Source organism: Pseudomonas sp. N40(2020) (genome assembly GCF_014472415.1).
In the GTDB taxonomy this organism is placed as follows: domain Bacteria; phylum Pseudomonadota; class Gammaproteobacteria; order Pseudomonadales; family Pseudomonadaceae; genus Aquipseudomonas.
Genome location: NZ_JACSZV010000035.1, coordinates 1 through 54,471, shown reverse-complemented (window position 1 = coordinate 54,471; position 54,471 = coordinate 1). Strand labels below are relative to the sequence as shown.

Below are 54,471 nucleotides of genomic sequence, written 5' to 3'. Positions count from 1 at the left end.
GCTGATCCTCGAGATCTCTGGCAGCTGGGACGCCCTCGCGCGTCTGGAAGGCAGCCTGTCAGGCCTCGCCAAGAAACACGCCTTCACCGTCAACGTGGTCCGAAGCGCAGCGCTGGAAAATCGTCCGCAGGCGCTGCCGTACGTGGCTTACGTCAGCTCGGCGTATCGCCCGGACATCATCAATGAACTCTGCCAGTTCTTCATGGATCACAACGTCGAGCTGGAAAACCTGACCTGCGATACTTATCAGGCACCACAGACCGGCGGCACCATGCTTAACGCCACGTTCACCGTGACGTTGCCGGCCGGCACCCAGATCAGTTGGCTGCGCGACCAGTTCCTGGATTTCGCCGACGCGATGAATCTGGACGCACTGATCGAGCCTTGGCGCCCACAAAACCCAATGTAAGGAAGCTTTCATGGCCGTTATCATCGACCAACCGGTTGCGGATTTCGAAGCACCTGCCACCAGCGGGCAAACCGTCAGCCTGTCAGCCCTGAAGGGCAAGCAAGTGGTGATTTACTTCTATCCGAAGGACAGCACCCCCGGCTGCACCACCGAAGGCCAGGGCTTTCGTGATCATTACGCGGCGTTCAAGGCTGCCAACACTGAAATCTTCGGCATCTCGCGCGACAGCCTGAAGTCCCACGAGAACTTCAAGTGCAAGCAGGAGTTTCCGTTCGAGCTGATCAGCGACAAGGACGAAGCGGTCTGCCAACTGTTCGACGTGATCAAGCTGAAGAAGCTGTACGGCAAGGAATACCTGGGTGTTGATCGCAGCACTTTCCTGATCGACAAGGACGGTGTGCTGCGTCAGGAATGGCGTGGTGTGAAGGTGCCGGGGCATGTGGATGCAGTTTTGGCCGCTGCCGAAGCGCTAAACAAAGCCTAAGATCAAAAGATCGCAGCCTTCGACAGCTCCTGCATTTGGAATACGTTTCCTGTAGGAGCTGCCGAAGGCTGCGATCTTTTTGCGTTAAAGAAGTGGCGCTACCGCCGGTTCCTTGCGCGGCCACGCGTCCAGCACAGCCTTGAACAGCGTCGCCAGGGGAATCGCAAAGAACACTCCCCAGAACCCCCACAGCCCGCCAAACAACAGCACAGCGCAGATGATTGCCACCGGGTGCAGGTTGACCGCCTCGGAAAACAGCAGCGGCACCAGCACGTTGCCATCCAGCGTCTGGATAATCCCGTAGACCGCCATCAGATAGATGAACTGATCGCTCCAGCCCCACTGAAATAGCGCAATCAGCAGCACCGGCACGGTCACCACCACCGCGCCGACATAGGGCACAACCACCGAAACACCGACCAGCAACGCCAGCAGCGCTGCATAGTTGAGGCCAAGTGCGACGAAGGCGATGTAGGTCACGCCGCCGCAAATCACGATCTCGATGACTTTGCCGCGAATGTAGTTGGCGATCTGCCGGTTCATTTCCTGCGCCACCCGCGTGATTAGCGCCCGTTCACGCGGCAGATAGCCACGCACCCACTCGCCGATCATCGCCCGATCCTTGAGGAAGAAGAACACCAGGATCGGCACCAGCACCAGATAGATCATGATGTTCACCAGCAGTGGCAGACTCGACAGCGAAAAGGTCAGCGCCCATTGACCGAACTTGCCGATCTCGCCGCGCGCTGCCTCAATCGCCTGCAACACTTGCTCGTCGGAGACCAGATGCGGATAGCGTTCGGGCAACAGCAAGAGCAGCGACTGCCATTTTGCGAGCATGCCCGGCAGTTCATTGAACAGCGTGATCAATTGATGCCAGAGCAGCGGCACCACCACGACGATGAACACCAGTAATACGCCCATGAACAACGCAAACACCAGCCCCACCGCCGCACCACCCGGCATGCGCAGACGCTCCAGTGTGACCACAAGCCCCTGCATCAGATACGCCAGCACCATCCCGGCCAACACTGGCGCAAGCATGCCACCGAGGGTCAGCACCGCAGTAAAGGCCAGCACCAGCAGAACGGCCAGCACCACGGCTTCTTCGTCGGAGAAGTAGCGCTGAATCCAGTCGCGTAACACTTTGAACATCAATAATCCTTAGGTCTTGTACGCTGTCGGTTTCAGGCTTTTTTCAACCAGTAACGGTAGACGCCCGCTTCGCCTTCTTCGCGCAGCAGCGTATGACCGGCCAACTTGGCAAAGGTGCGGAAGTCGCGCTGCGAGCCGGCATCCGTGGCGATCACCTTGAGCACGTCGCCGCTTTGAAGCTTGTTGAGCTCCATTTTTGCCTTGAGTAACGGCAACGGACAGTTAAGACCACTGGCGTCCAGTTCTACCTCATGGGCTACAGCGTCAGTCATTGCGTCACTCCGGTTCAAGTCGTCGAGCTGCCTAGAATATCTGGTCGCAGGCTTGGTGTCCGGCTACAGTAAGGTCTTTGTCTTCTAAGGCTTTGTGCATGACTTTTCTGCGCCCTACCCTGCTGACGCTCGCTTGCCTGCTCGCCTCACCAGGCTTTGCCGACGATCTGCCGTCACTCGGCGACGCCAGTTCTGCCATTGTCTCGCCGCAACAGGAATACCAGCTCGGCCGGGCGTGGCTGGCCATGTTGCGCAGCCAGGTTTCACAGCTCAACGATCCGCAACTCAAGGACTACGTCGAATCCAGCGTTTACAAGCTGGTGGAAACCAGCCAGGTAACTGACCGACGCCTCGAATTCATTCTGATCAACAGCCCGCAGCTCAACGCCTTCGCGGCACCGGGCGGCGTGGTCGGGGTCAACGGTGGTCTGTTTCTCAATGCGCAGACCGAGGGCGAATACGCGTCGGTACTGGCACACGAACTGGCGCACTTGTCGCAACGCCACTTCGCCCGCGGCGTCGAAGCTTCGCAGCGCATGCAAGTTCCGATGATGGCTGCCCTGCTGGCAGGGATCGTGATTGCTGCAGCCGGTGGCGGTGACGCCGGCATCGCGACCATCGCTGGCACTCAGGCCGCAGCGATTCAGGCGCAGCGGACCTTCTCCCGCCAGAATGAACAGGAAGCCGACCGCATCGGCATCCTCAATCTTGAAAAAGCCGGGTACGACCCGCGCTCTATGCCAACCATGTTCGAACGCTTGATGCGCCAGTATCGCTTCGACGCCAAGCCACCGGAATTCCTCCTGACTCACCCGGTCACGGAATCGCGGATCGCCGACACCCGCAACCGCGCCGAACAGGCCAAGTCGGGCGGCATCGAAGACACCAAGCGCTATCAACTGATTCGCGCACGCGTACAACTGATCTACGAAGAAACCCCGGGACTAGGCGCCAAGCGCTTTCGTGCACAGTTGGACGAGAATCCGAAAAACGATGTCGCGCGCTATGGTCTGGCCATCGCGCAGATCAAGGGCGGTCAGTTGAATGAAGCGCGAGAGAACCTCAAACAACTGTTGGTCACCGCGCCGAACGAGATCATCTACAACCTCGCCCAGGTTGATCTGGACATCACCAACAATCGCCTGCCCGATGCGCAGTCGCGGGTTGACCGGATGCTCACCCAGTATCCCGGCAACTATCCGCTGAATCAGGTTCGTGTCGATCTTCTGCTCAAGCAGAACCGCGCCGCCGACGCCGAGAAGGCACTGGAAAGCCTGCTCAAATCACGTCCGGATGATCCGGACGTCTGGTATCAGGTTGCCGAAACCCGTGGTTTGTCTGGCAACATCATTGGCTTGCACCAGGCTCGCGCGGAATACTTCGCCCTGGTTGGCGATTATCGTCAGGCGATCCAGCAGCTCGACTTTGCCAAGCGCAAGGCCGGCAGCAACTTCCCGCTGTCCTCGCGGATTGACGCCCGCCAGCGCGAGTTGATGGAGCAGGAGCGCATGGTCAAGGACATGATGGGCTAAGCATCTTTGTTCGCGACATAAAAACTCCAGGCATAAAAAAGCCGCCTCTTCCGAGGCGGCTTCTTTTTATCACTAGCTTTTATTCGGCCAGTTTGAAGGTGATGAAGCTCGCACGACCTTGACGCAGAACCCGCATCGACACCGAACGGTTCTTCGGCAGTGCCTTGGCGATCTCGGCGAACTCCTTGGCGGAACCGATGGCCTGGTTGTTCAGGTGGGTGATGACATCACCCGGCTGCAGACCGATCAGGGCCGCAGGACCGTCCTGCACTTCCTTGATGACCACGCCACCTTTGAGGTCGTAGGTTTTCTTCTGCTCGGCGGTCAGCTCGCGCACCGAAACACCGAGACGGTTGCTGTTGGTTTCAGCACCGGACTTCGGCAACGCACCCAGCTCTTTGTCTTCGTCCGGAATCGCGCCAACAGTTAACTCGACGTTTTTGCGTTTGCCTTCACGAATCACTTCCAGATTGGCTTTCGCACCGGCCTTCAGTGCGCCGACCAGATGTGGCAGATCAGCAGACATAACGATCGGCTGGCCGTTCATGCTCAGGATCACGTCGCCGACTTGCAGGCCGCCCTTGGCTGCCGGACCGTCGTCCTGGATCTGCGCAACCAGCGCACCGGCCGGCTTCTCAAGACCGAACGACTCGGCCAGATCCTTGTTCACTTCCTGAATAACCACGCCCAGCCAGCCACGGCTGACTTTGCCGCCACTCTTCAGTTGGTTGGAAACATCCATCGCCACATCGATAGGAATAGCGAACGACACGCCCATGAAGCCGCCGGAACGGGTGTAGATCTGCGAGTTGATCCCGACCACCTCCCCATTCAGGTTGAACAGCGGACCACCGGAGTTGCCCGGGTTGATCGGCACGTCGGTCTGGATGAACGGCACATAGTTTTCGTTGGGCAGGCTACGGCCAACGGCGCTGACGATGCCTTGGGTCACGGTGTGGTCAAAGCCGAAAGGCGAACCGATTGCCACGACCCATTGGCCGGCCTTCAGATCCTGGGATTTGCCGAGCTTGAGCACCGGCAAGTCCTTGCCCTCGATTTTCAGCAGGGCCACGTCGGAACGCGGGTCGGTGCCTACCAGCTTGGCTTTCATTTCGCTGCGATCAGCCAGGCGAACGAGGATTTCGTCAGCATCGGCAATCACGTGGTTGTTGGTCAGAATGTAGCCATCGGGAGAGATGATGAAGCCCGAACCCAGCGATTGCGCTTCACGCTGGCGCCCCCCCCCCGGCGAACGCTGTTGAGGCGGCATGCCGCGCTCGAAAAACTCGCGCAGCATTGGCGGCAGGCCTTCCAGATCAGGCATCTGCTGGTTCACTTTGCGATCAGGCAGTTTCTGCGTGGTACTGATGTTCACCACGGCAGGCGAAGCTTGTTCGACCAGTTGGGTGAAGTCAGGCAGATCAGCCGCTTGCGCAGCAGGAACCGCCTGGCCGAGCAGCAGCACAGTAGCGAAGATGGAGAGATAAGATTTCAAGCTAGGTATCGACATACAGCTCCCGTTACGACGAGCAGGTTTAAGCGATATGGAACAAGGACCACCGGACACTACAGGCCGGTACTTTTATTCCAGGAACAACAAACAAGGCCAGAGCCGTTAGGCTCTGACCTATAAAAAATTTTCAGGTGATTTGCAAATGAAAATGCTCAGCAAACATTTCTACGTCTCGACGACGAAGTGGGTATGACTGAAATCAGCTCACTGCTTGCTGGTCGCAGCGCCATCGGTATTGCGCATTGATAGAGCAATTCGTTCGGCGGTACCAATCGGGATCTCACCGACCACCGTGACCATCATTTCACCTTGCGGTGTGGTCAGGCGACGGGAGACGGCAACGGTTGGGCCGAGCTGAGTGCGCGTATCGGTGACAGTGGCACCGTTAAGCGGCTCGAGAAACACCGAGAACCGCGCCAGGCCGTCGTCATAAAGCAGGCTGCTGACCTGAATTTTGGTTTCCGGATCTTTGTGCGAGGTGCTGCTGGTCAGCTCGAAACCTGGCGGTAGCCAGTCAGAGTGCCAAGCCTGAGCTGTCTTCACCGCAGAAGCCTTGTCACTATCGATAGTAATCGGCTTGCAGTCGGCGTCAGCCAATAAGTCTTTGTCCGTCGGAACATCATCAGTATCAAGACTGGTGAACTGGAATCGCTCGAGCAACTGCCCTTTGTCGTTCAACAGCAGCGACTTCAGAGGCAGACCGGTCTTCTTGTCCAGATGCAACTCAAAACCGTAACGATGCTGGTCCCGAGGCGTCAGCGATACGATCACTGCGTCTCTTCCAGCTACGCGCGACTTGCCGATGACAGCAAGGTCATACCAGTTTTTCAGCTTTTGCGGATCGAGAGGACGAGCGGCAGAGTTGGGAGAATCTCCCAACCCGGCAATCAGGGTGCCGCTTACGCATTGAGTATGTCCATCAATGCGCACGACTTCCTGTGCCGAACCGTCGAGTTGGAGTAAACGCTCGCGGACCTGGCCATTCTGGACGCGATGCCAGATGTTGTGGGTAGAAAAACTACCATTACGCTCGTAAACGAAAGTACCGTGGAAGCTTTGCTGCTGCTCGGCCTGGCCCAGACGGGTCAACCAGTCCTGGGCCTCATCAGCGTGGGCTGGAACAATGAACCAGCCACTCAGCAGAAGCGAAAGTAGAGGTATGGCGCGCATGATCCTCCTTAACGGTTTTCCAGGCTTGCTGCACGTGCATACGGCAGCGCGCTTTCAGTACCTTTCAGCGCAGCCTGTTGAGCGTGCTGACGCAGATAGCCTGGCAGGCGCTGATCATGCCAGCCTGGTTGACCTTGCAGTACGCCGTTGGCCATAGGGCCAGTGGCTTCCGAACTTTCACTATAGCCTGCCAGAACAGCCGGACCTTTGACCTGTGGAGTGGCCAGGGTTGGCTGATTGGATTGCTGTGCCAGTTCAACGCCAGCGATCTCGTCCTGGTTGTAAAGGCGCACACCGGCCAGAACGGCAACCGTAACCGAGGCTGCAACAGCCAGACGGCCAAGGTTTCGCCATGGGCTACGGGATACTTTGGCCGGAGCCGTTTCGTCTTCCAGCGCAGCAGACACTGCCGCAGCGATATCCAGACGTGGCAGCAGCAAATCCTTGTGCATGGCTGCCCGAGCGATCTGGTAACGAGCCCAGGTCTCACGGGTTTCTACGTCGTCCAGTGCATTGATTACTCGACGCAATTCCAGTTCGTCCGCTTCGTTATCCATCACTGCGGACAGCGATTCCTGCAGGGCTTCACGACTCATGGCGTTCCTCTCTTGGCTGTCGCCGCTGTCTCAGTTTTCCTGCAACAACGGTTGCAGGGCTTTATCGATGGCCTCCCGAGCGCGGAAAATCCGGGAGCGCACGGTACCCACCGGACATTGCATGACGCTCGCAATGTCCTCGTAACTCAGACCATCGAATTCACGTAAAGTTAAAGCCGTACGCAAATCCTCTGGCAGTTGCTGAATGGTTCGATGGACGGTGCCTTCGATCTCATCCCGCAGCAATGCCCGTTCTGGTGACTCGAGATCCTTGAGGCCGTGATCGCCATCGTAGAACTCTGCATCTTCGGAACTTACATCACTATCCGGCGGCCGACGGCCGCGTGAAACCAGATAATTCTTTGCCGTGTTAATGGCAATACGGTACAGCCACGTATAAAACGCACTGTCACCGCGAAAATTTCCAAGTGCTCGATACGCCTTGATAAAGGCTTCCTGAGCTACGTCCTGGGCTTCATGGGTGTCGTGCACAAAACGCACGATCAACCCGAGAATTTTGTGCTGATATTTCAGCACCAGCAGATCGAAAGCTCGCTTGTCGCCACGCTGAACGCGCTCGACCAGCTGCTGATCCTCTTCCTGGGTTAGCATGAACACTCCTCGATAAGCCCGGAGGAGACTTGCACAACTAAACGACCAGACTTGCAAACATAGACTCGGGCTTTTCGCAAAAGTTCTCCCCCTCCAAGCAAGTTTCCTGCGGGCTCTGATTTGGCACGCACGAAAAACGCAGCGCGGGATAAACCGGCTGCGCGAATAATCTTGTCATCGGTTTCGCCGGCAGGAACCCAATCGCAGGTTCCGCACTGAAGCCGACACTGTCCCTTGTTTCTGGCACCGACTATTGATCTTGGGCCTCTGGCAAAAGTTCCAATTATTTATAGCCGGCCCCACCCGACATTGGGCAACACTGGGAGGAAAAAACCTGTTTCAGCGCCGATACAGTCGCCTTTTCCCAAAACCTGCGGAAAATTCTTCCGACGAAGCGCCCGGTTTCCCCATCCCGGTAGTTTCACAATGCCATATAGGCCCGGCTATTGTGCCGCCCCACCCCTCTATATACTAGTGGGCTGTGTGGCTGTCTTGACTCGCCGATCCAGCTGTCTTGCGCCAACCCCGACCCGGGTCGCTTTGAGCGGAATCCTGAAATGAGCCAACAGTTCCAACACGATGTTCTGGTCATTGGCAGCGGTGCTGCCGGTTTGAGTCTCGCGCTGACCCTGCCAGGTCACTTGCGCATTGCCGTTTTGAGTAAGGGCGATCTCGCCAATGGTTCGACGTTCTGGGCTCAGGGCGGCGTCGCTGCCGTGCTGGACGACACCGATACTGTCGAATCCCACGTCGATGACACCCTGAACGCCGGCGGCGGTCTGTGCCATGAAGACGCCGTTCGCTTCACCGTCGAGCACAGCCGTGAAGCCATCCAGTGGCTTATCGACCAAGGCGTTCCGTTCACCCGTGATGAGCAATCCGGCACTGAAGACGGCGGTTTCGAATTTCACCTGACCCGCGAAGGCGGCCACAGTCATCGCCGAATCATCCATGCCGCCGATGCTACCGGCGCCGCGATCTTCAAAACCCTGCTGGCCCAAGCGAAAGAGCGTTCAAACATCGAATTGCTGGAACAGCGAGTAGCCGTCGATCTGATTACCGAGCGACGTCTCGGCCTGGACGGCGAGCGCTGCCTTGGCGCCTACGTGCTGAACCGCGCCACCGGTGAAGTCGATACCTACGGCGCACGCTTCGTGATTCTGGCCTCGGGTGGCGCGGCCAAGGTCTACCTCTATACCAGTAACCCCGACGGCGCCTGTGGTGATGGCATCGCCATGGCCTGGCGCTCGGGCTGCCGGGTGGCGAATCTGGAGTTCAACCAGTTCCATCCCACCTGCCTCTATCATCCACAGGCCAAAAGCTTCCTCATCACCGAAGCCCTGCGTGGCGAAGGCGCGCATTTGAAGCTGCCGAATGGCGAACGCTTCATGTATCGCTTCGACAAGCGCGCCGAACTGGCACCACGCGACATCGTTGCCCGAGCCATCGACCATGAAATGAAGCGTTTGGGCGTCGATTGCGTCTATCTCGACATCAGCCACAAACCCAAGGCCTTCATTAAAAGTCACTTCCCGACTGTTTATGAGCGCTGCCTCGGCTTCGGCATCGATATCACCAAACAACCGATTCCGGTTGTACCGGCGGCGCATTACACCTGTGGTGGCGTGATGGTCGACCAAAACGGCCGCACCGATGTGCCAGGCTTGTACGCCATCGGCGAAACCAGCTTCACCGGCCTGCACGGCGCCAACCGCATGGCCAGCAACTCGTTGCTGGAATGTTTCGTCTACGCCCGCTCGGCGGCGGCGGACATTCTGGCGCAACTTGATGATGTGACAGCGCCGAACGCCCTGCCCGTCTGGGACGCCAGCCAGGTGACCGACTCCGACGAAGACGTGATCATTGCGCACAACTGGGATGAACTGCGCCGGTTCATGTGGGACTACGTCGGCATCGTGCGCACCAACAAGCGCCTGCAACGGGCCCAGCACCGCGTGCGCCTGTTGCTGGACGAGATCGACGAGTTCTACAGCAACTATAAAGTCAGTCGCGACCTGATCGAGCTGCGCAATCTCGCCCAGGTCGCCGAGCTAATGATTTGCTCAGCCATGGAGCGCAAGGAAAGTCGCGGCCTGCATTACACCCTCGACTATCCGGACCTGCTACCCGAGGCGCTCGACACTATTCTGGTGCCGCCCACCTACGCCGGCTGAACTTGAGCCGCACACGCAGGCGTCGGTGCAAATCCGCCGCCTGCGCGTCGCGTGGCACGCAGATCGATCTGACCCGCCATTCCCCGCGCAAACGAAAGCGCAGCACCACGATCAATGGCAGCGCCAGGCTGTCCGGTCGTAGTTGCACCGCCTGCCAGCCATCCGCCCGACTCCACAACTGCCAACCATCGGCATCTCGACGCAAGCCACAAAATGCTTTGGGATGACTCAATAGAATTTGCCGTGGGATCACGTAAAAACCGTGAAGCAGGCAAGCGAAAGCCCCTGTCAGACTGGCCCAGAGTGGAATTGAAAGCAGAAACAGAGAGCCCAGCGCGAACGTCTGGGCCAACAGATACGCCGCCAGCAACTGCCGTGAGGCATGCCAGCGGCATTCGAACGTATTACTTGGGCTGGACACGATCCAGGATCATGCGAACCATGCGCTGCAGCTCCGGATCTTCGGACTCGCTGCGCTCCATGAACCAGCCGAACATGTCCTGATCCTCGCACTCCAGCAGGCGCACGTACAAATCGCGATCCACCTTATTCAGGCCTGCGTAAACCTCTTTCACGAACGGCACCAGCAGCACGTCAAGTTCAAGCATGCCGCGACGGCTGTGCCAAAAGAGGCGATTGAGTTCAACTTGTTCGACCATGGAGCCCTCCTCAAATTTGGCGGCAAGTATACAGCCCCGAGGCGGGTCGCACAGTCGGCTTTGGTCGGGCACCACCGATCCTTTATCAACTACCCATTTCAACAGCGCACCCTTATGATGTGCCCCAGTCTATTTACCCTGCGATGACCCATGGCCGATTCTGCTTTTTTCTGCACCCTGTCTCATGAAGGCGTTCTCGCGGTTCGCGGCGCGGATGCCGGAAAATTCCTGCAAGGCCAGTTGACCTGCAATATCAATTACCTGAGCGACACCGCTGCCAGCCTTGGCGCGCGCTGCACGCAGAAAGGCCGGATGCAGTCGAGTTTCCGCATTCTGCTGGAAGGTGACGGTGTGCTGCTGGCGATGGCCAGCGAACTGCTCGAACCACAACTGACGGATCTGAAAAAGTACGCAGTGTTCTCCAAATCCAAACTCACCGACGAAAGCGCCGCCTGGGTGCGCTTTGGTCTGAGGTCGGGCGATGCAGCACCGAGCTGCCTCGGCCTGGATCTGCCGGCCGCAACCGACAGTGTTGTACGCAACGAAGGTCTGATCGCGATTCGCGTCTCGCCGGATCGCGCCGAACTCTGGGTGCCGGCCGATCAAGCCGAAACCATCAAAGCCAAGCTGTCCGCCGTCCTGCCTGAAGCTGAACTGAATCAATGGCTGCTGGGCCAGATCCGCGCCGGTATCGGCCAGGTCATGCCAAGCACCCGCGAGCTGTTCATCCCGCAGATGCTCAATCTGCAGGCCGTTGGCGGCGTGAGCTTCAAGAAAGGCTGCTACACCGGCCAGGAAATCGTCGCGCGCATGCAGTATCTGGGCAAACTCAAGCGCCGTCTGTATCGCTTGGGCCTGGATGCCACGCAATTACCGGAGCCGGGCACCCCGTTGTTCGCGCCGAGCCACAACAGTTCCATCGGCGAAGTCGTACTGGCCGCCAACGCCGGACAAAATATTGAACTGCTGGCGGTGTTGCAGGCCGAAGCTGCTGAAGCGGGCGATCTGCATCTGGGTACCCTTGAAGGGCCTGCACTGCATTTGCTCGATTTGCCCTACGAACTGGATCGCGACCGCGAAATCCAGCGCTGATCGCAGCCTTTGTTGCAACACCCTAGAGAGTCTAAATGAGCGAACTGGCGGATAAGGTCCAACAGGATTTGGTTGAGGCCATCGATAACGATGACCTGGTTCTGCCCACGTTGCCGGAAGTGGCCCTGCAAATTCGCAAGGCCGCTGAAGATCCGGAAATCAGCGTCAGCGACCTGAGCAAAGTGATCGGCCGCGACACGGCGCTTTCGGCGCGCCTGATCAAAGTGGTCAACAGCCCCCTGCTGCGTGCAGCCCAGGAAGTCACTGACCTGCACACCGCCATCACCCGCCTGGGCATCAATTACAGCAGCAATCTGGCGATCGGCCTGGTGATGGAACAGATTTTCCACGCGCGTTCCGAAGTGGTAGAACAGAAAATGCGCGAAGTCTGGCGCAAGAGCCTGGAAATCGCCGGGGTCAGTTATGCGTTGTGCCGCCGCTACACACAGCTCAAACCTGACCAGGCGGCATTGGGCGGGCTGGTGCATCAGATCGGCGTGCTGCCGATTCTGACCTACGCCGAAGACCACTACGAACTACTGTCCGATCCGGTCAGCCTCAACCATGTGATCGACCATATTCATCCGCTGCTGGGCGACAAACTGTTGCGGGTCTGGGAGTTTCCGGAGCGGTTGGTGGAGTTGCCGGGGCGCTATCAGGACTTCAAACGCGACTCGAAAGAGATCGATTACGTCGATCTGGTGCAGGTAGCGAGTCTGTATTGCCACAAGGGCACCGATCATCCATTTGGGCGCATTGATCCGCTCAGTGTGCCCGCGTTCAGAAAGCTTGGGATCGATCCGGAAAACAAGGCGCTGTGCGAAGATCTGGAAGAATCGCGGTCGATGTTCTACTGATCTGTGGCGAGGGAGCTTGCTCCCTCGCCACAAAAGCGCTCGCCCATTCAGCCCGCAATAAAGCTCACCCGCACTTTAAGCCCCGCCTGCTCACCATCATGCAAGCTGATCTGCGCCAGATGCGCCCGGCAAATCTCGCCAACAATCGCCAACCCCAACCCCGAACCCGCCACCTGCTGATTACGCCGGTAGAACCGCTCAAACACCCGCTCACGCTCCTCCAGCGGAATCCCCGGCCCGTCGTCTTCAACTTCAAGCACCGCTGGCGCCGTCACACGCAAAATCACATTGCCGCCTGGCGGCGTATGCGCCAGCGCGTTATCCACCAGATTGCTCAGTAACTCATTGAGCAGCGTCGGCTCACCCCGCAGCCACACCGGCTCGTCCGCCTCAAGCGCCAGCGCCACGCCGCGTTTGTGCGCCAGCGGCGCCATGGCCATGCCCAGTTCACGCGCCAATTGGCTCAGATCGAGCAACTGTGCGCCGCCCTCCGCAATAGCCCGGGCGCCGTTTTCAACCCGCGCCAGCGACAGCAGCTGATTGGCCAAATGGGTCAGGCGATCCGTGCTTTGCGCTGACGATTCCAGGGTCGTGCGCCAGGTTTCGGGTTCATTCGAGCGCAGGCCCAATTCCAGCCGCGCCTTCAACGCTGCCAATGGCGTACGCAACTCATGCGCCGCATCGGCGATGAACTGCGCCTGTCGCTCGAACTGCCCACGCAGGCGCTCGGTGAAATGGTTAAGCCCACGCACCAGCGGCCATAGTTCATGCTGCACTTCCACCAACGGCAAGGGCCGCAAGTCGTCGGGCTGACGCTCTTCCACCGCCGTGCGCAAACGCTCCAGCGGTCGCAACGCCGCACTGACGGCAAACCAGACCAACAGCAACGCGCCAATCGCCAGCATGCCCAAACGCAATAAGGTGTCGGCGGCCAGACTGCGGGCCATGCTGACCCGGGCTTCGTCAGTTTCGGCGACACGGATTTCCGCCATGCCGTTCATGTTCGGCTCGGTTACCGCTTTAAGCAGACTGACCACCCGAACATTCTGGCCCTTGTAGGTGGCGTTGTAGAAACGCGCCAGCGCCGGATAGTCGTCAGTTCTTGGCGTGCCGGACGGCGGACCGGGGAGGTTTTCGTAGCCGGAAATCAGCTTCTGATGGATGTCGTTGACCTGATAATAAATCCGCCCGGCACTGTCGTAGGCGAACGTATCGAGGGCCACGTAAGGCACGTCGGCACTGAGGGTGCCGTCTCGTTGCGACAGGCCGGCAGCGATGGTTCGCGCCGAGGCCAGCAACGTGCGGTCATACGCGGTATCGGCCGCTTCGCGACCATTCCAGTAAGCACTCAAGCCACTGGCGAGCATCAGCACCACCAACAGCAGCGCAAGGTTCCACAGCAACCGCCAGCGCAGGCTGCTGGGCTTATGCATCGCGGCTTTCCAGCAGATAGCCAAGGCCACGGAAGGTCACGATCGCCACCGGGTGACCGTCGAGTTTCTTGCGCAAACGGTGCACGTAGATTTCGATCGCGTCGGGGCTGGCCTCTTCGTCGAGGCCGAACACTTGCGATGCCAATTGCTCCTTGCTCATCACCCGCCCAGGACGGGCAATCAGCGCTTCGAGCACCGCTTGCTCACGAGAGGTCAAGGTCAGCAATTCCTCACCGAGGGTGAAGCGCCGGGTGTCGAGGTCATAGGCCAGCACGCCGCAGCGCTGTTGGCGTTCGCCGCCGAGCACACTGCGGCGCAACAGGGCTTTGACCCGCGCTTCCAGTTCAGTCAGCTCGAAAGGCTTGGCCAGATAATCGTCAGCGCCAAGATTGAGGCCGTGCACCCGATCTTTCACGTCACTGCGCGCGGTCAGCATCAGCACCGGCAAATTTTTTCCGCGCGCACGCAACCGCGCCAGCACTTCAAAACCATCCATGCGCGGCAGGCCGACATCAAGGATCGCCACAGCGTATTCCTCACTGCCGAGCGCCAGGTCGGCGGCCACGCCATCGTGCAACACATCCACGGTCAGACCGGTGCTCTTGAGCGCCTGGGCGACACTTTCGGCCAGTTGCAGATGGTCTTCGACGAGCAGGACACGCATGGATTTTTACCTCGTTCAGGGATGGCCGACGCCACTCTTTGTCGCGGAGTTTACAGCCGCAACCGCCGCTGTGAAGCCCGAAAACCGTGAAAGCCAGTTGAAAGGTTAGCGAAAGGTTAGCTGGTTAGAGTCGAGCCACGGACAGTTCCGACTGCCGTCGCTGCTGCCACACAGCGTTACGAAAAACGCCACGAAGCGTTTTCGACCAATAAGAACAATAAACGGAGCACCCCGCGCATGCCGTCCTTGCAGACCAAGGCTCTAACGCCTCTTCGCCCCTGCCGCTTCAGCCACGCCACCTTCGCCAGTGCCGCCGCCCTCGCCGCTTTTTCGCCGCAGCGTTTTGCCAGGCAAAGAGTGGGAGCGCAAAACCGAGATCAAATATGTAGTACAAAGCGGCGCGCTGAAGGATGTCGCCGTGCGCCTGCGTAATGCCACTTACCGTTCCAGCTACTCCGCTCGCGATGCAGACGAAGTGCGTTTGCTGATGAGCTATAGCGTTGCCCTTTGGTAAATGTCCGTTGCTGAAAAACACGTCGAATAACAACAATGCCCGTGGAGACTTGAATGAACCTATCACTGCGTAAAGTGGCACTCGCCGCCAGTTGTGTCCTGTTCGCCGGCCAACTCATGGCCGAACCGAAACGTCCTGAATGCATCGCCCCGGCCTCGCCGGGCGGCGGTTTCGACCTGACCTGCAAACTGGCGCAGAGCGCGCTGGTCAACGAAAAACTGCTGAGCAAACCGATGCGCGTCACCTACATGCCCGGCGGCGTCGGCGCGGTGGCGTACAACGCAGTGGTCGCACAGCGCCCGGCGGATGCCGGCACGTTAGTGGCGTGGTCCAGCGGTTCGTTGCTGAACCTGGCCCAAGGCAAGTTCGGGCGTTTCGATGAAACCAATGTGCGCTGGCTCGCAGCGGTCGGCACCAGCTACGGCGCCATCGCGGTGAAAAGCGATTCGCCCTACAAGACCCTCGACGATCTCGTTCAGGCATTGAAGAAAGATCCAGGCTCCGTGGTGATCGGTTCCGGCGGCACCGTCGGCAGCCAGGACTGGATGCAGACCGCGCTGATCGCCAAGGCTGCCGGGATCAACCCGCGTGACCTGCGTTACGTCGCCCTCGAAGGTGGCGGCGAGATCGCCACCGCCCTGCTCGGCGGTCACATCCAGGTCGGCAGCACCGACATCTCCGACTCCATGCCGCACATTCAGAGCGGTGATATGCGCTTGTTGGCGGTGTTCTCCGAGAAGCGTCTCGACGAGCCGGAAATGAAAGGCATTCCGACCGCCAAGGAGCAAGGCTACGACATCGTCTGGCCGGTGGTGCGCGGCTTCTACCTCGGGCCAAAAGTCAGCGATGAAGACTACGCCTGGTGGAAAGACGCGTTCGACAAACTGTTGGCCTCCGAGGAATTCGCCAAGCTGCGCGATCAGCGTGAACTCTTCCCGTTCGCCATGACCGGGCCGGAACTGGACACCTACGTGAAGAAGCAGGTCGCGGACTACAAAGTGCTGGCCAAAGAGTTCGGCCTGATTCAGTGATCGTCTCTGTCTAGCGGTCGCGACCTCCCACTGCGAGGTCGTGGCCCAGGAGTTTCCCATGCTCGTTCAACGCATTTTTGCGTCGGTACTGCTGCTGGCCTGCGTCAGTCTGATAGCGATGGCCTGGCCTTACCAGGCACCTTTTTCCTACGAACCAATCGGCCCTCGCGCCTTCCCGCTCCTGATGCTCGGACTGATGGGCCTGGGTCTGGTGTACATGATCTACCGCCCTTCCCCGATCAAACACAGTGAAGATGACCCGCCACTGGATCGCGACACCCTGAAGAAAATCGCGCTGTGCGTGTTGCTGCTCTTGATGTTTGCCGGCCTGTTCGAACCGCTCGGTTTCATTCTCAGCAGCATGCTCGTCGGCATTCCGATGGCCCGTCTGTATGGCGGCCGCTGGTTGCCCGGCGCAATCATCATCAGTTTGTTGAGCATCGGCCTGTATCTGCTGTTCGACAAAGTCATGGACGTGCCACTGCCCTTGGGCCTGCTCGACGTTCTGGAGAACTGATATGGATACCCTTGGATATTTGAGCCACGGTTTCGGGGTGGCACTCACCCCTTACAACCTCATCACCGCATTGAGCGGCACGCTGATCGGCACCATCGTCGGCCTGCTACCGGGCCTTGGCCCCATCAACGGCGTGGCACTGTTGATCCCGATTGCATTCGCCCTTGGTCTGCCGCCGGAGTCGGCACTCATCCTGCTGGCGGCGGTGTATCTGGGCTGCGAATACGGCGGCCGGATCAGCTCGATCCTGCTGAACATTCCCGGCGAAGCCTCCACCGTCATGACCACCCTCGACGGTTACCCGATGGCCCGTCAGGGTCTGGCCGGTGTGGCGCTGTCACTGTCGGCATGGAGTTCGTTCATCGGCGCATTCATCGCCACCTGCGGCATGGTGGTGTTCGCGCCGATCCTGGCGAAGTGGGCGATTGCTTTCGGGCCTGCGGAATACTTCGTGCTGATGGTGTTTGCGATTGTCTGTCTCGGTGGCATGGCCGGTGACCGACCGCTGAAAACCTTTATAGCGGCGCTGATCGGCCTGTTCCTTTCCACGGTCGGCATTGACGCCAACAGTGGGGTTTACCGATTCACCGGAGACAACATCCACCTGACCGACGGCATTCAATTCGTTGTGCTGGTGCTGGGTCTGTTTTCCATCAGCGAAATCCTCCTGCTGCTGGAAAAAACCCACCGCGGGCAAGAGGCGTTCAAGGCCACCGGACGCATGATGTTCAACTTCAAGGAAGCGGCGTCGGTGTTCGCGGTGAACCTGCGCTGCGGCGTTCTGGGTTTCATCATGGGCGTGTTGCCGGGTGCCGGCGCGACGCTGGCCAGTGCCGTGGCGTACATGACCGAGAAGCGCATTGCCGGGCCGAACGGCAAATTCGGTCAGGGCGACAAGCGTGGTCTGGCCGCACCGGAAACCGCCATCGGTGCCGAGGCCTGCGGCGCACTGGTGCCAATGCTGACCCTCGGCGTACCCGGTTCGGGCACCACGGCGGTGATGATCGGCGCCTTGTCGCTGTACAACATCACCCCGGGTCCGCTGCTGTTTCAGCAGCAACCGGACATCGTCTGGGGCCTGATCGCCTCCCTGTTCATCGCCAACATCATGCTGGTGATCCTCAACATTCCGATGATCCGTATCTTCACCCGAATCCTCGCCGTGCCGAACTGGGCGCTCGTCCCGATGATCGCAATCATCACCGCCATCGGCGTGTACGCGGTGCATGCAACCACCTTCGACCTGTTCCTGATGATCGGCATCGGCATCTTCGGCTACATCCTGCGCAAGCTGGATTTCCCGTTGTCGCCGGTACTGCTCGGTTTCATCCTCGGCGGTTTGATGGAGCAAAACCTGCGGCGTGCGCTGTCGATCTCTAACGGTTCGCTGGAGATTCTGTGGTCGAGCGGGATCACGCTTGGCGTGTGGGGCCTGATCGTGCTGATGTTGCTGGTGCCGATCCTGCGCATCTGGCGCAAACGCTCGGTCGCGCGGCGCGCCGTTGCCGATGTCTGATCGGTCCTTCAAAACCTGGTGGGGAACCCCGCTGGTCGGTCTGCTTGGCGGCTTTGTCGCCAGTCAGATCGGCTGGCCGTTGCCGTGGATGGTCGGCTCGTTGCTGGCGATCATCCTCGTGCGCTGCCTGACCCCGTGGCAATTAACCGAAATCCCTGGTGGCCGCAAATGCGGCCAGTGGATTGTCGGGATCGGCATCGGTCTGCACTTCACCCCGGTGGTGATGGAGCAGGTGCTGAGTCACTTCGGTCTGATCTTCTTCGGCGCGCTGGTCACCAGCCTGTCGGCGGTGGTCGGCGTGTGGTTGATGCGCCGCACCGGTGAAGATCGCGCCACGGCGTTTTTCTCCAGCATGCCCGGTGGCTCCGGGGAGATGGTCAACCTCGGCGCGCGCAATGGCGCGCTGCTCAGCCATGTAGCGGCTGGGCAAAGTTTGCGGGTGTTGGTGGTGGTGCTGTGTGTGCCGGCGGCGTTCAAGTATCTGCTCGGCGACGGCACACCGATTTCTCATGCCGGTAGCGTCGATTGGCGTTGGCTGGCGATTTTGTTTCCGGCGGGCGCCCTGGCCGCCTGGACCTGGGAGCGACTGCGCCAGCCCAATCCGTGGCTGTTCGGGCCGTTGCTGGTGAGTGCGGCGGTGAGCATCAGTTGGGATCTGCACATCGGTTTGCCCAATGGCGGCAGTCAGATTGGCCAGTGGCTGATCGGCAGCGGTCTGGGCTGTCACTTCAATCGACAGTTTTTCCGGCGTGCGCCGTCGTTCATGGGCCGCACACTGATCGGCACGGTATTGACCATGTTGATCGCGACACTGGCGGCATTGGGGTTGAGCACGTTGACCCATCTGGATCTGCGTTCACTGACGTTAGGCATGATGCCCGGCGGGATTGCCGAGATGAGCCTGACGGCGGAAACCCTGCAACTGTCGGTGCCGCTGGTGACGGCGATGCAGGTGATGCGGCTTCTTTTTGTGCTGTTTCTGGCGGAGCCGTTGTTCAAGTATTGGAATCGCAATCCCGAGTAACAACTGACAGACCGAGTTGCCTTCTCCACGAGCAAGCTCGCGAAGGGGCCAACCCGGTCAACCCGTCAAACCGGCGGTAGACGCCACTCGATCGGCGACTCGCCATTCTGCTCAAGAAACTTGTTGGTCCGGCTGAAATGCCCGCATCCCAAGAACCCGCGATAAGCCGACAACGGCGACGGATGCACCGAGGTCAGCACCAAGTGTTTGGTCGCATCGATCAGCTTCTGCTTACTCTGCGCATGAGCGCCCCACAGCATGAACACCAGATGCGGCTGCTGTTCGCTGACCAGTTCAATGATCCGGTCAGTGAAGAACTGCCAGCCCTTGTCCTTGTGTGCGTTGGCGTTGGCGCGCTCGACGGTCATTGTGGTGTTGAGCATCAACACGCCCTGATCGGCCCAGCTCTGCAAATAACCGTGGCTGGGAATATCGATGTTCAGGTCGCGTTTCAACTCTTTATAGATGTTGACCAGCGACGGCGGCGCCGGCACGCCCGGTTGCACCGAGAAGCACAAGCCATGGGCCTGGCCCGGGCCGTGATACGGGTCCTGGCCGAGGATCACCACTTTGACTTTATCCAGCGGCGTCGAATTCAGCGCATTGAAAATCAGCGGCCCCGGCGGATAGATTTCCTTGCCGGCCGCCCGCTCCTGCTGCAGAAAATTGCGCAACTCTGTCATGTAAGGCTGGTCGAATTCAGCACGCAGTGCCTCCTTCCAGCTCGGTTCGAGTTTGATACGGTCGTCAGCAGTCATGGTCATACCCGGCAAAAACAATGGGGCGAACCCTAGGAAAGCCGACCACGCTTGTCAATTGATCTGACGCAGATCCGGCACTTTCCCACACAACGATCATACTGATCGTTCAAATTCCCGATCGAGGTCACGATGAATCTGCACTTCGAAGAACTCACCGGCACCGACGGCGCCCGCCTCGGTATCGCCAGCCTGGACGCTGAAAAATCGCTCAACGCGTTGTCCTTGCCGATGATCAATGCGCTGAGCGACAAACTGAATGCCTGGGCAAAAGACCCACAAATCGTCTGCGTCTTACTGCGCGGCAACGGCGCCAAGGCATTTTGCGCTGGCGGCGAAGTGCGCAGCCTGGTGGAAGCCTGTCGCGCCCATCCCGGCGAAGTACCGCCACTGGCCGCGCAGTTTTTCGCCGCGGAATATCGCCTGGACTACAGCCTGCACACCTACCCGAAACCGTTGATCTGCTGGGGCCACGGTTATGTGCTGGGCGGCGGCATGGGTCTGTTGCAAGGCGCGAGCACACGCATCGTCACGCCGAGCAGCCGTTTGGCCATGCCGGAAATCACCATTGGCCTGTATCCGGATGTGGGCGCCAGTTGGTTTCTGTCACGACTGCCCGGCAAGCTCGGTTTGTTTCTGGGCCTGACCGGCGCGCACATGAACGGGCGTGATGCGATCGATCTGGGACTGGCCGACCGCTTCCTGCTCGACGAACAACAACCGGATCTGATCGAAGGCCTGCTGCAACTGAACTGGCAGGAACAAACCGCGATGCAACTCAACAGCCTGCTCAAGGCGTTGCAGCAAGAAGCGGTCGCGCAGTTGCCCGAGGCGCAGTGGTTGCCGCGTCGTCAGCAAATCGACGAACTGCTCGACGTCAGCGATGTGGCGTGCGCCTGGAAAGCCATCAGTCTGCAACGCGACAGCAGCGACCCGTTGCTCGCCCGCGCCGCCAAGACCCTGAGCGAAGGCTCACCGGTGACCGCTCATCTGGTTTGGGAACAGATCATCCGCGCGCGCTATATGTCACTGGCTGAAGTCTTTCAGATGGAATACACCCTGAGCCTCAATTGCTGCCGGCATCCGGAGTTCAGCGAAGGAGTGCGCGCGCGATTGATCGACAAGGACCAGAAGCCGCACTGGCATTGGCCAGACGTCAACAGCGTGCCGGATGCCGTGGTGGAGGCGCATTTTCATAAGGTTTGGGAGGGGCGGCATCCGTTGGCGGATCTGACGCAGTACTAACCTTCTCGTGTAAAAAAACAGGCACAAAAAAAGCGGCGCTCAATGCGCCGCTTTTTGTTTGCGGTCAGTTACCAGCGGTTGCCACGTCCGTTGTGGTCGCCGCGTCCGCTGTGGCGGTCGTAGTTGCCGCGACCGCGGTGATCGTTGTCCCAACCGCCGCGACGGTGGCCATCCCAGCGTCCGCGGTCATTGCCGTGCCAGCGACGGCTCTCGTAGTAACGCGGTGCCGGCTGATAGTGGCGTGGCGCTGCCTGGTAATAGCGCGGCTGCTGATAGTAACGCGGTGCGGGTTGGTAGTAGCGCGGCTGCGTGTAGTACGTGCCGCCGCTGTAGTACGCCGGCGCGGGTGATGAGTAGACCTCTGACCTGTAATAGCTGTCTCCGTATGAATAAGGGACACATCCGCCAATGGAAAAAAACATCACGGCAAGCAGTAGGATTCGGCGATACATGGCGGCCTCCTGGACCGCGGGTAGCCACACCAGCGACGCTGGCAGGCGTCAGTCGTTTATTCGGTGACTGACGAATTATCTGACAGCGTTTTCGGAATCTGGTGCGTTCCTGCAACAAGTTGAAACAAGTGATTTATGAAACCTTGTTCATCCGCCAACGCGGTCATTCACCCGCTGATTAATGGGGCCCGCCGGGATATACGCGGCCGTGATAACCCTACTCACCGGGACAACAATGGCCCCGTGGCCCACACGCTGCATCACGGTGCAGCCGCGCACCAACACAAAGCGCCGCCTCGCTCGCAAACACAACCGGATTGAACCGGCAGGCCCGTGCCAGAGGGCTCGACGCGACTTGGCACGCCTCTCGCTTTAGCAAACCCGTGCAGGAGTCATCACAGGTTCGCGGCACCACAATTTGCAATGGCTGACTAGGGTTCCGGCTCGCAATCGCGAGTGGCTGGTCCGAGAGTTGGCGACCTCCAGTTGAGGTTACACGGCGGGACAAAAGCCCGGGAGACAAGCCACCGTTCGCGGTGCCGCGTTGCCTTCCTGTCCGCCCTTGATCAACTGGAGAACCCACCATGTCCCGACTACGTTTGCCCGCCCTGCTCGCCGCCGCTTTCGCCGCACTGGTCAGCACCCAATCCCCCGCCGCGCAGAAAGACCACTTCAGTGTCTGCTGGACGATTTACGCCGGCTGGATGCCATGGGAATACGCCGGCAGCCAAGGCATCGTCGACAAATGGGCGAAGAAGTACGGCATCAAGATCGACGTCGTGCAACTCAATGACTACGTCGAATCGATCAACCAGTACACCGCCGGCCAGTTCGACGGCTGCACCATGACCAACATGGATGCGCTGACCATCCCTGCCGCCGGCGGCGTCGACAGCACGGCGCTGATCGTCAGCGACTTCTCCAACGGCAACGACGGCGTCGTCCTCAAGGGTGAAGGCAAGAAAGTCGCCGATCTCAAGGGCATGGACGTCAATCTGGTCGAGCTCTCTGTCTCTCACTACCTGCTGGCCCGCGCGCTGGATTCGGTCGACCTGACCGAGAAAGATCTGAAAGTGGTCAACACTTCCGACGCCGATATCTCCGCCGCCTTCAACACCGACCAGGTCAACGCCGTGACCACCTGGAACCCGATGCTTTCGGACATCAAGGCCAAGCCCGGCGTGACCGAAGTGTTCAACTCCAGCCAGATCCCCGGCGAGATCATGGACATGATGGTGGTCAACAGCGCCACCCTCAAAGACAACCCGGCGCTGGGCAAAGCGCTGACCGGCGCCTGGTTCGAAGTGGTCGAACTGATGAATGCAAAAAACGCCGCGAGCAAAGCCGCGCTGGAACACATGGCCAAAGCCTCGGGCACTGATCTGGCCGGATTCCAGGCGCAACTGGACACCACCAAACTGTTCGCCACGCCGAAGGAAGCCCTGACCTTTGCCACCAGCAAACAACTGCCGGAAACCATGCGCAAAGTCGCCGAGTTCTCGTTCCAGCACGGCTTGCTCGGTGAAGGCGCCAAAGACACCAGTGCGGTCGGCATGGCTTTCGCCAACGGCGTGACCAGCGGCGACTCCAGCAACCTCAAGCTGCGTTTCGATCCGACCTACGTGCAGATGGCCGCCGACGCCAAGCTGTAAGCCACGGAGGATTTGGCCATGCGCCTGATCAATCGCCACCCGGATCGCCCGAGTCGCCTGCTGTTGGTGATCCTGCCGTTCGCTCTGCTGCTGTTCGCCTACTTCATGGGCTCAGCCGAACGCCTGGCGGACAACCCCAACGACAAACTGTTGCCCAGCGCCGTGCAGATGACCGACGCGGTAAAACGCCTGGCCTTCAATGCCGACAGTCGCACTGGCGAATACCTGCTGTGGCAAGACACCGCGGCGAGTCTGGGGCGTCTGGCCATCGGCCTTGGCATCGCCGCGCTGGCCGGGTTGTGCCTGGGCATCGCCGCCGGCACCCTGCCGCTGTTTGGCGCGCCGTTGTCGCCGCTGCTGACGGTGCTGTCGATGGTGCCGCCGCTGGCGATTCTGCCGATTCTGTTCATCGTCTTCGGCCTCGGTGAATTGTCGAAAGTGATGCTGATCGTGATCGGCATCACCCCGGCCCTCGCTCGGGATCTGGAACAGCGTGCGCGGGACATTCCCGTCGAACTGCTGATCAAGGCGCAGACCCTCGGTGCCTCGACCTGGACGCTGATGTTGCGCGTGGTGTTGCCACAACTGTTGCCGCGCCTGCTGATTTCGCTGCGCCTGATGCTCGGCTCGGCGTGGTTGTTCCTGATTGCCGCCGAAGCCATCGCCGCCACCGACGGCCTCGGCTACCGGATCTTTCTGGTACGGCGCTATCTGGCGATGGACGTGATCCTGCCCTACGTGGCGTGGATCACCCTCCTCGCCTGGCTGATGGACTGGGGTTTGAAATCCCTGACCCGCCGGGCATTCCCCTGGTATGAGGGGGCCGCCAAATGAGCTTCATCACGGTAAAAAACGTCTGGCAGCAATACGCCGATCAAGTGGTGCTCGAAGGCTTGAATCTGCAGGTCAACGAGGGCGAGTTCTGCACGCTGGTCGGCGCGTCCGGTTGCGGCAAATCGACCTTTCTGCGCCTGTTGCTCGGCCAGGAAACCGCCAGCCGTGGCGACATCCTGCTCGATGGTCAGCCACTGGCCTGCGAGCCGGACGCCAGCCGTGGCGTGGTGTTCCAGCGCTACTCGGTGTTCCCGCACTTGAGCGTTCTGGACAACGTCGCGATCGGCCTCGAATTGCCACGCGCACCGTTGCTCGGGCGGTTGTTCGGCACGGCCAAAAAAGACGCCCGTGAGCAGGCTTCGGCACTGCTGCACAAAGTCGGCCTCGGCCATGCGCTGGACAAGTACCCGGTGCAGCTCTCCGGCGGCATGCAACAGCGACTGGCGATTGCCCAGGCGCTGATCATGAAGCCGCGCGTGTTGCTGCTCGACGAGCCGTTCGGCGCACTTGATCCCGGCATCCGCAAAGACATGCATGCCCTGCTGCTGGAGCTGTGGCGCGAGACGCAGCTGACGGTGTTCATGGTCACTCATGACCTGTCCGAAGGCTTTAGCCTCGGCACGCGATTGCTGGTGTTCGACAAGGTTCGTCTCGACCCGCACGCCCCCGGCGCCTATGGCGCGCGCATCACCTACGACATCCCTTTGAACACCGACCGCCGCGCCCAGCGCGCCGCCGTCGAAGCCTTGCCGGTGAACCTGGCGGGCTCACTTCGAACCGCTTGAGAGGATTGCTCCAATGACTGATTCAACCCAATTGTTTCCACCCTTCGCCGAAGAAATGCTGCCCGGCGGCGGCCACCGTTCCTTCGTTCTCAAGCGCGGCCAATTGCTGCGCCTGACCGATCTGCGCGGCGGTGCCAACGTCAGCCTGACCCTGCTCAACGCCAATGAAAAAACCGAACGGCTGAACCTGCCTGACAGCCTCAAATGCCAACACACCGCCAAGCTCACCACCGGCCATTGCCTGTACTCGGACATGGGCCGCGTGCTGGCCGCCATCACTGCCGACACCTGCGGCTGGAGCGACAGCCTCGGCGGCGTGCTCTGCGCCGAGGAAGTCGTGCAGAAGTACGGCCAGGGCCGCTATCAGGAATTGCGCAACGGCTTCTTCCGCAACGGCACCGACAACCTGCTGGTGGAGCTGGGCAAGTGGGGCCTGGGCCTGTCCGACCTGCTGATGACCCTCAATCTGTTCAGTCGGGTCAACGTCGATGAGGCCGGGCGTTTTCATTTCGTTGAGGGCAATTCGAAGGCTGGCGACTACATCGAGTTGTACGCGCCGATGGACACCCTCGTCGTCCTCACCGCCCTGCAACACCCGATGGACCCGTCCACCGAATACGCCCCCAAACCCCTGAAGCTGAGCTGGATGAACGCCGACGCCAGCGTCGCTGAACACTGCCGCACCTCGCGCCCGGAAAACGAGCGCGGCTTCATCAACACCGACCGTCTGTTCGCCTGAGGATCGCTGCCATGTCACTCGCCATCGCTAACGCTGCTACCACCGACAGACTGCCCGAGCATGCGGTCTACCGCGCGACCATCCCCGCCGGCGAACCCTGGCTGATGGAGGTCAAGGCCGGCCAGACCCTGCGCATTCTCGATCTGGAAGGCAATCAAGCCGTCGATACCCTGTTCTACAGCGTTGCCAACCCCAAGGAACGCTACGACGTGCAGCGCACGTTGCGCCGACAGAACAGCGTCTACCTGAGCACCGGCAGCGTGCTCTATTCCAACCTCGGCAAACCGATGCTGACCATCGTCTCCGACACCTGCGGCCGCCACGACACCCTCGGCGGCGCCTGCGCGCAAGAGAGCAACACCGTGCGTTACGCCCTGGAAAAACGCTACATGCACAGCTGCCGCGACAACTACCTGCGCGCCTGCGTCCACGACGGGCGACTGGGCAAAAGCGACATCGGCCCGAACATCAATTTCTTCATGAACGTGCCGGTCACGGCTGACGGTGGGCTGACCTTCGAAGACGGGATTTCCGCACCGGGCAAGTACGTCGACCTGCGTGCCGAGATGGACGTGATCGTGTTGATCTCCAACTGCCCGCAACTGAACAACCCGTGCAACGCCTACAACCCGACCCCTGCGGAGCTGCTGGTATGGAACTGAAATTCAGCCGTTTGCGCCGCTGGTTGTTTGCCTTGTGCCAGGCCCGGTCCGGGCAGTGCCTGAAATCACGGGAACACCACTAACCCAACTGTAGGAGTGAGCCTGCTCGCGATAGCGGTAGGTCAGACGCATTGGTTTTGACTGATCCAACGCTATCGCGAGCAGGCTCACTCCTACAGGGGCCAGTGGTGTTCTGAACTGTGTTTTTTTCATCCGGGACGGCCCGGATGCCTTTCGAAAAACTGCGGGACGGCCCGCATCCCCTTCAGGGGTTATGCCATGTTCGAAAAAATCCTCATCGCCAACCGTGGCGCCATTGCCTGTCGGATTCTGCGCACGCTGCGCGAGTTGCAGGTCAAAGGCGTGGCCGTGTACTCCGAAGCCGACGCCGCCAGCCTGCACCTGATGCAGGCCGATGAAGCCCATAGCCTCGGCGAGGGTGCCGCCGCCGGTACCTATCTGGCGGTCGATAAAATCCTCGCCATCGCCAAAGCCAGTGGCGCTACGGCGATTCACCCCGGCTACGGCTTCCTCTCGGAAAACGCTGCATTCGCCGAAGCCTGCGAAGCTCAGGGCATCGCCTTCATCGGCCCGACACCCGAGCAACTGCGGGTGTTCGGTCTCAAACACACCGCCCGCGCGCTGGCCAAACAACACGGCGTGCCGATGCTTGAAGGCACCGAACTGCTCGACAGCCTCGACGCCGCACTGATCGCCGGCGAACAGGTCGGTTACCCGGTGATGCTCAAGAGCACCGCCGGCGGGGGCGGCATCGGCATGCGCGTGTGCCGCAGCGCCAGCGAACTGAGCGAATCGTTCGAAGCGGTGAAACGCCTCGGCCAGAACAACTTCAGTGACGCCGGAGTGTTCATCGAGAAGTACATTCAGCGCGCCCGGCACCTGGAAGTGCAGGTGTTCGGCGACGGCCAGGGTGAAGTCATCGCCCTCGGCGTGCGCGACTGCTCGGTCCAGCGGCGCAACCAGAAAGTCCTCGAAGAAACCCCGGCGCCGAACCTGCCGGACGGCATGGCCGACGCGTTGTGCGTGGCGGCGATCAAACTGGCCAAAGCGGTGAATTACCGCAGCGCCGGCACCGTTGAGTTCGTCTTCGACAGCGATGCGCAGCGCTTCTACTTTCTCGAAGTGAATACCCGTTTGCAGGTCGAACACGGCGTCACCGAACAGGTGTGGGGCGTGGATCTGGTGCGCTGGATGGTTGAACTGGCGGCGGGTGATTTGCCTGCGCTGAGCGCGTTGTATCAGGGGCTGAAACCTGAAGGGCATGCGATCCAGGCGCGCCTGTATGCGGAAGATCCGGGGCGTGATTTTCAGCCGAGCCCGGGCCTGCTGACCGCCGTGGAATTTCCACCGGCCAACGGCATTCAGTTGCGCATCGACACCTGGGTCGAGGCGGGCTGCGAGATCCCGCCGTACTTCGATCCGATGATCGCCAAAGTCATCACATGGGCCCCCAACCGTGAGCAGGCCCGTGCCGAATTGCATCAGGCACTCGGTGACAGCGTGTTGTACGGCGTCGAAACCAACCGCGATTATCTGCGCCAGATTCTGCTCGACACACCGTTCGCCAGCGGTCAGCCGTGGACCCGTTGCCTGGAGGCGCTGGTGTACCGCGCCAACACGTTCGAAGTGCTCAGCGCCGGCACGCAAACCAGTGTGCAGGACTATCCCGGTCGTCTCGGTTACTGGGCCGTCGGCGTACCACCCTCGGGGCCGATGGACAGCCGCGCGCTGCGTCTGGGCAATCGCCTGCTCGGTAATGCCGACGGTGCAGCGGCGCTGGAAATAACCATGAGTGGCCCGTTGCTGCGCTTCAACTGCGCGGCGGTGGTGGCGGTGACGGGCGCGCCAATTGCCCTGACCCTCGACGGTGAAGCCGTTTCGATGAACACCGCGCTGCTGATCCCGGCCGGCGCGACCTTGAACCTTGGCAGCATCAGCGGCGCCGGAGCGCGCAGTTATCTGTGCCTGCGTGGCGGCTTGCAGGTGCCGGATTACCTGGGCAGCAAAAGCACCTTCACCCTCGGCCAGTTTGGCGGGCATGGCGGTCGCGCGTTGCGCGCTGGTGACGTGTTGCATGTGCCTGCGTTGATCGATCACAGCGCCGGGCAGCAACTGGCCGAACAACATGTGACTGCGTTGCCAGCAGTGCGGCAGATTCGTGTGATCTACGGCCCGCACGCGGCGCCTGAATACTTCACCGAAAACTACATCGGCACCTTCTTCGCCACTCAGTGGGAGGTGCATTTCAACTCCAGCCGCACCGGCGTGCGCCTGATCGGGCCCAAACCCGAGTGGGTTCGTGCCGACGGCGGCGAGGCCGGCCTGCACCCTTCGAATATCCACGACAATCCCTACGCCATCGGCGCGGTGGATTTCACCGGCGACATGCCCGTGATCCTCGGCCCGGATGGCCCCAGCCTGGGTGGTTTCGTCTGCCCGGTGACGGTGATCGAAGCGGATCTGTGGCAGCTCGGCCAGCTCAAGGCCGGGGACAAGATCCAGTTCATCCCGGTCGACCTCACAACCGCCCGCGATCTCGCCAGCTATTGGGATCAATGTAGGAGTGAGCCTGCTCGCGATGAGGCCAGATCAGACACCGCATCAACTTCATCGCGAGCAGGCTCACTCCTACAGGGGCTTTTGTCGCCTGTGGTTCTGGAGTTGGGTCAGGGCGATCAGCGGCTAGTTGCGAGATTGTCAGGCGATACCCACCTGCTGCTGGAAATCGGCGCACCCGAGCTCGATCTGGTTCTGCGCTTCCGCGCCCACGCCCTTATGCAGGCTCTGGAAAGCAAAGCCCTGCACGGCGTGATCGACCTCACGCCGGGCATCCGCTCGCTGCAAGTGCACTACCACCCTGAACAACTGCCGTTGGCGGATCTGCTCGGCATCGTCGCCGGAGAATGGGACGCGGTGTGCGCCGCCAAAGACTTGCAGGTGCCGTCACGGATCGTCCATTTGCCGCTGTCCTGGGATGATCCGGCCTGCCAGTTGGCCATCGAAAAATACATGACCACCGTGCGCAAGGACGCGCCTTGGTGCCCGAGCAATCTGGAGTTCATCCGCCGTATCAACGACCTGCCCAACCTCGACGAAGTCCAGCGCACGGTGTTCGACGCCAGCTATCTGGTGATGGGCCTTGGCGACGTTTATCTCGGCGCGCCAGTGGCCACGCCGCTTGATCCGCGGCACCGATTGGTCACCACCAAATACAACCCGGCGCGCACCTGGACCGCCGAGAACTCGGTGGGCATCGGCGGCGCTTATATGTGCGTGTACGGCATGGAAGGCCCCGGCGGCTACCAGTTCGTCGGGCGCACGTTGCAGATGTGGAATCGCTACCGCGACGTCGCGGCATTCGACGGCAAACCATGGCTGCTGCGCTTTTTCGATCAGATCCGTTTTTACCCGGTCAGCGCCGAAGAACTGCTGCGCATCCGCCGGGATTTCCCCCTCGGCCGCTTCGATCTGAACATCGAACACAGCCAGCTCAACCTCGCCGATTACCAGGCCTTTCTCAATCGTGAAGCCGAAGGCATCAGCGCGTTTCGTAGCCAACAACAGAGCGCATTCAACGCCGAGCGCGAACGCTGGATCGCCAGCGGCCAGGCACATTTCGACAGTGAAGAAGCCGTGCCCGAATCAACCGAAGACGCACCTTTGGCCGACGGTCAGCAGAGCGTCGACAGCCACATCGCCGGCAACCTCTGGCAGGTGCAGGTCGAGGCCGGCAGCCGTGTCGCGGCCGGCGATGTGCTGGTGATTCTGGAGTCGATGAAGATGGAAATTCCGCTGCTCGCACCGATGGCCGGCGTGGTGCGCGAGATTCGCGTGCAGCCGGGTTCGGCGGTACGCGCCGGACAACGGGTCGTGGTGCTGGAACTCGACTGAACCCATTTGGAAAAGGATCAACTGATGAATCTGCAACTCGATGCGCTGCGCCAGGCCTACCGCAACGGCGACACCACACCGCGCCAACTGCTGGCGATGCTGCGCGACAAAGCCGCCGCGCTGAATCCTGACTATCACCTGTTCATCCACCTGCTCAGCGTAGAAGAACTGGAACCCTACCTCGCTGCCCTCGACGGTCGCGAACCGGACAGCCTGCCGCTGTACGGCGTGCCGTTCGCGATCAAGGACAACATCGATCTGGCCGGCATTACCACCACCGCCGCATGCCCGGCGTTCGCCTATGTAGCGGAGCGCTCGGCGACCATCGTCGAGCAGTTGTTGGTGCTGGGGGCGATTCCGCTGGGCAAGACCAACCTCGACCAGTTCGCCACCGGCCTCAACGGCAGCCGCTCACCGTATGGCGCGTGCCCCAACAGCGTGTTGTCGGAGTATCCGTCCGGCGGCTCCAGCGCCGGTTCGTCACTGGCAGTGGCGTTGGGCGTCGCGAGTTTTGCCTTGGGCACCGACACCGCCGGTTCCGGCCGGGTGCCGGCGGCGCTGAATAATCTGGTCGGATTGAAGGCCAGCAAAGGCCTGATTTCCACGGCGGGAGTGCTGCCGGCGTGCCGCACGCTGGATTGCGTCACTACGTTTACCGCGACTGCGCGCGAGGCCAGTCAGTTGCTGGCGTTGACGGCGACACTCGATCCGCGCGACGAATACAGCCGCCGCAATCCGGCATGGAACGACGGCTCGGCGTTCGGCGCGCCAAGGCCGTTTCGCTTTGGCGTACCGCGCGCGCAGGACCTTGAATTTTTCGGCTGCGTCGAAGGCCCGCTGCTGTTCGGCGATGCCATCGAACGGCTGAAAGCGTTGGGGGGTGAAGCGGTCGAACTGGACTTGTCACCCTTCCTCGAAGCCGCGCGTTTGCTGTATGACGGGCCGTGGGTCGCCGAGCGTTACAGCGTGGCTGGGGAACTGATGGAGGAAAATCCCGAAGCGGTGTTGCCGGTGATCCGTGCGGTACTGGCCAAGGCCCCGGCGGTGAGCGGCGTGCAGACGTTCCGTGCGCAGTATCGACTGCAAGCCCTCAAAGCCCTGTGCGATGAGGCACTCGAAGGCCTCGATTGCGTGCTGACCCCGACCATCGGCCGCCCCGTGACACGGGCCGAACTGAACGCCGAACCGGTGCTGCGCAATTCCGAACTGGGTTACTACACCAACTTCATGAACCTGCTCGATTACGCCGCCGTCGCCGTGCCGAGCGCGTTCATGGCCAACGGCTTGCCGTGGGGCGTGACGTTGTTTGGCCGAGCCTTCACCGATCAGTATCTGTTGAGCGTGGCGGATGCATTGCAGCGCCAGCAAGACGCCAGCCTGCCAACGCCTGCAACCGTGGCGCGCCACGACCGGGCACGACTGGTGGTGTGCGGCGCGCATCTGCAAGGGCTGGCATTGAACTGGCAACTGACACAGCGCGGCGGACAACTGATCGAAGCAACCCACAGCTCACCGGATTACCAGTTGCATGCCCTGGCGGGCGGTCCGCCGTTGCGTCCGGGCATGGTTCGCGTCAAGGACGGCGGCGTGGCGATTGCCGTGGAAGTCTGGGAGTTGCCGAGCAGCGAGTTGGGATCGTTCCTCACCGGTATTCCGGCCCCGCTCGGGCTGGGCAAGGTGCAACTGGCGGATGGCCGTTGGGAGAGCGGGTTTATCTGCGAGCCCTATGGTTTGGAAGGCGCCGTGGATATCAGTCATCTGGGCGGGTGGCGGGCGTATCTGAAAACCCTGAACTGATCCTGTAGGAGTGAGCCTGCAAGGATGCCATTTAGCCGGTGATCCGGCGATGACACCTTGCACAGTCCACTGTCACGGGCCGATCATGCGGTGTACCGGGCCAAGCAATCCGGCCGTAACCGCACCTGCGTGGAAATGCCTCACTCGACTTATGCCTGAATCCGACGTTAAACCCGACCTCTGCCCGGCCTGCGGCGCCCGCAACGACTGCACACTGGCCGACCCGCGCACTGCCGACCGCGCCTGCTGGTGCTACGGCGTGAGCATCGACCCGGCGGTGCTCGAGGCCTTGCCGCCAGCACTGCGCGACAAATCCTGCCTGTGCCCGCGTTGCGCGCAGGTTGAGGCGCAACTGCAAGCGGCCAAACCGGCGATCCCGTAAGATGCGCGCCCCTTCATTCCTCGAATTCTGAACATGCGCGTCGACCGTTTCCTCAGCAACCTGCCCCGCTATAACCGTCAGCAGGTTCGCCTGTTGCTGGTGGAAAAGCGCGTGCGGATTGACGGAAAAATCGTCAGCGACCCGCACAGCGAAGTGCTGGAATTCAGCCGCGTCGAAGTCGATGACGACGTGCTGCAACTCGGCAAACCGGCGCGCTACTTCATGCTGCACAAACCGCCCGGCTGCGTCAGCGCCACTCGCGACCCGCAACACCCAACCGTACTCGACCTGATCAATGAACCGGACAGGGACGACCTGCACATCGCCGGACGCCTGGATTTCAACACCACCGGATTGATGTTGATCACCAACGACGGCACCTGGTCGCGGCGTCTGACCCAGCCGCAAACCAAACTGCCGAAGGTCTATTACGTCGAAACCGAGCAGGACATCAGCGCGGAATATGCGCTTAAGTTTGCCGAAGGGATCTACTTCGCTTTCGAGGATCTGACCACGCAACCTGCGCAACTGGAGCTGCTCGGCCCGAGGTCGGCGCGACTTAGCATCGTTGAGGGTCGTTACCACCAGGTGAAGCGCATGTTTGGTCACTTCAACAACAAAGTCCTGCGCCTGCACCGCGAATCCATGGGCCCGTTGCTGCTTGATAACGCGCTAAAACCGGGCGAGTACCGTGCTTTGCGCACCGAAGAGATTCATTTGTTCTAAGCAGGCGACCGCTCAGCAGAAGTTGTCGAACAATCTACCGACGGCACTTGCGCGATCCCCCCACCCCTGCTTGAATCAGGACGTCGGCCAGATTGTGACCGATGAGTCACAACATACATCCAAGAAACTTTTTGCCGGTAGAGAACCCTCAGGTTCCGCCTTCCCCCGGCAAACTGCCCGCCAATAACAATACCCGTCGACCGTTGTCATGGATCGACATGGGCCAGCAAATTCCAGGCGTATGCCTACCTGTCACAAAGCTCGTGCAATCTCTATTTGCGCGCATACCCGCTTGCTTGCCAGGAGTCTTATGACATGAGGCCAGAAATCGCTGTGCTGGATATACAGGGTCAGTATCGGGTTTACACGGAGTTCTATCGCGCAGACGCCGCAGAAAAGACCATCATCCTGGTCAACGGCTCGATGGCCACGACTGCGTCGTTTGCACAGACTGTGAAAAACCTGCACCCGCAATTCAACGTGGTCTGCTACGACCAACCCTACGCGGGCCGGTCAAAAGCCCACAACCGCCACGAGAAACATCTGACGAAGGACGTCGAAGGCCAGATTCTGCTGGAGCTGATCGACCACTTCGCCGCCGAGCACGTCCTGTCGTTCTCATGGGGCGGCGCCGCGACGCTGGTTGCCCTCTCGCACCAGCCACGGCGCATCGAAAAAGCCGTGATCAGCTCGTTCTCACCGGTGATCAACGCGCACATGCTCGATTACCTGGAGCGCGGCGTCGATTACCTCGGCCAACGCGACGGCGACCGGGTCGGCGAACTGGTCAACAGCACCATCGGCAAACACCTGCCGTCGCTGTTCAAACGCTTCAACTACCGCCACGTCAGCAGCCTGGCCGAGCACGAATACGGGCAGATGCACTTCCACATCAGCGACGTACTGCACAGCGATCGTCAGTGCTACCTGAACGCGGCGCAAAAGATCAACGTGCCAGTGCTGTTTCTCAACGGCGAATGGGACGAATACACCGCCGCCGACGATGCGCGCCTGTTCGGCAACCACGTGGCGCAAAGCACCTTCACCACCCTGCAAGCCACCGGGCACTTTCTCGACATGGAGCACAAGGCTGCGTGCCGCGATAGCCAGAACGCCCTGCTCGGCTTTCTGAAACCGGCGCCGCAGGCTAGCCGAACGCGTTACTCGTTTGTTCAGGATCACCATGCACTGGCCATTTGAAAAAGCGTCGTCGCGAGCAAGTCTGCCGGTATGAGATGTGTGCATCTGTGCACGCGTCGGGCTTGCCCGCGATTGACCGTTTTCAACGTTGCAACGCCAGGCGAGCAAAAGAAAACTTCAAATCCGTGGCCGAGTCTGGTACAAAGTCAGCCGCTCTGAGCGGGTGTCGTATAATGGCATTACTCCAGCTTCCCAAGCTGATAACGAGGGTTCGATTCCCTTCACCCGCTCCAATCGAATTTTTGTCTCACGTTGTTTTTTGACGGGGGATGCAGGAACAGAAAAAACCGGCCTTGATGGCCGGTTTTTTTGTGGCTGGGATTTGGGGTTGGTCATTTGGGCAGCGCAGAACTATCCAGAAACACACCGTTGATTGTCGATATGCCAGTCCTCTTTAAGCTTCGGTCGCTCTAGCGACAAGAAACGTAGCCTGCCCAATGGAATAATCCACATGCACGGGCTACCCATCGCTATGCTCAAAGTCGCTATAAAACCTCGTGCGGTTGGAAGACGCCGCAGTACGGTAAATGCAGAGTAAAAGCGACAGATCGCCGCTCACTCGAAAAGGACTCCAATTAAGTGCCAGAAGACAAAAGGCTTGGAATGACGAGAGAAGAGCAAGCCATCTGGGATGATGCGATAAAGTTTGCTCGATCAAACAAGAAGGCTATCGGTAAGCGGCTCACCGATCAGACCACCTATCCTCCCGAAAAAGAGCCTGTTTCGGTATTCATGGCAGGTTCGCCAGGAGCAGGTAAAACAGAGGCATCATTAGCCCTGCTGAATCTTTTCTCCGATACCCCCATCCTGCGAATTGATCCAGACGAACTCAGGAACGAATTTGAAGCCTATCAAGGTGGCAATGCCTGGCTTTTCCAAGGTGCAGTTTCAATTCTCGTTGGAAAGCTGATTGACCTTGCCTTGGAGCGAAAGCAGTCTTTCCTGTTGGACGGGACGCTTTCAAATATAGAGATAGCGAGGAAAAATGTGCAGCGCTGCCTCGACAAGGGGAGGTTTGTGCAAATTCTCTACGTCTATCAAGACCCTAGCCTTGCATGGTCCTTTGTCAGAGCCCGTGAGGAAGCCGAAGGACGCAGGATTCGACCGGAGCATTTCGTCGACCAATACTTTTCAGCGCGTGACGTGGTAAACACCCTTAAGCTAGAGTTTGGCAAGGACATTCATGTCGATCTGCTCGTGAAGCATATTGATAATTCTGGACGCCTCTACAAGGCCGGCGTCGACAAGATCGACTACCATATCCCCGAGAGGCATACGAGATACGACCTGATGGCCATGCTTGGGATCAATGACGGAGCAACCCCATGAAATTCGGATCCACAAAGGAGTCCACGAGTCCATTCGCAGACTTCATTCGGAATGCGAAATCGGAAGAAAAAAAGCGTGTTTACAGTGAAGTGCTGATCGAAGCTACCAAGAAGCAGAATGAAGTAATGCTGGCAGCGCGTGAAAAGCAGGCCTGATTACGTTACTGGATGCCCAAAAAGCCCGGCCGAGTGCCGGGCTTTTTCATTTTGTCGTTCATCTTATTTTCACTCTTTGTGACCACTACAAAAATTCGCGTCATTCCCGCCTGCCGAAACAACGAAAAAGCCTGCAACACACCCATCATTCCTTCGCTGTTTCCCTATCTAGACTGCTTCAAACCACTGAGCCGAGTAATGGACGATGACCACTCGGTGGTTATAGTGTTGATCATAGAAAATCGGTAGGTATAGTACCCACCAAGCACGCCACATGGAGGTGTTGTGAACAGCCGTTTTTTAATCGGCCAGCTCGTCGCAGACGGTTGGTATTTAGTGAGAGTCAGAGGCAGTCACCATCACTTCAAGCATCCCAGCAAGCCCGGGCTGGTCACGGTGCCGCATCCGAAGAAGGATCTGCTGAAGAAAACGGCCATCAGTATTTTGCAACAGGCGCTGCTTTGACTTGCTCAGTCAGTAGCACCATGGAGGTCAACGAATATGCTCTACCCGATTGCGATTTCAATAGGTGATGAGGAACACGCCTGGGGCGTGGAAGTGCCGGACATTCCCGGATGTTTTTCAGCGGGCGATGATCTGGATGATGCCGTTGCCATGGCTCGGGAGGCCATTGAGGGGCATTTCGAGATTTTGGCTGAGGACGGTGCGCCGATCCCGGCGGCCAGCAAACTTGGCGTGAACGTGGCCAATCCGAAGTACGCTGGATGTGCATGGGCAGTGGTGGATATTGATGTCGTGAAGTACTTGGGCAAAGCCCAGAAGCTCAACATCACCCTGCCGGGGCATTTGCTTAATCGCATTGATGAATACGTGTTGCACCACCCGGAAGAGAAGAGTCGTTCGGGATTTCTGGCTTCGGCGGCTTTGAAAGTTTTGCAGCAAGGTTGAATTTTGTCGCTTAAATCTGCGCTGACCCTACCCTATCCAAGCATGCCTAATTCCATTTTTACGTGAGTTAAATAAGATTTTGTCGTTTAAGCCACAGTATATTGTGCACTGACAACCAAGCCTGAATGTCAGTCAACTCAGAACTCCTGGTGTCATAGCACTTACGCCTACGGTAAATACGACATGATGGATTTAAGCCTCAGCACCGCAAGCGAGATCGTCAAACGGATTTGCCAACGCTTGCGCACAGAACGATTGGCTCTGGAGATGACACAGGCGGACGTAGCCGCACGAGCCGGTATCGGGACGAACACGGTGTCAAACCTCGAAGCCGGGCGTAATGTGGGTTTCGACAATCTGGTGCGAGTCGCCATGGTTCTTGGACGCGGCAAGGAACTCGAAGATCTGTTTTTGCCTAAACTTGAAACCCTGGACGACCTCATTCGCTACGAAAACACTGCCAAGCGTCATCGCATCAAAAGGAAAGCCGACAATGCTTGAGCAAGTTGACGTCTACTACGAGGGCTGGGGTGAACGTTGGCGGTGGGGCACGCTTGCTTCCACGAAAGCTCTGACCGGTCGCCCGCTGATTGTGTTTGAGTTCAGCAACGAGGCGAAAAAAAAAGGGCTGGAGCTGTCCTCCCTGAGGCTTCCTTTACAGGGGGCCAAATTGAACAGGGATTTCCCGTCACATCAGATGGGACTGCCCGGACCCGTTTATGACTCCCTGCCCGACGGCTGGGGCCTGTTGCTGATGGACCGATTGTTCAAACGTCGCGGCCTCAACCCCGCACGCGTTGGTCCTTTGGAGCGCTTGGCCTACATTGGCAACAATGCCATGGGCGCCATGTCGTTCGAACCTGTTGCACCCGAGGCACTGGAACCGCAAATGCATGTTCCCATCGAACTGCTCGCGGCCGAAGTGCAGGAAGTGCTCAAAGGTGAAGGTGGAGAGCTTCTTCAGAAGCTGCTACTGGTGGGAGGCTCTCCCCAAGGGGCACGACCAAAAGCGCTGGTCTATCGCGATCCAGAAAACGATACCTTTACCACGGCAGCCACTCCTGATTTCGAAGCCTGGCTGGTGAAGTTTCCAGCGCAGCAAGAACATCCCGAGGTATGTGCCATCGAAATGGTCTATGCCGAATGCTTACGCTTGTGCGGTATCCAGACTCCTGACACTCGTTATTTCAGCCTGTCTGAGGGAATGGCCGCTTTCGCCACTAAACGCTTTGATCGAAAAAACAATCTGCGGGTGCCGATGCAAAGTCTCGCAGCCTTTACCGGTGCAGATTTCAGATCCCCAGGCTCTTTGGATTACGTCAACTTCTTGCGGGCGACTCAAAAGTGCACCAACCACGTCCGAGAGAAAGCGAGCGCGTTTGAGCGAATCGTCTTCAATGTCGCGTTCAACAACCGAGACGACCATCCGAAGAACTTTGCTTACATCATGTCGCCTGGCGGAGATTGGAAATTAGCGCCCGCCTACGACGTGACCTTCTGCGAGGGGCCCGGTGGTTATCATCAGATGGACGTGATGGGCGAAGCTTTGGAAATTGGACGAGAAAACCTGCTCAACCTTGCAGTGGAAGCTGAGGTGGCAGCGGCAACTGCCGCAGACATCATTGACCGATTCTGCGAGGTGGCAAGCCGATTTTCAGCCATCGCCGAAAGCTCGTATCCGGGGGTGATCACCCGAGAAACCCTTCGCACCATTCAACATCGAATCGATCAAAACATCGCGCTACTTGTTTGAAGTTGCTGCCAGTCAGCAGCCTCGAGAAACCGGCTCTAATTGGCCGGTTTCTTTGGCTTTCAACGTTGTGGTTAAGCCGCCGGCACCACGTTATCCAGCGCCTTATTCACCGCCAACTCACTCAACATCACAATCTGCGCAATGCCAAGCGCGGTCTTGCGGTGTGAGGTGTCGAGCATCGCGGCAAAGTTGTTGAGCAGGGTGGTGGCCGAGCCGAGGGTTTCGCTGGCGTTGGCCAGCAGGGACTCGGTGTCGTACTTCGGGTTGGCGAGGAACATCGGTTCGGGTTCGTTGGTTGAGCCCATGATTTGGGCGGCGGGGCTGAGGTAGTGGTCGAGGGCGCGTTCAGCGGCTTCGTGGAATTTCTTCGAACCGGGCGATTCGTAGGGGGATGCCGGATCGGTGTCTGGCGGGTTTGGCGTAACTTTGAACATATGGTGTATTCCGAATAGGGCCACAACCATCCCGCTGCTACACGAAAGGGTGGCGGCTGTACGCAAGTTAGCAGACCGGGCGAATCCACCAAAATCCCGGCGCACCCGAAGGTGCCATGCGCACAGCCACCATTAAGCACAGCAAAAACTGGCTGAATGACGCTCGTACGATGTGGTGGAAACGCCTGGCTGCTAAACCCGTTCACTGGAAATCAGTGACGCGAACCAAGTTACCGACCGCCCCCAAGGCGCACAAGCCGGCGGATTCTGGCGTAGCGGTAGGCAACGGCGCAAGGATTTGTAGGCTTCAGGACGTAACATCGAACGCCTTTAAACGCAGCCAGCAGAAAGCGTTTACACATCCAGAAAACCCGGCGAATCGTCCGACATTACAGATCAACAACACTCCCCCGGTTCTCACTTTCCAACCGACCCGCTAGCATCTCCCCATCAACCACCACCCTCCCCCTGCGCGGCCATCGACGAATACGCGTCATCACTTTCGAGGGAATCCCAATCGCGGCCGCTGTGCCGCTGACGAACGAACTCAAAAGAGCACTTCCCCATGACTCAAAACATCTACGACGATCCCGAATTTTTCCAGGGCTACAGCCAGATGAACCGCTCCATCGGCGGCCTCGATGCCGCGCCGGAATGGCCGGCGCTCAAAGCCTTGTTGCCCTCCATGCACGGCTTGAACGTGGTGGATCTGGGTTGCGGTTACGGCTGGTTCAGCCGCTGGGCCAGTGAGCACGGCGCCGCGAGCGTCCTGGCCCTGGACGTTTCGGAGAAGATGCTGGAACGGGCACGCGAAACCACTACGGCGGCGAACATCCGTTATGAACGCGCCGACCTGGAACAACTCGACTTGCCCGCCTGCAGTTTCGACCTGGCTTACAGCTCTCTGGCGCTGCACTACATCAAGGATCTGCCGGGGCTGTTTGCTCACCTCTATGCGGCGCTGAAACCGGGGTCACACTTTGTGTTTTCCATCGAACACCCGATCTTCATGGCGCCGCGCAATCCCGGTTGGCTGGTCGACAGCGAAGGCCGCAAGCGCTGGCCGCTGGACAGTTATCAGAGGGAGGGCGAGCGGGTGACCAATTGGCTGGCGGACGGTGTGATCAAGCAGCACCGTACTGTCGGCACGTTACTGAATTCACTGATTGGCGCTGGATTTACCATTCGCCACGTCAACGAATGGGGGCCGAGCGATGCGGAAGTGGCGGCGCAACCGGCGCTGGCTGAAGAGCGGGAGCGGCCGATGATGATGTTGGTGGCGGTGCAGCGCTGAGTGGGTGCCTGTCTCGGAAAAGCCCCTCACCCTAACCCTCTCCCGGAGGGAGAGGGGACTGACCGATGTGCTCGTTCGAGCTACGCCGACTTGCGACATCGAGTCGAACTCAGAATTTGAACGGCCCTCAAATCGGCTCCCTCTCCCTCTGGGAGAGGGCTGGGGTGAGGGTCTCCAGAGTCGAATTCAGCGCGTCGCGACGATAAACAATCGCGGAAACGGCAACAGCACCGAACCATCGGCCAACGCCGGATAAGCTCGCGCAACCTCAGCCAGATACTGTTCCAGATATTGCGCCTGCTCGTCTTCCCTCAGCGGACTCAAAAACGGAATCAACCCACTGCCCTTGAACCACTCCACCACCCCCGCCGCCCCGCTGGGCAACTGGTGGTGATAGGTGGTGCGCCACACATCGACCCGCGCGCAGCACGGTCGCAGCATCGAGAAGTATTCGCTGGCACTGGCCATCTCGGTACGCTGCCCCGCCGCACCGGCGAGTTTGCCGGCCCACGGGCCGTTCGCGGCGACTTCGCGCATCAGCCGGTGGGATGGCTCGTTGAGGTTGTCCGGCATCTGGATCGCCAGACTGCCCCCCGCCGACAACTTGCCCGCCAGCGCCGGCAGCAAAGACGCGTGATCCGGCACCCACTGCAACACCGCATTGGCAAAGATCACATCGAACGGTCCTTCATCGGCCCATTGATCAATCTCGGCGACATCAAACTGCAACTGCGGCAGGCGCTTGCGCGCGGCGTCGATCATGTCGGGCGAACTGTCCAACCCACTGACTTTTGCCCCTGAAAAACGCTGCACCAGCAACTCCGTCGAGTTACCGGGCCCGCAACCGATATCGACCACCGACCGGGCGTCAGCCGTGGGAATCGCCGCGAGCAGATCGCGGGCCGGGCGGGTGCGTTCATCTTCGAAAGCGACGTATTGTTTGGCGGACCAACTCATTGCGTTCTCCTGTCGGGGGCGAAAAGCGAGTGCCGCCACGATACAGCTAACGGACAAACCTGGCCTCCTTACCAACGTCGAGCAACGTTCGCGGAGTTGTAATTAGAATTTTCACACCTCAGCAGAGGTCTGTATTTCAAGCGCTTACCAATAAGGAATACAGCCATGAAATTCGCCAAGATCTCGCAGAAACTCGCTCTCTGGGCCGGTAGCCCCTCGACCTTCATGGGGGCGTTGATCCTGATTGCGATATGGGGGATGAGCGGGCCGGTTTTTCAGTTCAACGACACCTGGCAACTGGTCATCAATACCTCGACGACGATCATCACGTTCCTGATGGTGTTCCTGATCCAGAACACGCAGAACCGTGACACCGACATCCTGCATTTGAAGATTGATGAATTGCTGCGGGTAACCAAAGAGGCACAGAACGCCATGCTGGGCCTGGAAGCGCTGGATCTGAAGCAGCTGGAAGCGTTGCGCAAGCACTACCGGACGATGGGTGAGGGAGAGGTTTTCAATCTTGAGGGGCTGGGGGAAAAGAGCAAGCCGAAGCAGGATTTGAATGAGTGTTGAACAACAAAAACGGCGCCAAGGCGCCGTTTTTATTTGAAGTTTGAGATTAACGGCTGGCTTGCAGCGCCCGGGCCATTTGCAGATGGTTTTGCAGCTTGGGCAAGGTCTCATCGGCGAAGGCTTTGATCTCCGGCACGTCGGTGGTCTGCGCTTGCTGCTGAATCTGCTGAATGGCTTCTTCCGTGGCTTTGACCTGACTGGCGGCATAGGCCTGATCGAAGGTCGCGCCGTCTTTGACTTCTGGAATCATTTCCTTGGCCTTGTCGGCCATTTCGTCACGCGGCGCGACGGGCAGGTCGAGCTTCTTGGCGATTTTCGCCAGGTGCTGATTGGCCGTGGTGCGGTCGTTGATGACGACGATGATGTAGTCCTTGACCTCTTTGGATTCGGACTTCTGGTGCGCCAAGCGGCTGGCTTCGATGTCGGCCATGCCTTTGGCTGAAGCATCATTGATGAATTCGGCAGGCGACTGGGCAAAGGCGCTGCTGGCGAATAACCCTAAAACGGTGACAAAACTTAAACGACGTACGTGGGTGGCCATCCGGCTCATGGTCGCGCCCTCCTTCTTGCTGAATTCAAGCGGGAGCTTGCGCCCCCGCCTCTCAATCAAAACTACCTTCACCGACTACTTCGATTTCTGAGCAGGCTTGCGGCCCGTTTCTGTTTTCGCAGGCTCTTTATCGACCGTCGTTGTGGTGGTTTTCCCACCTTTGCGACCGGCTTCAGACGCCTTCGTTCGATCGTTGGCGAAGTTTCCCGAGTTCGAGTTTCTTGAATTAGGCATGATTCTCTACCTCTTGGTATTGATCGCGGCGAGCAGGTGCCCGCCTAGATTGAGAATTTTCTGCCAGGCAAAGGTTTAGAAAAATTGCCGCCTGCGCGACGAACGGTGAAACCCGAGTCGCGAAAATCAAGCCTTGTTCGGCAGCAATCCCGGCAGCGCATGCATCAGCGCATTGATGGCGAAACCAATGAACATCACGCCACACAACCGCGTGATGAGCAGTTCGTGCCGTTGATAGACCGTGCGTACCCGCTGCGCGCCGACCACGCCGATGAGAATCGCGTAGGCAATTAATCCGCCGAGGAAACTCAGGGCGATCAGCGCCGGCAGCATCGACCAGTTGAGCAGTTCGGCGCGGCTCGACAACAGCGCGGTAAAGGTCGCCACCGCTACCGGATAGGCCTTGGGGTTGGTCAGGCCGAACAGGATGCCGTGCCAGAACGGATTGCGTGCTGCGCCCTGCGGTTCATCAGCGCTGCGACGCTGCGCACGCACCGCACGCCAGCCGAGCCAGAACAGGTACAAACCGCTGAGTACGCCGAGCACATCAAACGCGGTGCTGCCGATTTCCCGTGCCCCGACAATCGCGATCAGCGCGATGCTGCACCAGACCACATCGCCAAGCAGATGCCCGCAAAGAAACCCCGCCCCGGCCCGTCGCCCATGCGCTGCGCCAATGCCGAACACCGCCAGCACGCCCGGCCCGGGAGTGATGCCGTAAATGAAACCCGAGGCCAGCACGGCCATTAGCAACGATGGAGTCATGGAAAACCTGCAAGCGCCAGAATACGTGGCGGCCAGTCTATATCAGCCGATTGAGCGAGTTCACGGCTCGTCGTAAAAACGCATGCCGGCATACGGTTTCAGCCGACACGCCGCCAGCCGCGAGGCGAGATCGCCGAGGTGGGCTTCGAGCTTGTGGCCGTCGGGGTCAAGGAAGTAGAACGACGCACCTTCGCTGCGGTTGTCCCGCCATTCCCGCACGCTGGCCGCTTTTAGCTGTTCGACGAACAGCGGGAAATCCGCCACACCGAGGCTGAAGGCGTAATGGGTGTAGTCGGCAGACACCTCGGCCGCGCGCTGTGGATCAAACGACAGGCACAACCACAGCCCCGGCAACGACAGATAGGCGCCAGCGTCCCACGTGGCTTCGACGCGCAGACCCAACACATCGCGATAGAACCCGAGGCTGCGGTTGAGATCGCTGACGGCGAGGGTCAGGTGGTTGAGGCCGGTGAGCATCTGATCAGTAGCCTCGCAGGTCTTCGGGGACGGTGTATTGCTGGCCGTCGTAGGTCAGGGTGATTTGGGTCTTTTTCAGCACGGTATCTTTCGAAACGCACTGTTTTCCCGACTGGGTATTTTTCATCTTGGTGCCGCTGGTGGTGATGATCAAATCGGCGAGACCGTTGTGACTCGTGGTGCCGATGTCGACTGTCCGGCGAATTTTCTTCATGTAGCCTTCGCAGTCATTCATGAACTCACCGTTGTTCTTGTAGATCACCAACCCTTCCAGCACCGGGCGCAGCTTATCGCCTTCGCGAACATACAGCGCCAGATCGGTTTTCTCGTAGGGAATGGCGTGGGAACTGTGGGTGAACTTCGAACGCAGGCCGAAAGCCCGCACGTCCGACGCCAGTCGGTAGCGGCCGGTGTCGACGCGCAAATCGTCAAACCGCACGGCATCGGAGTTGTAGGCGCCCGGTTTACGGTAAGTGGCGATGGGGTTGGCGTTGCTGGCATTGACGAGCGCCAGATCCAGATCGAACACCCCGGCCTCGTCGTCGCCGGGGTCGGCCAGGTACGTGGATTTGACCGCGATCGCCTGCGCCGGGAAGGCTGGCCAGACGATGCAGCGTGACAGTGATTGGCCGTCGAAGGTCTTGGTGGTGCAGGCGGCCTGGGCCTGGGCAGCGATGGCCAGAAAACCGAGGGCGATAAGGAGTCTGGTTGGGCTGAGCATGGTTCTTCCTTGATATAAGTCGTGTTTGGCTGGTCGGTTACAGGCCTTGGAAACCGTTAGGTAAAACGTAAGAATTGCCGTCGTAACGCAGAGTGGTCAACTCAGGCTTGTAGTTTGTCGTCTTGATTTCGCAGTTGTCCGGCGGCCCTTCTCCAGTGAGGCCGGTGGTCACCGATTTGACGATCAGGTCGGCATATCCGTGAGAGCTGGTTTTGCCCATTTCAATCGTGCGAACCGTGGTTCCACGATCCCCCGCACAATTGCCATCCCACTCGCCACTGAAGCGGTAAACCACCAACCGATCCAGTACTGGACGCAGTTTGTCGCCCTCTTTCACATAGAGCGACAGCACGGTTTCATTCAAGGGATTGACGCTGGAGGAGCCTCTGAAAATCGCCCGAACACCAAAAGCACGAAGCTTCGGAGTGAGTTTGTAGCGCGCGGTGTCGAGTTCCACACTCTCCAGCGCGAACGCATCAGTGGTGAATGCAGAAGTTTGAAGATAACGAGCGAGCGGCGTTGAGTCGTCTGCTGACGACACCGATAAATCGAGATCGTAGGAACCGATTTTTTCGCCCTTGGCGTATACCGGATCCGGTACAAATTTTGAAACTGCAGTGATCGTCAGGGCAGGATCGACAGGCCAATCCTTGCAGACAGAAAAGTCCCACTGCCCCGTCACCGTCGCCGGCGTGCACTCGGCAAACACCTGCCCCGCCATCAACCCTGCGCACAGCGCCACACACCCGATCAATCCAGACTTCACTGTCACGTCCCGCTCCTTGATGACTTTTCAGCCGCGCACTATCCCCTCCTCAATCTTCTGATTCAACCCATTCAACGCCTGATCCCCGCCCCGGTGCTTAGGCCACGCCAGCACAAACGAAAACGGCGGTATCTCGAACGGCGGAGGCAAGACGATTAATTCGCGCTGATCAATATCCCGCAGGCTCCGCGAGGACACCGTGAGAATCAGATCCGTGCCACTGCTGAGGGGGGTGTTGATTCAGTTTGGTGGGCTGTTTGGGAGAAATGTGGCGGTTGTCGGGTGATGTGAGAACTCGGGGGGATTTGTAGTGCCTGGAAGCCAGTTTTCGCGGGCAAGCCCGCTCCCACAGGGAGCGGCATTGGACACAGCATTTGTATGTCACCGCGGACACTGTGGGAGCGGGCTTGCCCGCGAAAGGGCCGGCCCGGTCATCGAAATCTTTCCCGCAAACGCTGCTCTCAAAACGCGTTGCGGAAAATCTCTTCGATCTGCCGCTGATCCGCCACACGCGGGTTGGTCAGACCGCAGGCGTCTTTAAGGGCATTGCCGGCGAGCATCGGGATATCGGTGAGTTTGGCACCGAGCTCACGTAAACCGCCGGGAATCTCGACATCTTTGGCCAGGCTACGGATCGCATTGATCGCCGTTTGGGCGCCCTCTTCCGGACTGAAACCATGAACATCTGCGCCCATCGCGTGGGCCACATCGGTCAGGCGATCGGCACACACCAACGCATTGAACGTCTGCACATGTGGCAGCAATACGGCGTTGCACACTCCGTGCGGCAAGTCGTAGAACCCGCCCAACTGATGCGCCATCGCGTGCACGTAGCCAAGGGACGCATTGTTGAACGCCATGCCGGCAAGGAACTGCGCGTAGGCCATATTCTCCCGCGCCGCGAGGTCGCTGCCGTCGCGCACAGCCAGGCGAAGGTTGTTGCTGATCAGGGTCATGGCCTTCAGCGCACAGGCGTCGGTGATCGGGTTGGCGGCAGTCGAAACATAGGCTTCGATGGCGTGGGTCAGTGCGTCCATGCCGGTGGCGGCGGTCAGGCTTTTCGGCATGGCGACCATCAGTGCCGGGTCGTTGACCGACAACAGCGGCGTAACGTTACGGTCGACGATGGCCATTTTTACGTGGCGCGATTCATCGGTGATGATGCAGAACCGGGTCATCTCGCTGGCGGTGCCGGCGGTGGTGTTGATCGCGATCAGCGGCAGTTGCGGCTTGGTTGATTGATCGACGCCTTCGTAATCCCGAATCTGCCCGCCGTTGGTCGCGCACAGCGCAATACCCTTGGCGCAGTCGTGGGGCGAACCGCCGCCCAGCGACACCACGAAATCACAGCGACTTTCCTTGAGCAGCCCCAGGCCGGACTCGACGTTGGCGATGCTCGGGTTCGGTTTGGCGCCATCGAAGATCACCGAGTCGATGTCCTGCATGGCCAGTTTCTCGGCAACCATGGTCGCCACGCCGGCCTTGGCCAGCCCCGCGTCGGTGACGATCAGTGCCTTGCGAAAGCCGTAGTTGCGGATCGCGACCATGGCTTCGTCGAGGCAGCCGCTGCCCATGATGTTGACCGCCGGAATGAAAAAGGTGCTGCTCATCGTGTCTCTCCTGACTGGGGCCAAATCGACAGCTGCGATCCGACGGGTACACACAGCATCGACCGATCGGTCATGGCGTATGTTGATCTGGCTCAATGCCCGCTCGTGATAAAGTCGCCGCCCATCAGCCCCTATGTTTTGAGATGTGCCAAGCAATGAGCGATTTTCTGGATGTCGACGCCACCCTCGAAGACTGGAGCAGCCTGCGCGCCGCGACCGATTTCAAGGGTTTGCTGGTGGGGAACGGCGCCAGCCGCGCGGTGTGGGACGACTTCGGTTATGACTCGCTGTTCGAAAACGCCCGTACCGTGGAAGACAAACCGCTGAGCGCATCGGAACTGGCGGTGTTCGACGCGATGCAGACGCGCAGCTTCGAGCAAGTGCTCGGCGCGCTGAAAACCACCAGCCGGGTCAACAAGGCACTGGCCGTCAGCTCGGCAGCGCCGCGCAATCGCTACTACGCAATCAAGGAAGCGCTGATCAACAGCGTGCACGCCATCCATATTCCGTGGCGCCTGGTGCGAGCCTCGACGCTGGCGACGCTCAATGAAGAACTGGCGCGCTATCGCACGGTGTTCACCACCAATTACGACTTGCTCAACTACTGGGCGCTCCAACACCGCAGCGAAGCCATCGACGATCTGTTCAATGGCCCGAATGCGAGTTTCGACCTGAGCGAAAGCGCCACGAAAAAACCGCGTTTACTGTACCTGCACGGCGGTCTGCATCTTGTGCGCAACCAGGATGGCACCGCGCGCAAACTGACCTCGACCGAAGGCACGCTGCTCGGCAGCTTCGCGATCAACAACACGCTGAAGACGCTGGATGACGTGCCGCTGTTCATCAACGAAGGGCCGAGTGCCGAGAAACTCAGGACCATTCGCAGCTCGGATTATCTGTCGTTCTGTTACGAGCAGTTATTGGGCCATGGCGACAGTCTGTGCATCTTCGGCCATGCCTTGGCCGAGCAGGACAGCCACATTGTGCGGGCCTTGCGCCTGGCGAAACCGAAGGTGGTGGCGATCTCGATTTATCCGCGCAGTGCGGCGTTCATTCAGCATCAGAAGCGGCATTACGCGAAGGTGTTTGAAGGGACTGGGGTGGCGTTGCGGTTTTTTGATGCGAAGACGCATGCGTTGGGAAATCCGAAGTTGTCGGTGCCGGTCGAGGTTTGAGACAAGATCAAAAGATCGTCCGAAGGCTCGGGCCGCGATCGGACGATTTTTTGATTTTCAGCTCATTCTTCCGAGCTGTGCACCACCACCAGCAACTGCGCCTGGACCTCCCCCACCGATCGAATCCGGTGCGGTTTCTGCGCATTGAAGTGCAGCGCATCGCCGCGCTCAAGCAGCACTTTTTCGTTCATGAAATCCACTTCCACCTGCCCTTCGTGGACGAACAGAAATTCTTCGCCCAGATGCTCTTTGAAGGTCTTGTCGGTGAATTCGCTCGGCGGGTAGATGATGAACGGCAGCAGATTGCGCTCGCTGACCTGATGCGCCAGCACCGCATAACCCGGGCTCTGGTCATTGGCGGCCAATGACTGGCGCTCGTGACTGCGCACCAGGCTGTAGCTGTCGAGACTGACGGTGTCTTCGGAGAACAATTCCTCGACTTTCACGTTCAACGCCTTCGCCAGTTTCAAAGCGGCAGCAATCGACGGGGTGTTCAACCCACGCTCGACTTTCGACAGATAACTCTTGGTCATGCCGGATTTTTCGGCCAGTGCCTCAAGGGTTACGCCAAGTTTTTTTCTCAATAATTTCAAACGGATAGACATGTGCAGCGGTTATTCCATTGAGGAAGCGACGATTTGTGCTTGTCAATGACACTTTGTGTCATATAGCCTCTTTCGTGTCATTTGCCTTCACCCAAAGGACACAGACATGGCCAAGACATTAGCACTACCCAAAGAGCAACTGGTCAGGCAAGCGCTGACCCAGATGCAAAACACCCTGGCGGATAATACGTGGACAGACCGGCAAAAGCTGGCCCTGACTTGCCGAATCCTGTTCGAGAGTGGTCATGACTCTGGTCTGGCCGGGCAAATTACTGCCCGTGGCCCGCAGCCGGGCACCTATTACACTCAGCAACTGGGCCTGGGTTTCGATGAAATCACCGCGAGCAATCTGCTGCTGGTCAACGAGGATCTGGAAGTGCTCGAAGGTCACGGCATGGCCAACCCGGCCAACCGTTTCCACAGCTGGGTATACCGCGCCCGACCGGACGTGAACTGCATCATCCACACCCACCCGACGCACATTGCCGCGCTGTCGATGCTGGAGGTGCCGCTGGAGATTTCCCACATGGACCTGTGCCCGCTGTATGACGACTGCGCGTTTCTCGAAGGCTGGCCGGGGGTTCCGGTGGGCAATGAAGAAGGCGAACTGATTGCCGGCGCGCTGGGCGACAAACGGGCGATTCTGCTTTCGCACCACGGTCAGTTGTCCACCGGCAGCACAATTGAAGAGGCGTGCGTCATCGCCCAATTGATCGAACGCGCGGCCAGGCTGCAACTGTTGGCGATGGCGGCCGGCACAATCAAGCCGATCATTCCGGCGCTGGGCCGCGAGGCGCATGACTGGGTGTCCAAGCCAAAACGCCACGCCGCCGCTTTCAACTATTACGCTCGGCAGAACCTGCGCCAACACGCCGATTGCCTGAACTGAAACCTTTTTACGGAGACACTCCCATGTCCAACATTCACGGCATCATCGGCTACACCATCACCCCGTTCGGCGCCAACGGCGAAGGGCTGGATCTGCCCGCGCTGGGCCAATCGATTGATCGAATGATCGACAGCGGCGTCCACGCCATCGCGCCATTGGGCAGTACCGGCGAAGGCGCGTACCTGAGCGACTCCGAGTGGGATCAGGTTGCCGAATTCAGCATCAAGCATGTGGCCAGACGCGTGCCCACCATCGTCAGCGTATCCGACCTGACCACCGCCAAAGCCGTGCGTCGCGCGCGTTTTGCCGAAGCTCACGGCGCGGATGTGGTGATGGTGCTGCCGGCGTCTTACTGGAAGCTCAGCGAAGCGGAAATCCTCGCCCATTACCGCGCCATCGGTGACAGCATCGGCGTGCCGATCATGCTCTACAACAACCCGGCCACCAGCGGCACCGACATGTCAGTCGACCTGATTCTGCGCATCGTCGGCGCGGTGGAAAACGTGACCATGGTCAAGGAGAGCACCGGCGACATCCAGCGTATGCACAAACTGCAATTGCTCGGCGAAGGTCAGGTGCCGTTCTACAACGGCTGCAATCCGCTGGCACTGGAAGCATTTGCCGCTGGGGCGAAAGGCTGGTGCACGGCGGCGCCGAACTTGATCCCGCAGCTGAATCTGGATCTGTACGCGGCTTCACTTGCCGGTGATCTGAAAAAGGCGCGGGAGCTGTTCTACCGCCAGTTGCCGTTGCTGGATTTCATCCTCAAGGGTGGTTTGCCGGCGACGATCAAGGCCGGGTTGCGAGAGACGGGGCTTGAGGTTGGGGAGCCGCGGTTGCCGGTGTTTCCGCTGAGTGAAACCGGGCGCGGTCAGCTACAAGCGATCCTGAAAACCCTGCGCTGATCTTCCTGAAAACACGAATACCAATGTGGGAGTGAGCCTGCTCGCGATAGCGGTCGATCAGTCAACATCTCTATTGAATCTGACGGCTTCATCGCGAGCAGGCTCACTCCTACAGTTTGATTTTCAGTGTTCTCTAGAGCACCGGCAGGGTCTTGTCCTTGATGGTTTTGGTCGACCCGTTGGCTTTCACGCTGGCAATGCCTTTGTCGCACGCGGCATCGGAGGAGTAAGACTCGCTGCTACCGATGATCTGGTGATTGGCGGCTTTGAGGTTGAAGTACGGATGACCGTCCTTGGTGGTTTTCTTCTCGTAACGCTCATCCAGCGGGCTGTTGGTCTGCACCGAGGCGATGCCGCCGTCGGCTGCCGCGCGAGTGGTGTAGAGCTCACTGGTGAGAATGGTTTCGGCGTTGGCCGCTTTCAGCACAAATCTGAACTGGCCGTTGCTGCTTTTACTGACTTCGTACCATCCGGACATGCTCGTTTCTCCTTGGCGATTAAGAAGTTTCGCGCGTCGAAGTAAAGACCAGTCCGGAACATCTGTCGCCTATACCGCCCCCATCGCGGGCAAGCCCGCGATGGGGTCAACTCGGTCAGGGCTATTTCACCACCGCCCGCACCACCGACAACTCCGGCGCAGCACTACGCCGTTGCGACAGATACCGCGTACAACTCACCCGCAGGAACGAGGCAAAGTTCACCACCTCCCCGCGATAGTCCATCACCTCTTCATACAGCTTGGCGATCAGTTGATTGGTGGTCATGCCATCGACCTCGGCGATTTCGCTGAGGATGTCCCAAAACTGGTTTTCCAGGCGCAACGTCGTCACCACCCCGCAGATGCGCAGCGAACGCGAGCGCGATTCGTAGAGAATCGGGTCAGCCTTGACGTAGAGCTCGCACATGGGCGAATCCTCGTTACAGGGTGATTTTGGTGCCGAGCAAACCGAGGAAACCGGCCAGCCAGTTCGGATGCGCCGGCCATGCCGGGGCGGTGACCAGATTGCCTTGAACGTGGCCGTCGGTCACGGGAATGTCGATGTACGTGCCGCCCGCCAGTCGGACTTCCGGCGCGCAGGCCGGGTAGGCGCTGCATTCGCGCCCTTCGAGAACCCCCGCCGCCGCCAGCAACTGCGCGCCGTGACACACCGCTGCGATCGGCTTGCCAGCCTTGTCGAAGGCGCGTACCAGTTCGAGGACTTTTTCATTCAGTCGAAGGTATTCCGGCGCACGACCACCCGGAATTACCAGTGCGTCGTAATCCGCCTCGCGGACCTTGGCGAAATCAAAATTGAGGGCAAACAGGTGACCCGGTTTTTCGCTGTAGGTCTGGTCGCCTTCAAAGTCGTGGATGGCGGTGCGCACGGTTTTGCCGGCGGCCTTGTCCGGGCATACGGCGTGGACGGTGTGGCCGACCATTTGCAGGGCCTGGAACGGCACCATCACTTCGTAGTCTTCGACGTAATCGCCGACCAGCATCAGGATTTTTTTCGCGGCCATGGGGAGGACTCCTCTGGAAATTGCCTGGGAGTGTTCAAGGTAGACCCATTCCGGGCCGGCAGGTAATAACCGGGTACTACCGAGTTATCGTTCATCGCGAGCAGGCTCACTCCTACGGTTGAAATGCGTTCCCCTGCAGGAGTGAGCCTGCTAGCGATGGCGCCCGCAAACTGTACGCCTAACTCTGCGCCTGGCTGTACCAGCCCGAATGGCCCGGTTTATGGCTTGATGAAGGCAATCCCCTGCCACCTTCAATTCTGGTCAACCTCATGTCTTCGCGCGAAAACACCGGCATGGCCCTCGGCCTGCTCGGGGTTGTGATTTTCAGCCTTACCCTGCCCTTCACCCGCATCGTCGTGCAGGAACTGCATCCCTTGCTCAACGGCTTGGGCCGCGCCTTGTTCGCGGCGATTCCGGCAGCGTTACTGTTGTTATGGCGACGGGAGAAGTGGCCGACGTGGGCACAGGTCAAAGGCCTTAGCATGGTGATCGCCGGGGTGATTCTCGGTTTCCCGGTGTTGTCGGCCTGGGCCATGCAGACGTTGCCGGCGTCCCACGGTGCACTGGTCAACGGATTGCAGCCGTTGTGCGTGGCGCTTTATGCCGCTTGGTTGTCCCACGAACGGCCGTCAAAAGCCTTCTGGGCCTGCGCCGCGCTGGGCAGTGCGCTGGTGCTTGGTTATGCGTTGTTTACCGGGGCCGGCAGCATTCAGGCCGGGGATTTATTGATGCTCGGCGCGATTGCCGTGGGAGGTCTGGGCTACGCCGAGGGCGGCCGGTTGGCCAAGGAGATGGGCGGCTGGCAGGTGATCTGCTGGGCGCTGGTGCTGTCGACACCGCTATTGATCGGCCCGGTGTTGTACCTGGCGCTGCAACATCAGGGCACGGTGTCGGCCAAGGCCTGGTGGGCGTTCGGCTACGTCGCGCTGTTTTCGCAGTTTCTCGGCTTCTTCGCCTGGTACGCCGGGCTGGCCATGGGTGGCATTGCCCGGGTCAGTCAGATCCAGTTGCTGCAGATCTTCTTCACCATCGCGTTTTCGGCGCTGTTCTTTGGGGAACATGTGGAGCCGATCACCTGGGTGTTTGCTTGCGGGGTGATTGCGACCGTCATGCTCGGTCGCAAGACCACCGTGCAGCCAGCAAAGGCTGCCACTGCGTGAGATTCAGCTCAGATAACCATCGGCGCGCAGCAAGGTTTCCAGACAGTGCTCGCTGATGTTGTAGAACGCCTTCAATTCCTCAATCTTCACCAACAGCTGAGCCGGGTCTACCGGCTCGGCGCGTTTCACCGCCAGAATCATCTTGTTCTTGTTGGTGTGGTCCAGTGAAATGAACTCGAACACCTTGGTCTCGTAACCACAGGCCTCGAGGAACAGCGCACGCAAGCTGTCGGTGACCATTTCCGCCTGCTGGCCGAGGTGCAGACCGTATTGCAGCATCGGCTTGAGCAGCGCCGGGCTCTGGATTTGCAGGCGGATCTGTTTGTGGCAGCACGGCGAGCACATGATGATCGACGCGCCCGAACGAATGCCGGTGTGGATCGCGTAATCGGTGGCGATGTCGCAGGCATGCAGGGCGATCATCACGTCCAGCTCGCTCGGCGCCACGCTGCGCACGTCACCGCACTTGAACACCAGCCCCGGATGATCCAGCTTCGCCGCCGCAGCGTTGCACAGGTTGACCATCTCTTCGCGCAATTCGACGCCGGTGACTTCACCCTCGGCCTTCAAGGTGTTGCGCAGGTAATCGTGAATCGCGAAGGTCAGATAACCCTTGCCCGAACCGAAATCTGCGACCCGCACCGGCTTGTCCAGCGCCAGCGGGGACGAGGTCAGGGCATGGCTGAAGACTTCGATGAACTTGTTGATCTGCTTCCACTTGCGCGACATCGCCGGGATCAGCTCTTGTTGCGCATTGGTCACGCCCAGATCCTTGAGGAACGGTCGGCTCAACTCCAGAAAGCGGTTTTTCTCGCGGTTGTGCTCGGCGGACGGCGCTTCACGCAATTGCTGGGGTTTGCTCTTGAACAGCGAACTCTTGCCCTTTTTGCTGTATTCGAGCTGTGCTTCATCAGTCACGGCCAGCAAATGCGCATTTTTAAACGAGGCCGGCAACACCTCGGCAATCATCGCCACGCCTTCGGCCAGTGGCAGATTCTTGGTGATGTCGCGGGTCTTGTAGCGATAGACGAAGGACAGGTTTGGCTGCGCCTTGACCGTCACCGGTTTGATGATGACCCGCTGCAGATCCGTTTCTTCACCGACGTATTTGGCCAGCACCAGTTTGATGAAACCGTTCTGCTCGAGGCTGGTTTGCAGCAGCTCGATGAACTGGGCGTGGTGATCTGGCGCCGATTTGGCGGATGGGGCGGTAACGGACATGAACAAGCGGCCTCGGGGGGCGAATCGGGAATGGCGGGTATTTTAGGGGGGATGGGGGTTGGGGACACGCTCTTATTTACCGAACGGTTTTAAATGAGGCCCTCACCCTAGCCCTCTC

General features: G+C 59.4%; 59 protein-coding genes, 1 tRNA gene, 2 pseudogenes and 1 riboswitch (1 of these 63 only partly in view). Of the genes and pseudogenes, 35 read left to right on the top strand and 27 right to left on the bottom strand.

All coding sequences use genetic code 11. From position 1 onward, the window contains the following. Nucleotides 1-409, top strand: partial view of a glycine cleavage system protein R gene (locus tag IAI51_RS20860; protein WP_016984694.1) — the 3' portion only. The gene continues 152 nt to the left of window position 1, outside the view; 409 of the gene's 561 nt are visible here — the last part of the coding sequence; its start codon lies off the left edge, out of view; its stop codon occupies nt 407-409. 10 nt (nt 410-419) lie between these two features. Continuing rightward, nucleotides 420-893 carry a peroxiredoxin gene (locus IAI51_RS20855; RefSeq protein WP_187680167.1) on the top strand — a complete coding sequence of 158 codons (474 nt, stop codon included), beginning with the start codon at nt 420-422 and terminating at the stop codon, nt 891-893. Between the two features lie 84 nt (nt 894-977). On the opposite strand, the gene IAI51_RS20850 is transcribed toward IAI51_RS20855, so the two are convergent. Together IAI51_RS20850 and IAI51_RS20845 are read right to left on the bottom strand one after the other, a co-directional pair. Next, nucleotides 978-2,048, bottom strand: a complete 1,071-nt coding sequence (locus IAI51_RS20850) for an AI-2E family transporter (RefSeq protein ID WP_187680166.1) — start codon at nt 2,046-2,048, stop codon at nt 978-980. Between the two features lie 32 nt (nt 2,049-2,080). Continuing rightward, nucleotides 2,081-2,320 carry a sulfurtransferase TusA family protein gene (locus IAI51_RS20845; RefSeq protein WP_187680165.1) on the bottom strand — a complete coding sequence of 80 codons (240 nt, stop codon included), beginning with the start codon at nt 2,318-2,320 and terminating at the stop codon, nt 2,081-2,083. Between the two features lie 98 nt (nt 2,321-2,418). Between IAI51_RS20845 and IAI51_RS20840 the strand changes: the two genes are divergently transcribed. Further along, a complete protein-coding gene (locus tag IAI51_RS20840; RefSeq protein WP_187680164.1) occupies nt 2,419-3,852 on the top strand; it encodes a M48 family metalloprotease in 1,434 nt (477 codons plus the stop codon). Nucleotides 3,853-3,931: 79 nt separating this feature from the next. On the opposite strand, the gene IAI51_RS20835 is transcribed toward IAI51_RS20840, so the two are convergent. The 4 genes from IAI51_RS20835 to rpoE all read right to left on the bottom strand — a co-directional run bounded on the left by IAI51_RS20835 (nt 3,932) and on the right by rpoE (nt 7,743). Then, nucleotides 3,932-5,362, bottom strand: a complete 1,431-nt coding sequence (locus IAI51_RS20835; protein ID WP_187680163.1) for a DegQ family serine endoprotease — start codon at nt 5,360-5,362, stop codon at nt 3,932-3,934. Between the two features lie 207 nt (nt 5,363-5,569). Continuing rightward, nucleotides 5,570-6,535, bottom strand: coding sequence for a MucB/RseB C-terminal domain-containing protein (locus IAI51_RS20830; RefSeq protein ID WP_187680162.1), 966 nt, complete (start codon nt 6,533-6,535; stop codon nt 5,570-5,572). 8 nt (nt 6,536-6,543) lie between these two features. Then, nucleotides 6,544-7,131, bottom strand: coding sequence for a sigma-E factor negative regulatory protein (locus IAI51_RS20825; protein ID WP_064388462.1), 588 nt, complete (start codon nt 7,129-7,131; stop codon nt 6,544-6,546). Nucleotides 7,132-7,161: 30 nt separating this feature from the next. After that, nucleotides 7,162-7,743 (bottom strand): RNA polymerase sigma factor RpoE, encoded by a 582-nt coding sequence (gene rpoE, locus IAI51_RS20820; RefSeq protein ID WP_003172477.1) that lies wholly within the window; start codon nt 7,741-7,743, stop codon nt 7,162-7,164. 557 nt (nt 7,744-8,300) lie between these two features. On the opposite strand from rpoE, the gene nadB reads away from it, so the two are divergent. Beyond that, a complete protein-coding gene (gene nadB / locus IAI51_RS20815; protein ID WP_187680161.1) occupies nt 8,301-9,917 on the top strand; it encodes an L-aspartate oxidase in 1,617 nt (538 codons plus the stop codon). Here nadB and IAI51_RS20810 read toward each other — a convergent pair. Together IAI51_RS20810 and IAI51_RS20805 are read right to left on the bottom strand one after the other, a co-directional pair. Next, nucleotides 9,886-10,338: a protein YgfX gene (locus tag IAI51_RS20810; protein ID WP_187680160.1), complete on the bottom strand. Its 453-nt coding sequence runs from the start codon at nt 10,336-10,338 to the stop codon at nt 9,886-9,888. The two genes, nadB and IAI51_RS20810, sit on opposite strands and share 32 nt — an antisense overlap. Continuing rightward, a complete protein-coding gene (locus IAI51_RS20805) occupies nt 10,322-10,576 on the bottom strand; it encodes a succinate dehydrogenase assembly factor 2 (protein WP_187680159.1) in 255 nt (84 codons plus the stop codon). The genes IAI51_RS20810 and IAI51_RS20805 overlap by 17 nt, the downstream gene beginning before the upstream one ends. A 150-nt stretch (nt 10,577-10,726) precedes the next feature. Here IAI51_RS20805 and IAI51_RS20800 point away from each other — a divergent pair, with 150 nt between their 5' ends. Continuing rightward, the gene (locus IAI51_RS20800) at nt 10,727-11,668 is read left to right on the top strand and encodes a YgfZ/GcvT domain-containing protein (RefSeq protein WP_187680158.1); all 942 of its coding nucleotides are present in this window, start codon (nt 10,727-10,729) and stop codon (nt 11,666-11,668) included. Between the two features lie 35 nt (nt 11,669-11,703). Next, nucleotides 11,704-12,525, top strand: a complete 822-nt coding sequence (locus IAI51_RS20795; protein WP_187680157.1) for an HDOD domain-containing protein — start codon at nt 11,704-11,706, stop codon at nt 12,523-12,525. Between the two features lie 47 nt (nt 12,526-12,572). Here IAI51_RS20795 and IAI51_RS20790 read toward each other — a convergent pair whose 3' ends face one another. Together IAI51_RS20790 and IAI51_RS20785 are read right to left on the bottom strand one after the other, a co-directional pair. Next, nucleotides 12,573-13,958, bottom strand: coding sequence for a sensor histidine kinase (locus IAI51_RS20790; RefSeq protein ID WP_187680156.1), 1,386 nt, complete (start codon nt 13,956-13,958; stop codon nt 12,573-12,575). Continuing rightward, nucleotides 13,951-14,622, bottom strand: a complete 672-nt coding sequence (locus IAI51_RS20785; protein WP_187680155.1) for a response regulator — start codon at nt 14,620-14,622, stop codon at nt 13,951-13,953. The genes IAI51_RS20790 and IAI51_RS20785 overlap by 8 nt, the downstream gene beginning before the upstream one ends. 349 nt (nt 14,623-14,971) lie before the next feature. Here IAI51_RS20785 and IAI51_RS20780 point away from each other — a divergent pair. The 5 genes and pseudogenes from IAI51_RS20780 to IAI51_RS20760 all read left to right on the top strand — a co-directional run. Beyond that, a pseudogene (locus IAI51_RS20780) lies at nt 14,972-15,136 on the top strand (OprD family outer membrane porin); the annotation flags it as partial. Nucleotides 15,137-15,189: 53 nt separating this feature from the next. Next, nucleotides 15,190-16,167, top strand: coding sequence for a Bug family tripartite tricarboxylate transporter substrate binding protein (locus IAI51_RS20775; RefSeq protein ID WP_187680154.1), 978 nt, complete (start codon nt 15,190-15,192; stop codon nt 16,165-16,167). Nucleotides 16,168-16,225: 58 nt separating this feature from the next. Then, nucleotides 16,226-16,684, top strand: coding sequence for a tripartite tricarboxylate transporter TctB family protein (locus IAI51_RS20770; RefSeq protein WP_187680153.1), 459 nt, complete (start codon nt 16,226-16,228; stop codon nt 16,682-16,684). Nucleotide 16,685: 1 nt separating this feature from the next. Continuing rightward, complete coding sequence (locus IAI51_RS20765; RefSeq protein ID WP_187680152.1) at nt 16,686-18,200, top strand: tripartite tricarboxylate transporter permease; 1,515 nt, start codon at nt 16,686-16,688, stop codon at nt 18,198-18,200. Further along, nucleotides 18,193-19,224: an AbrB family transcriptional regulator gene (locus tag IAI51_RS20760; protein ID WP_187680151.1), complete on the top strand. Its 1,032-nt coding sequence runs from the start codon at nt 18,193-18,195 to the stop codon at nt 19,222-19,224. The genes IAI51_RS20765 and IAI51_RS20760 overlap by 8 nt, the downstream gene beginning before the upstream one ends. Before the next feature lie 65 nt (nt 19,225-19,289). Here IAI51_RS20760 and ung read toward each other — a convergent pair whose 3' ends face one another. Then, the gene (ung, locus tag IAI51_RS20755; protein WP_187680150.1) at nt 19,290-19,982 is read right to left on the bottom strand and encodes a uracil-DNA glycosylase; all 693 of its coding nucleotides are present in this window, start codon (nt 19,980-19,982) and stop codon (nt 19,290-19,292) included. Nucleotides 19,983-20,114: 132 nt separating this feature from the next. On the opposite strand from ung, the gene IAI51_RS20750 reads away from it, so the two are divergent. Continuing rightward, nucleotides 20,115-21,227 (top strand): enoyl-CoA hydratase/isomerase family protein, encoded by a 1,113-nt coding sequence (locus tag IAI51_RS20750; RefSeq protein WP_187680149.1) that lies wholly within the window; start codon nt 20,115-20,117, stop codon nt 21,225-21,227. 68 nt (nt 21,228-21,295) lie between these two features. Here the strand turns inward: IAI51_RS20750 and IAI51_RS20745 are convergent, their stop codons facing one another. Continuing rightward, nucleotides 21,296-21,679: a hypothetical protein gene (locus IAI51_RS20745; protein WP_187680148.1), complete on the bottom strand. Its 384-nt coding sequence runs from the start codon at nt 21,677-21,679 to the stop codon at nt 21,296-21,298. A gap of 420 nt (nt 21,680-22,099) precedes the next feature. Next, a riboswitch (guanidine-I (ykkC/yxkD leader) is annotated at nt 22,100-22,200 on the top strand. Between the two features lie 63 nt (nt 22,201-22,263). On the opposite strand from IAI51_RS20745, the gene IAI51_RS20740 reads away from it, so the two are divergent. From IAI51_RS20740 to IAI51_RS20660, 17 genes are all read left to right on the top strand, one after another. Then, nucleotides 22,264-23,331 (top strand): putative urea ABC transporter substrate-binding protein, encoded by a 1,068-nt coding sequence (locus IAI51_RS20740; protein WP_187680147.1) that lies wholly within the window; start codon nt 22,264-22,266, stop codon nt 23,329-23,331. 18 nt (nt 23,332-23,349) lie between these two features. Next, on the top strand, nt 23,350-24,165 hold the full coding sequence (locus tag IAI51_RS20735) for an ABC transporter permease (RefSeq protein WP_187680146.1): 816 nt from the start codon (nt 23,350-23,352) through the stop codon (nt 24,163-24,165). Continuing rightward, the gene (locus tag IAI51_RS20730; protein WP_187680145.1) at nt 24,162-24,950 is read left to right on the top strand and encodes an ABC transporter ATP-binding protein; all 789 of its coding nucleotides are present in this window, start codon (nt 24,162-24,164) and stop codon (nt 24,948-24,950) included. The genes IAI51_RS20735 and IAI51_RS20730 overlap by 4 nt, the downstream gene beginning before the upstream one ends. Nucleotides 24,951-24,963: 13 nt before the next feature. After that, nucleotides 24,964-25,689 carry an urea amidolyase associated protein UAAP1 gene (locus tag IAI51_RS20725; protein ID WP_187680144.1) on the top strand — a complete coding sequence of 242 codons (726 nt, stop codon included), beginning with the start codon at nt 24,964-24,966 and terminating at the stop codon, nt 25,687-25,689. Nucleotides 25,690-25,700: 11 nt separating this feature from the next. Beyond that, nucleotides 25,701-26,351: an urea amidolyase associated protein UAAP2 gene (locus IAI51_RS20720; protein WP_187680143.1), complete on the top strand. Its 651-nt coding sequence runs from the start codon at nt 25,701-25,703 to the stop codon at nt 26,349-26,351. Between the two features lie 279 nt (nt 26,352-26,630). Next, nucleotides 26,631-30,263, top strand: a complete 3,633-nt coding sequence (gene uca / locus IAI51_RS20715) for an urea carboxylase (protein WP_187680142.1) — start codon at nt 26,631-26,633, stop codon at nt 30,261-30,263. Nucleotides 30,264-30,287: 24 nt separating this feature from the next. After that, nucleotides 30,288-32,060: an allophanate hydrolase gene (gene atzF / locus IAI51_RS20710; RefSeq protein WP_187680141.1), complete on the top strand. Its 1,773-nt coding sequence runs from the start codon at nt 30,288-30,290 to the stop codon at nt 32,058-32,060. A 151-nt stretch (nt 32,061-32,211) separates the two neighbouring features. Continuing rightward, nucleotides 32,212-32,442 carry a cysteine-rich CWC family protein gene (locus IAI51_RS20705; protein ID WP_187680140.1) on the top strand — a complete coding sequence of 77 codons (231 nt, stop codon included), beginning with the start codon at nt 32,212-32,214 and terminating at the stop codon, nt 32,440-32,442. A gap of 33 nt (nt 32,443-32,475) precedes the next feature. Further along, complete coding sequence (locus IAI51_RS20700; protein WP_187680139.1) at nt 32,476-33,168, top strand: pseudouridine synthase; 693 nt, start codon at nt 32,476-32,478, stop codon at nt 33,166-33,168. Between the two features lie 315 nt (nt 33,169-33,483). Further along, nucleotides 33,484-34,368 carry an alpha/beta fold hydrolase gene (locus IAI51_RS20695; protein WP_187680138.1) on the top strand — a complete coding sequence of 295 codons (885 nt, stop codon included), beginning with the start codon at nt 33,484-33,486 and terminating at the stop codon, nt 34,366-34,368. Nucleotides 34,369-34,527: 159 nt separating this feature from the next. Further along, nucleotides 34,528-34,601 (top strand) — tRNA-Gly (locus IAI51_RS20690). Between the two features lie 370 nt (nt 34,602-34,971). Beyond that, nucleotides 34,972-35,697, top strand: coding sequence for a zeta toxin family protein (locus tag IAI51_RS20685; protein WP_187680185.1), 726 nt, complete (start codon nt 34,972-34,974; stop codon nt 35,695-35,697). Continuing rightward, a complete protein-coding gene (locus IAI51_RS20680; RefSeq protein ID WP_187680137.1) occupies nt 35,694-35,852 on the top strand; it encodes a hypothetical protein in 159 nt (52 codons plus the stop codon). The genes IAI51_RS20685 and IAI51_RS20680 overlap by 4 nt, the downstream gene beginning before the upstream one ends. A 285-nt stretch (nt 35,853-36,137) precedes the next feature. Continuing rightward, the gene (locus IAI51_RS20675) at nt 36,138-36,317 is read left to right on the top strand and encodes a type II toxin-antitoxin system HicA family toxin (protein ID WP_187680136.1); all 180 of its coding nucleotides are present in this window, start codon (nt 36,138-36,140) and stop codon (nt 36,315-36,317) included. A gap of 36 nt (nt 36,318-36,353) precedes the next feature. Then, nucleotides 36,354-36,761: a type II toxin-antitoxin system HicB family antitoxin gene (locus IAI51_RS20670; RefSeq protein ID WP_137218087.1), complete on the top strand. Its 408-nt coding sequence runs from the start codon at nt 36,354-36,356 to the stop codon at nt 36,759-36,761. A 183-nt stretch (nt 36,762-36,944) separates the two neighbouring features. Beyond that, nucleotides 36,945-37,262: a helix-turn-helix transcriptional regulator gene (locus tag IAI51_RS20665; protein ID WP_187680135.1), complete on the top strand. Its 318-nt coding sequence runs from the start codon at nt 36,945-36,947 to the stop codon at nt 37,260-37,262. Continuing rightward, a complete protein-coding gene (locus IAI51_RS20660; protein WP_187680134.1) occupies nt 37,255-38,514 on the top strand; it encodes a type II toxin-antitoxin system HipA family toxin in 1,260 nt (419 codons plus the stop codon). The genes IAI51_RS20665 and IAI51_RS20660 overlap by 8 nt, the downstream gene beginning before the upstream one ends. A 71-nt stretch (nt 38,515-38,585) precedes the next feature. On the opposite strand, the gene IAI51_RS20655 is transcribed toward IAI51_RS20660, so the two are convergent. After that, a complete protein-coding gene (locus tag IAI51_RS20655; protein WP_187680133.1) occupies nt 38,586-38,948 on the bottom strand; it encodes a DUF6124 family protein in 363 nt (120 codons plus the stop codon). Nucleotides 38,949-39,513: 565 nt separating this feature from the next. Here IAI51_RS20655 and IAI51_RS20650 point away from each other — a divergent pair. Further along, nucleotides 39,514-40,242, top strand: coding sequence for a class I SAM-dependent methyltransferase (locus IAI51_RS20650; protein ID WP_187680132.1), 729 nt, complete (start codon nt 39,514-39,516; stop codon nt 40,240-40,242). A 186-nt stretch (nt 40,243-40,428) separates the two neighbouring features. Here the strand turns inward: IAI51_RS20650 and tam are convergent, their stop codons facing one another. Then, entirely contained in the window at nt 40,429-41,199 is a 771-nt protein-coding gene (gene tam / locus IAI51_RS20645; RefSeq protein ID WP_187680131.1) for a trans-aconitate 2-methyltransferase, read from the bottom strand. Between the two features lie 165 nt (nt 41,200-41,364). Between tam and IAI51_RS20640 the strand changes: the two genes are divergently transcribed. Continuing rightward, on the top strand, nt 41,365-41,775 hold the full coding sequence (locus IAI51_RS20640) for a low affinity iron permease family protein (RefSeq protein WP_187680130.1): 411 nt from the start codon (nt 41,365-41,367) through the stop codon (nt 41,773-41,775). A 46-nt stretch (nt 41,776-41,821) separates the two neighbouring features. On the opposite strand, the gene IAI51_RS20635 is transcribed toward IAI51_RS20640, so the two are convergent. The 8 genes and pseudogenes from IAI51_RS20635 to yiaY all read right to left on the bottom strand — a co-directional run bounded on the left by IAI51_RS20635 (nt 41,822) and on the right by yiaY (nt 46,898). Next, nucleotides 41,822-42,325 (bottom strand): DUF4142 domain-containing protein, encoded by a 504-nt coding sequence (locus tag IAI51_RS20635; RefSeq protein WP_187680129.1) that lies wholly within the window; start codon nt 42,323-42,325, stop codon nt 41,822-41,824. 75 nt (nt 42,326-42,400) lie between these two features. Continuing rightward, nucleotides 42,401-42,559, bottom strand: a complete 159-nt coding sequence (locus IAI51_RS20630) for a KGG domain-containing protein (RefSeq protein WP_080762009.1) — start codon at nt 42,557-42,559, stop codon at nt 42,401-42,403. A 126-nt stretch (nt 42,560-42,685) separates the two neighbouring features. Beyond that, nucleotides 42,686-43,324: a LysE family translocator gene (locus tag IAI51_RS20625; protein WP_187680128.1), complete on the bottom strand. Its 639-nt coding sequence runs from the start codon at nt 43,322-43,324 to the stop codon at nt 42,686-42,688. Between the two features lie 60 nt (nt 43,325-43,384). Next, the gene (fos, locus tag IAI51_RS20620; RefSeq protein WP_187680127.1) at nt 43,385-43,801 is read right to left on the bottom strand and encodes a fosfomycin resistance glutathione transferase; all 417 of its coding nucleotides are present in this window, start codon (nt 43,799-43,801) and stop codon (nt 43,385-43,387) included. Nucleotides 43,802-43,805: 4 nt separating this feature from the next. Beyond that, entirely contained in the window at nt 43,806-44,522 is a 717-nt protein-coding gene (locus IAI51_RS20615) for a hypothetical protein (RefSeq protein ID WP_187680126.1), read from the bottom strand. Nucleotides 44,523-44,559: 37 nt separating this feature from the next. Continuing rightward, the gene (locus tag IAI51_RS20610; RefSeq protein WP_187680125.1) at nt 44,560-45,294 is read right to left on the bottom strand and encodes a hypothetical protein; all 735 of its coding nucleotides are present in this window, start codon (nt 45,292-45,294) and stop codon (nt 44,560-44,562) included. Between the two features lie 21 nt (nt 45,295-45,315). Next, nucleotides 45,316-45,510, bottom strand: a pseudogene (locus IAI51_RS28015) (LysR family transcriptional regulator); the annotation flags it as partial. 239 nt (nt 45,511-45,749) lie between these two features. After that, nucleotides 45,750-46,898 (bottom strand): L-threonine dehydrogenase, encoded by a 1,149-nt coding sequence (yiaY, locus tag IAI51_RS20605; RefSeq protein WP_187680124.1) that lies wholly within the window; start codon nt 46,896-46,898, stop codon nt 45,750-45,752. A gap of 155 nt (nt 46,899-47,053) precedes the next feature. On the opposite strand from yiaY, the gene IAI51_RS20600 reads away from it, so the two are divergent. Further along, a complete protein-coding gene (locus tag IAI51_RS20600; protein ID WP_187680123.1) occupies nt 47,054-48,073 on the top strand; it encodes a DUF4917 family protein in 1,020 nt (339 codons plus the stop codon). A gap of 62 nt (nt 48,074-48,135) precedes the next feature. Here the strand turns inward: IAI51_RS20600 and IAI51_RS20595 are convergent, their stop codons facing one another. After that, nucleotides 48,136-48,678, bottom strand: a complete 543-nt coding sequence (locus tag IAI51_RS20595; RefSeq protein WP_187680122.1) for a helix-turn-helix domain-containing protein — start codon at nt 48,676-48,678, stop codon at nt 48,136-48,138. 106 nt (nt 48,679-48,784) lie between these two features. Here IAI51_RS20595 and IAI51_RS20590 point away from each other — a divergent pair, with 106 nt between their 5' ends. After that, nucleotides 48,785-49,567, top strand: coding sequence for an aldolase (locus tag IAI51_RS20590; RefSeq protein WP_187680121.1), 783 nt, complete (start codon nt 48,785-48,787; stop codon nt 49,565-49,567). Between the two features lie 23 nt (nt 49,568-49,590). After that, the gene (locus IAI51_RS20585; RefSeq protein WP_187680120.1) at nt 49,591-50,472 is read left to right on the top strand and encodes a dihydrodipicolinate synthase family protein; all 882 of its coding nucleotides are present in this window, start codon (nt 49,591-49,593) and stop codon (nt 50,470-50,472) included. Nucleotides 50,473-50,605: 133 nt separating this feature from the next. Here the strand turns inward: IAI51_RS20585 and IAI51_RS20580 are convergent, their stop codons facing one another. From IAI51_RS20580 to IAI51_RS20570, 3 genes are all read right to left on the bottom strand, one after another. Further along, the gene (locus IAI51_RS20580) at nt 50,606-50,950 is read right to left on the bottom strand and encodes a YegP family protein (protein WP_187680119.1); all 345 of its coding nucleotides are present in this window, start codon (nt 50,948-50,950) and stop codon (nt 50,606-50,608) included. Nucleotides 50,951-51,071: 121 nt separating this feature from the next. Next, the gene (locus IAI51_RS20575; RefSeq protein WP_187680118.1) at nt 51,072-51,377 is read right to left on the bottom strand and encodes a ribbon-helix-helix domain-containing protein; all 306 of its coding nucleotides are present in this window, start codon (nt 51,375-51,377) and stop codon (nt 51,072-51,074) included. Nucleotides 51,378-51,390: 13 nt separating this feature from the next. Then, nucleotides 51,391-51,972, bottom strand: a complete 582-nt coding sequence (locus IAI51_RS20570; RefSeq protein WP_187680117.1) for a DJ-1/PfpI family protein — start codon at nt 51,970-51,972, stop codon at nt 51,391-51,393. 269 nt (nt 51,973-52,241) lie between these two features. Here IAI51_RS20570 and IAI51_RS20565 point away from each other — a divergent pair, with 269 nt between their 5' ends. Further along, on the top strand, nt 52,242-53,132 hold the full coding sequence (locus IAI51_RS20565; RefSeq protein ID WP_187680116.1) for a DMT family transporter: 891 nt from the start codon (nt 52,242-52,244) through the stop codon (nt 53,130-53,132). A gap of 3 nt (nt 53,133-53,135) precedes the next feature. Here the strand turns inward: IAI51_RS20565 and IAI51_RS20560 are convergent, their stop codons facing one another. Beyond that, nucleotides 53,136-54,353, bottom strand: a complete 1,218-nt coding sequence (locus tag IAI51_RS20560; RefSeq protein WP_187680115.1) for a class I SAM-dependent methyltransferase — start codon at nt 54,351-54,353, stop codon at nt 53,136-53,138. Nucleotides 54,354-54,471: the final 118 nt, after the last annotated feature.

Excerpts from the sequence above, each read along its gene's own strand:
- IAI51_RS20855 (WP_187680167.1), top strand. The coding sequence starts at position 420 with ATGGCCGTTATCATCGACCAACCGGTTGCGGATTTCGAAGCACCTGCC.
- IAI51_RS20850 (WP_187680166.1), bottom strand. The coding sequence starts at position 2,048 with ATGTTCAAAGTGTTACGCGACTGGATTCAGCGCTACTTCTCCGACGAA.
- IAI51_RS20845 (WP_187680165.1), bottom strand. The coding sequence starts at position 2,320 with ATGACTGACGCTGTAGCCCATGAGGTAGAACTGGACGCCAGTGGTCTT.
- IAI51_RS20840 (WP_187680164.1), top strand. The coding sequence starts at position 2,419 with ATGACTTTTCTGCGCCCTACCCTGCTGACGCTCGCTTGCCTGCTCGCC.
- IAI51_RS20835 (WP_187680163.1), bottom strand. The coding sequence starts at position 5,362 with ATGTCGATACCTAGCTTGAAATCTTATCTCTCCATCTTCGCTACTGTG.
- IAI51_RS20830 (WP_187680162.1), bottom strand. The coding sequence starts at position 6,535 with ATGCGCGCCATACCTCTACTTTCGCTTCTGCTGAGTGGCTGGTTCATT.
- IAI51_RS20825 (WP_064388462.1), bottom strand. The coding sequence starts at position 7,131 with ATGAGTCGTGAAGCCCTGCAGGAATCGCTGTCCGCAGTGATGGATAAC.
- rpoE (WP_003172477.1), bottom strand. The coding sequence starts at position 7,743 with ATGCTAACCCAGGAAGAGGATCAGCAGCTGGTCGAGCGCGTTCAGCGT.
- nadB (WP_187680161.1), top strand. The coding sequence starts at position 8,301 with ATGAGCCAACAGTTCCAACACGATGTTCTGGTCATTGGCAGCGGTGCT.
- IAI51_RS20805 (WP_187680159.1), bottom strand. The coding sequence starts at position 10,576 with ATGGTCGAACAAGTTGAACTCAATCGCCTCTTTTGGCACAGCCGTCGC.
- IAI51_RS20800 (WP_187680158.1), top strand. The coding sequence starts at position 10,727 with ATGGCCGATTCTGCTTTTTTCTGCACCCTGTCTCATGAAGGCGTTCTC.
- IAI51_RS20795 (WP_187680157.1), top strand. The coding sequence starts at position 11,704 with ATGAGCGAACTGGCGGATAAGGTCCAACAGGATTTGGTTGAGGCCATC.
- IAI51_RS20790 (WP_187680156.1), bottom strand. The coding sequence starts at position 13,958 with ATGCATAAGCCCAGCAGCCTGCGCTGGCGGTTGCTGTGGAACCTTGCG.
- IAI51_RS20785 (WP_187680155.1), bottom strand. The coding sequence starts at position 14,622 with ATGCGTGTCCTGCTCGTCGAAGACCATCTGCAACTGGCCGAAAGTGTC.
- IAI51_RS20775 (WP_187680154.1), top strand. The coding sequence starts at position 15,190 with ATGAACCTATCACTGCGTAAAGTGGCACTCGCCGCCAGTTGTGTCCTG.
- IAI51_RS20770 (WP_187680153.1), top strand. The coding sequence starts at position 16,226 with ATGCTCGTTCAACGCATTTTTGCGTCGGTACTGCTGCTGGCCTGCGTC.
- IAI51_RS20765 (WP_187680152.1), top strand. The coding sequence starts at position 16,686 with ATGGATACCCTTGGATATTTGAGCCACGGTTTCGGGGTGGCACTCACC.
- IAI51_RS20760 (WP_187680151.1), top strand. The coding sequence starts at position 18,193 with ATGTCTGATCGGTCCTTCAAAACCTGGTGGGGAACCCCGCTGGTCGGT.
- ung (WP_187680150.1), bottom strand. The coding sequence starts at position 19,982 with ATGACTGCTGACGACCGTATCAAACTCGAACCGAGCTGGAAGGAGGCA.
- IAI51_RS20750 (WP_187680149.1), top strand. The coding sequence starts at position 20,115 with ATGAATCTGCACTTCGAAGAACTCACCGGCACCGACGGCGCCCGCCTC.
- IAI51_RS20745 (WP_187680148.1), bottom strand. The coding sequence starts at position 21,679 with ATGTATCGCCGAATCCTACTGCTTGCCGTGATGTTTTTTTCCATTGGC.
- IAI51_RS20740 (WP_187680147.1), top strand. The coding sequence starts at position 22,264 with ATGTCCCGACTACGTTTGCCCGCCCTGCTCGCCGCCGCTTTCGCCGCA.
- IAI51_RS20735 (WP_187680146.1), top strand. The coding sequence starts at position 23,350 with ATGCGCCTGATCAATCGCCACCCGGATCGCCCGAGTCGCCTGCTGTTG.
- IAI51_RS20730 (WP_187680145.1), top strand. The coding sequence starts at position 24,162 with ATGAGCTTCATCACGGTAAAAAACGTCTGGCAGCAATACGCCGATCAA.
- IAI51_RS20725 (WP_187680144.1), top strand. The coding sequence starts at position 24,964 with ATGACTGATTCAACCCAATTGTTTCCACCCTTCGCCGAAGAAATGCTG.
- IAI51_RS20720 (WP_187680143.1), top strand. The coding sequence starts at position 25,701 with ATGTCACTCGCCATCGCTAACGCTGCTACCACCGACAGACTGCCCGAG.
- uca (WP_187680142.1), top strand. The coding sequence starts at position 26,631 with ATGTTCGAAAAAATCCTCATCGCCAACCGTGGCGCCATTGCCTGTCGG.
- atzF (WP_187680141.1), top strand. The coding sequence starts at position 30,288 with ATGAATCTGCAACTCGATGCGCTGCGCCAGGCCTACCGCAACGGCGAC.
- IAI51_RS20705 (WP_187680140.1), top strand. The coding sequence starts at position 32,212 with ATGCCTGAATCCGACGTTAAACCCGACCTCTGCCCGGCCTGCGGCGCC.
- IAI51_RS20700 (WP_187680139.1), top strand. The coding sequence starts at position 32,476 with ATGCGCGTCGACCGTTTCCTCAGCAACCTGCCCCGCTATAACCGTCAG.
- IAI51_RS20695 (WP_187680138.1), top strand. The coding sequence starts at position 33,484 with ATGAGGCCAGAAATCGCTGTGCTGGATATACAGGGTCAGTATCGGGTT.
- IAI51_RS20685 (WP_187680185.1), top strand. The coding sequence starts at position 34,972 with ATGACGAGAGAAGAGCAAGCCATCTGGGATGATGCGATAAAGTTTGCT.
- IAI51_RS20680 (WP_187680137.1), top strand. The coding sequence starts at position 35,694 with ATGAAATTCGGATCCACAAAGGAGTCCACGAGTCCATTCGCAGACTTC.
- IAI51_RS20670 (WP_137218087.1), top strand. The coding sequence starts at position 36,354 with ATGCTCTACCCGATTGCGATTTCAATAGGTGATGAGGAACACGCCTGG.
- IAI51_RS20665 (WP_187680135.1), top strand. The coding sequence starts at position 36,945 with ATGATGGATTTAAGCCTCAGCACCGCAAGCGAGATCGTCAAACGGATT.
- IAI51_RS20660 (WP_187680134.1), top strand. The coding sequence starts at position 37,255 with ATGCTTGAGCAAGTTGACGTCTACTACGAGGGCTGGGGTGAACGTTGG.
- IAI51_RS20655 (WP_187680133.1), bottom strand. The coding sequence starts at position 38,948 with ATGTTCAAAGTTACGCCAAACCCGCCAGACACCGATCCGGCATCCCCC.
- IAI51_RS20650 (WP_187680132.1), top strand. The coding sequence starts at position 39,514 with ATGACTCAAAACATCTACGACGATCCCGAATTTTTCCAGGGCTACAGC.
- tam (WP_187680131.1), bottom strand. The coding sequence starts at position 41,199 with ATGAGTTGGTCCGCCAAACAATACGTCGCTTTCGAAGATGAACGCACC.
- IAI51_RS20640 (WP_187680130.1), top strand. The coding sequence starts at position 41,365 with ATGAAATTCGCCAAGATCTCGCAGAAACTCGCTCTCTGGGCCGGTAGC.
- IAI51_RS20635 (WP_187680129.1), bottom strand. The coding sequence starts at position 42,325 with ATGAGCCGGATGGCCACCCACGTACGTCGTTTAAGTTTTGTCACCGTT.
- IAI51_RS20630 (WP_080762009.1), bottom strand. The coding sequence starts at position 42,559 with ATGCCTAATTCAAGAAACTCGAACTCGGGAAACTTCGCCAACGATCGA.
- IAI51_RS20625 (WP_187680128.1), bottom strand. The coding sequence starts at position 43,324 with ATGACTCCATCGTTGCTAATGGCCGTGCTGGCCTCGGGTTTCATTTAC.
- fos (WP_187680127.1), bottom strand. The coding sequence starts at position 43,801 with ATGCTCACCGGCCTCAACCACCTGACCCTCGCCGTCAGCGATCTCAAC.
- IAI51_RS20615 (WP_187680126.1), bottom strand. The coding sequence starts at position 44,522 with ATGCTCAGCCCAACCAGACTCCTTATCGCCCTCGGTTTTCTGGCCATC.
- yiaY (WP_187680124.1), bottom strand. The coding sequence starts at position 46,898 with ATGAGCAGCACCTTTTTCATTCCGGCGGTCAACATCATGGGCAGCGGC.
- IAI51_RS20600 (WP_187680123.1), top strand. The coding sequence starts at position 47,054 with ATGAGCGATTTTCTGGATGTCGACGCCACCCTCGAAGACTGGAGCAGC.
- IAI51_RS20595 (WP_187680122.1), bottom strand. The coding sequence starts at position 48,678 with ATGTCTATCCGTTTGAAATTATTGAGAAAAAAACTTGGCGTAACCCTT.
- IAI51_RS20590 (WP_187680121.1), top strand. The coding sequence starts at position 48,785 with ATGGCCAAGACATTAGCACTACCCAAAGAGCAACTGGTCAGGCAAGCG.
- IAI51_RS20585 (WP_187680120.1), top strand. The coding sequence starts at position 49,591 with ATGTCCAACATTCACGGCATCATCGGCTACACCATCACCCCGTTCGGC.
- IAI51_RS20580 (WP_187680119.1), bottom strand. The coding sequence starts at position 50,950 with ATGTCCGGATGGTACGAAGTCAGTAAAAGCAGCAACGGCCAGTTCAGA.
- IAI51_RS20575 (WP_187680118.1), bottom strand. The coding sequence starts at position 51,377 with ATGTGCGAGCTCTACGTCAAGGCTGACCCGATTCTCTACGAATCGCGC.
- IAI51_RS20570 (WP_187680117.1), bottom strand. The coding sequence starts at position 51,972 with ATGGCCGCGAAAAAAATCCTGATGCTGGTCGGCGATTACGTCGAAGAC.
- IAI51_RS20565 (WP_187680116.1), top strand. The coding sequence starts at position 52,242 with ATGTCTTCGCGCGAAAACACCGGCATGGCCCTCGGCCTGCTCGGGGTT.
- IAI51_RS20560 (WP_187680115.1), bottom strand. The coding sequence starts at position 54,353 with ATGTCCGTTACCGCCCCATCCGCCAAATCGGCGCCAGATCACCACGCC.